Genomic DNA, 55,895 nt, shown 5'->3' with positions numbered 1-55,895 from the left:
GTCCGCAGGTAAGGCCGAAGATGTGGAACAGGGGCAGGCAGCCCATCAGGACGTCGTCGGGACCGATCTCGATCAACGTACGAGCGGTGACGTCGGCATTGCGGGCCAGGCCGCCGTGCGTGAGCTCGGCACCCTTCGGCTTACCGGTGGTGCCCGAGGTGTGCAGGATGACTGCGGTGTCGGATTCGGTCCGCTCGACCGGATAGTCCTGGGCCGGCAGTCCGGCGATCAGTTCGGTGAGCGCGGCGTCGTCGACGAGCCAGCAGGTGGTGCCGGTAGCGGCGGCGCCTGCTGTGGCATCCTCGGCGAACGCGGGAGCGGCGAACATTGCCTTTGCGCTGGTGTTGGCCAGGCAGAACTCGACCTCACGGGCCTTGAACAGCGGGTTCATCGGAACGGCGACCGCGCCACGTCGCAGGATGCCGTAGAAGACGACGGCAAATGCCGGCGTATTCGGCAGCATCACGGCCACCCGGTCTCCGGGGTCGATTCCGGCCTGTTCGAGCAGCGTTGCCACACGGGCTGCAGCGGAATCGAACTCCGTGAAGGTCAGCGCGCGATCGTCACACCGCAGTGCGATGCGGTCGCCGAAATCCTTGGCCGACACGACGAGGTTCAGGCTGAGATTGGACAATGCGGGCCTCCCGGGCCGGTCGTTATTGGGGATACTTCAATGGTTGCGGCCGCCGCATCGAAGCGCGATGGTGGCGGGAACAACGGTTGTTGCTCCGCGATGTTCCCCGTCACACCCACGACCGGGGCATATCGTGGGTCTATGGCTGGAGGTCCGGCAGAGCGCGTGATCGACGGCGACGGGGCTATCGACCCGCATGTGGTCGAACTCGCAACCGACCTGCTGGCGCGCGTCGACGAGTTGGCCTCAGAAATGACCGACCTGATCTTCCGCGATATCGATTTCTACGCGTCCAACATCGTCGACCGCGCCGATGTAGTGAACAGCTGCCGGGCCAACTCTGCGTTCGTGTTTCGGTCCATCCGCGGCGATGGAGATATCGACGTCTCCGTCGCCCGCGCCACCGGCACTGAACGCGCGATCGCCGGTGTTCCGCTAACCGCGGTGATGGGTGCCTACCGCGTCGGTTTCCGTTATCTGTGGGAGCAGGCACTCGTTGCCGCACAGCGTATTCCGGCACTGACACCGGAGAAGATCCTGGCCGCTACTTCACGGATCCTCATCGCGCAGGACGATTTCACCCAGGCGATGACCGAGGCCTACCGACACCAGGTCACGACGCTGGTCCTTGCGCGGGAAGAGGAACGCTCGGCGTTGGTCGAGGCATTGCTGACCGGGAAGATTGCCGACGCCAACAATCTGTGGGAGGCGGCGCACACTTTGCGACTGCCCACCGAGGGACCGTATGTCGTTGTGGTGGCACAGGTTCCGGCGATCGGAAAGGTCGCGCTACCCGAGATCGGCAACAAACTCGACGCCCGCGATATCCGCTCGGCGTGGCGCCTCGAGCCGGAACTGCAGATCGGAATTGTGTCCGCGCGCCTGCCCGACGCGAACCGCACACTGATCGAGGTACTGCACGGGGCCGCGTCGGCGCGCGTCGGGCTCAGTCCGCCGTTCGACGACTTGTCCGACACCGCAGAGGGGCTGCGCTACGCGCGGCTGGCAATCGAGGCAACACCACAGCGAGATTCCCTGGTCGCCGTTTTCAACGATTCGCCGCTCGCGCTCGCCGCAGTCAGTGCGCCCGAAGCGATGTCACGAATCGCCGAATCGGTGCTCGGGCCCCTGCACGAGATGCCGGCAGAGGAACGCACCATCCTGCTCGACACCCTTGCCGCCTGGATCGATGCCGGCGGTTCGGCGAACGACACTGCGGCACAGATCTTTTGCCATCCGAACACGGTCCGGCACCGGCTGCGCCGGATCGAAGAACGCACTGGGCGGTCGCTGTCGCACCCACGCGAGGTCGCGGAACTGTGTCTCGCGCTCGAGGTCCAGCGGCGACTTCCCCGGCGGGACTGACAGGGTCAGCCGACGAGCAGTACGCCGACCAGCGCGATGGTCGCCACCCAGACGGTGGAGATCGCCGCGAGCACCAGCGGGCGCCCACCGACCTTGCGCAGGGTCGAGACCTGCACGGCCGTGCCGAGAGCGAACATGGCCGCGGTGAGCAGGCCCGTCTGCACCAGCTTTGCGTAGCCGAGCAACGCCTCGGGCAGCACTCCGGTGGAGCGCAGCGCGGCACAACCGACGAAGGCGAGCACGAACAGCGGCACCAGCGGCGGGTGCTTGGCGTCGGCGCTGTCGGCCGACATCCGGCGCGCACGCACGCTGAGCACGGCCATCACGGGGGCGAGCATCAATACCCGGGCGAGCTTGACGACTGCGGCGACCGCGAGCGCACTGCCGCCGATCGCGCCGCCCGCGGCGATGACCTGGGCGACCTCGTGGATCGATCCACCGGCCCAAATGCCGGCTTCGGCGGCGTCGAGACCGATCATCCCGGCGAGCATCGGCACAGCGAAGATCATCGCGGTACCGAACACGACGACCAGCGCAATACCGGTGAGGACTTCCTCCTCCTTGGCGTCGACAACACCGTCGACCGCCGCGATCGCCGAGGCGCCGCAGATCGAGAATCCGCAGGCGATCAGCACGCGCTGCGTCCAGGACAGGCCGAGCAGCCGGCCGACGAACATGGTGCCGGCGATGCCGAGGCCGACGACGGCGACAACAAGTGCCATGACGCCCCAGCCGAGGCCGAGGATGTCGGAGAAGACGAGTTGCAGGCCCAGCAATGCAATACCGACGCGCAGCAACTTCTTCGACGAGAACGTCAGGCCCGGCAGGATCTGAGCCGGGATCGGCGCGATGTTGGCAAGGACGGCGCCGACCAGGATCGCGATGAGCAGCGGGCTCGCGGTCGGGAACACCCGGTTCACGCCCATGGCGAGAAGGGTGACGATCGCGCACAGTCCGAGGCCCGGCAGCAGTGGTGCAACCGACCCCGATAGTGCGCGGGGTTCGGGAAGCATCACTCGACTGGCCATAAGTCCAGCATCGGGAAGAAAGTGCCTGGCGGGTAGCCGTCAATTGGACATCACGACATATCGATCTGATATGTCGAACGCGATGGGCATATGATTTTCGCATGGCTCACAAGTGGCCTGAGTTCGCTGCGATGGAGCTGCTGGTCGGCGTGGACGACCACGGCAGCCTCAGTGCCGCGAGCCGGCAGGCCGGTATTGCCCAGCCCAACGCCACTCGCACCATGAAGAAACTCGAACGCCAGCTCGGCATGACCCTGCTGGAGCGGAGCACGGCCGGGTCGACGCTGACCGCCCAGGGCACGGTCATCGCGCACTGGGCACGCCAGGTGCTCGACGGCACTCGGCACATGCTCGATGTCGCCGAGGGACTGCGGACCGAACGGGCGGCCCAGCTGACCGTCGGAGCGAGCATGACCGTCGCGGAGCACCTCATGCCCACCTGGCTCGGGACCTTCCGGACGCAGTTCCCCGACGTCACGATCCACCTGCACGTGCACAACTCATCGGTGGTGTTCGAACGCCTTCACGACGGCGAGTACGACCTCGGCTTCGTCGAATCGCCGACGGTGCCCACGACGTTGCACAGCGCCCGCGTGGCCAGCGACCGTCTGGTGGTAGTCGTGCACCCTAACCATCCGTGGACGCGTCGGCGCAGGCCGCTCACCCCCGGCGAACTCGCCGCCACACGTCTGCTCGTACGCGAACCCGGGTCCGGCACGCGCAACACCTTGGATCTGGCGCTGCAGGAATACACCCGGGCCACGCCGCTACTCGAATTGGGCAGCGCCGCGGCGATTCGCACCAGCGTGCTCGCGGGGGTCGGCCCGGCCGTCGTGAGCTCGCTCGCCGTGGTCTCGCAGGTGCAGGCGGGCGAGCTGCGGGTGATCGAGGTGGAGGGGCTGGCCCTCGACCGCGTGCTGCGGGCGGTCTGGCGCGGTTCGCGGCAGCTCGACGGGCCAGCGGGCGAACTCGTGCGCCTCGTGCGCCGCGTCCAGGCGGCGCCGACCACGTCGTAGCCACCCTTCATCGCGCGCCTTTTCGTGGCACCGCACAGGCCTGGGCGTGCGCGCTGGCCCCGAAGAGTGCGCGCTGAGGGTTTCACCGGAGGGCAGCGCCTCGAAGAATCGCGCGCTGCCGACAGTCCGAACGCGCACAACGACAAGAGCCCGCCAACCACAAGGGTCGACGGGCTCTCTGCGTCCGGTCGGGAACGGCGGAAAATTTAGAACGTGTTCTAACTCTCAGCGAGGGCAGCCAGTTTCCTGATCTGTTCGCCGTTCTGCGCAGTGAGCAGAAGCATCGTGACGCCGGCCTCTTCCCAGCGCTTGATGTCCTCGCGGACGTAGGCCTCGTCTCCGATGATCATCGTCTCGGACACCATCTCGTCCGGCACGGCCTTCGCGGCCTCGTCCTTGCGCCCGGTGCGGAACAGCTCACCGATCTCCGCGACCTCCTTCTCGTAGCCCATGCGGCGGTACACATCGGCGTGGAAGTTCATCTCCGCTGCACCCATTCCGCCCACGTAGAGGGCCAGAATCGGCTTCATCCGGTCGATCTCGGCCTGCCGGTCGTCGGTGATCACGATCTGGCAGGTAGCGGCGATCTCGAAAGTCTCGCGGGTATGCCGGGCGCCCTCACGCGCGAAGCCCTCGTCGAGCCACTCGTTGTACATCGGCGCCAGGCGCGGCGAGAAGTAGATCGCGAGCCAGCCGTCCGCGATCTCGGCGGTGAGCGCGACGTTCTTCGGGCCCTCCGAACCGAGCCAGATCGGCAGGTCGGCGCGCAGCGGGTGAGTGATCGGCTTGAGCGGTTTGCCCAGGCCAGTGGCGTTGTCGCCGGTCAGCGGCAGCGGGTAGTGCGGCCCGTCGTTGCGCACGTGCGACTCGCGGGCGAGCACCTGGCGAATGATCGAGACGTACTCCCGAGTGCGCGCCAACGGCTTCGCGAACGGCTGCCCGTACCAGCCCTCGACGACCTGCGGACCGGACACACCAAGGCCCAGGATCGCGCGGCCACCACTGAGGTGATCGAGCGTCAGTGCGTGCATTGCGGCGCTGGTCGGAGTACGTGCGGACAGTTGGGCGACCGACGTCCCCAGACGCACCTTTTCGGTGCTCGAGCCCCACCACGCGAGGGGGGTGAATGCGTCCGATCCCCACGACTCCGCGGCGAACACAGCATCGAAGCCGGACTCCTCGGCGGCACGCACCAATTCCCCCGCATTCGTCGGCGGTTGCGCCATCCAATATCCGAGTTGCAATCCCAGCTTCACTACCTCGCCCTTTCCTCGACTCTTGCGACCAGAATAAGAACCTGTTCTACTCGAAGTCGTGAGCTTTGGGAACAGCACGACGGCCGAGTTGCCAGCAAGGTCGGATCAGGAGAAGCCGCTAAGCGCGCCCCTGATCCTCGACTTCGACTACACCAGATCGGTGGGACCGGTCATCGGCCGGTTCCTCACCGGACTGCGGGACCGCCGCGTTGTCGGCGTCCGCGGGTCCGACGGTCGGGTCTTCGTACCGCCACAGGAGTACGACCCCGGCACCGCCGCGGCGCTCGACGAGTTCGTCGAGGTGTCGTCGGTTGGCACCGTGAAGTCGTGGACCTGGGTGCGCGACCCGCTGCCCGGGCAGCCGTTCGATCGCCCGTTCGCGTGGGCGCTCATCCAGCTCGACGGTGCCGACACCTCGATGCTGCACGCGGTCGACGTCGCCTCCCCCCACGACATCAGCACCGGTATGCGCGTGCGCATCAAGTGGGCCGACGAGACCATCGGCGCCATCGGCGACATCGCTTGCTTCGTGCCGGGCGAGGATGCCGAATCCACTCCGGCCGCAACGGATTCCGATCCGGTCACCATGCTGATCACGCCGGTGCACCTCGAGATCGATCACTCCGCGTCCTACGAGGAGTCCTACTACCTGCGCGGCCTTGCCGAGGGCAAGCTGCTCGGCGGCCGCTCCGAGGCCGGCGGCAAGGTCTACATCCCGCCGCGTGGCGCCAACCCGACCAGCGGGCAGCCGACTACCGAGCAGGTTGAACTGCCGGACCGCGGCATCGTCACGACGTTCTGCATCGTCAACGTCCCGTTCCTCGGCCAGCGCATCAAGCCGCCCTACATCGCGGCCTACGTGCTGCTCGACGGCGCCGACATCGCGTTCCTGCACCTGATCCTCGAGTGCGACGCCACCGAGGTGCGGATGGGCATGCGTGTCGAGGCGAAGTGGCGTCCGCGCGAAGAGTGGGGCACTTCACTCGAGAACATCGAGTACTTCCGCCCCACCGGCGAGCCCGACGCCGAGTACGACACCTTCAAACACCACCTGTAAGGGAGCCCCACCCCGTGACCGACATTGCTGTCGTCGGTTTCGCGCACGCACCGCATGTGCGCGAAACCACTGGAACGACCAACGGCGTGGAAATGCTCGTGCCGTGCTTTCAGAAGCTCTACGCCGAACTGGGCATCACCAAGTCCGACATCGGATTCTGGTGCTCGGGTTCGTCCGACTACCTGGCCGGACGTGCGTTCTCGTTCATTTCCGCCATCGACGCGATCGGCGCTGTGCCGCCGATCAACGAATCGCACGTCGAGATGGATGCCGCATGGGCGCTGTACGAGGCCTGGGTCAAGCTGATCACCGGCGAGGTCGATACCGCGCTCGTGTACGGCTTCGGCAAGTCCTCCGCCGGTAAGCTGCGCCGCACCATGACGATGCAGCTCGACCCGTACCTCGTCACCCCGCTGTGGCCGGACTCGCTGTCCATCGCCGGCCTGCAGGCCCAGGCCGGCATCGACGCCGGCAAGTGGTCGCAGCGCACGATGGCCGAGGTTGCCGCCGCGTACCAGGGTGACGGCCCGGTCGACATCGACGCGCTGCTCGACACGCCGTTCATCGCCGACCCGCTGCGTCGCCACGACGTCGCCCCGGTCACCGATGGTGCTGCCGCGATCATCCTCGCGTCCGGCGACAAGGCTCGCGAACTGTGCGAGAACCCCGCGTGGATCACCGGATTCGAACATCGCATCGACACGCCGAACTTCGGCGCCCGTGACCTGACGATCTCGCCGTCCACCATCGCCGCGGCCAAGGCCGCGACCGGTGGCGACACCTCGTTCGACCTCGCGGAACTGCACGCCCCGTTCACCCACCAGGAGCTGATCCTGCGTGAGGCGATCGGCCTCGACGGCTCCACCCGGATCAACCCCTCGGGTGGCCCGCTCACGGCCAACCCGATGTTCTCCGGCGGACTCGAGCGCATCGGCGAAGCCGCGCACCGGATCATGACCGGCGAGGCGAACCGCGTGCTTGCGCATGCGACGAGCGGCCCTGCGCTGCAACAGAATCTGATCGCGGTCATGGAGGGACGTCGATGAAGCAGCCGGCAGCGGTGCTCGGCACCGGCCAGACCCACTACGTAGCCAAGCGGACCGACGTCTCGATGTCGGGTATGTGCCGCGAGGCGATCGACCGCGCCATGGCAGACGCGAACGTCACCTGGGACGACATCGACGCTGTCGTTGTCGGCAAGGCCCCGGACTTCTTCGAGGGCGTCATGATGCCCGAGCTGATGATGGCCGACGCCCTCGGCGCGACGGGCAAGCCCCTGATCCGCGTGCACACCGCCGGTTCGGTCGGTGCCTCCACCGGCATCGTGGCCGCCAGCCTGGTGCAGGCCGGCGTGCACAAGCGGGTGCTCGCGGTCGCGTGGGAGAAGCAGTCGGAGTCGAACGCCATGTGGGCGCTGTCGATTCCGGTTCCGTTCAACATGCCGGTCGGCGCGGGCGCGGGCGGCTACTTCGCTCCGCACGTGCGCTCCTACATCCGACGCTCCAACGCACCGACCCACATCGGTTCGATGGTGGCCGTCAAGGACCGCCTCAACGGGTCCAAGAACCCCTACGCGCACCTCCAGCAGCCGGACATCACGCTCGAGTCGGTGCAGTCCTCGCAGATGCTGTGGGACCCGATCCGTTTCGACGAGACCTGCCCGTCGTCGGACGGCGCATGCGCCATCGTGCTCGGCAACTCCGAAGCCGCCGCACTGGTGGAGGCCGAGGGCCGCAAGGTCGCGTGGATCCACGCCACCTCGATGCGGACCGAGCCCACCACCTACTCCGAGCGCGACCAGGTCAACCCGCAGGCGGGCCGCGACGCGGCCGCAGCCCTGTGGGAGGCCGCAGGCATCAAGGATCCGCTCGAGGAGATCGACGCGGCCGAGATCTACGTCCCGTTCTCGTGGTTCGAGCCGATGTGGCTCGAGAACCTCGGTTTCATGCCCGAGGGTGAGGGCTGGAAGCTCACCGAGGCCGGCGAGACCGCGATCGGTGGCAAGCTGCCGGTCAACGCTTCCGGTGGCGTTCTTTCATCGAACCCCATCGGCGCCTCGGGCATGATCCGCCTCGCGGAATCCGCGATGCAGGTGATGGACCGCGCCGGTGACCATCAGGTCGCGAACGCCAAGAAGGCGCTCGGCCACGCGTACGGCGGTGGCTCGCAGTACTTCGCGATGTGGGTCGTCGGGTCCGAGCGCCCGGCCTGGGCAGAAGGAAAGTAGACGATGAAGTTCACCCTCAGCGTCGCAATGAGCCCGCTCGACCAACTGGCCGGGCTCGCGCAAACGGCAGAGGAATGCGGCTTTGCCTCCGTCGCACTGCCGGATTCGTTGTTCTACATGGAGACGGCGGCGGAGAAGTATCCCTACACGCCCGACGGCTCCCGGATGTGGAACGAGGAGACGCCGTGGGTGGACCCCTTGATCGCCGCGGCCTCCATGGCCGCGGTGACCAGGACCATCCGCTTCTACACCAACGTGCTGAAGCTGGGCTCGCGCAATCCGCTGCTGCTCGCCAGGCAGCTCGGCTCGGTCGCCAACCTCACCAACAACCGATTCGGCTTCGGCGTCGGCATCGGCTGGGCTCCTGAGGAATTCGAGTGGTGTGGCGCACCGTACGCGAAGCGCGGTGCCCGCGTCGACGAGATGATCGAGATCATCAAGCTCGTCCTCGACGGCGGCATGGTCGAGTACCACGGCAAGTTCTTCGACTTCGACCGGCTGCAGATGAGCCCGGCGCCGTCGGAGAAGGTGCCGTTCTACGTCGGTGGCCACACCGAGGTGGCGCTGCGCCGCGCGGCCCGCGTCGGCGACGGCTGGACCTCGGCAATGATGACGCTCGACGACCTCAAGGCCACCAAGGCCCGGCTCGGCGAACTGCGCGCCGAATACGGCCGGGCCGATGAGCCGTTCGAGATTCAGGCCGTCTGCATCGACAAGTTCGGCGCGACCGGCTATCAGGAGATGGACGAGGCCGGCATCACCGATGCCATCGTCATCCCGTGGATCTTCGACGGCCACGGATTCGACGCACCACTGGAAGCCAAGCAGGATTCCCTGCGCAAGTTTGCCGCGGAGTACATCAAATGAGCGCTGACCATCCCGCCCGCGTAGCCGCACTCGCCTCGCAGGCCTGTGCCCGAACCAAGGACAAGGACGGCTGGCTGGCCCTCTTTGCCGAAGACGGCTGCGTCGAAGATCCCGTCGGCCCTTCGGGTTTCGACCCCGAGGGCAAGGGCCATCACGGCAAAGAGGCGATCGCGCGGTTCTACGACATGGCGATCGCGAAGACCGATTCGATCGAGTTCATCCACAATGACTCGTTCCAGTGCGGCAACGAGATCGTCTTCACCGGCCTGATCCGTACCTCGATCGGCGGCAGCATCATCGACGCCGAGGGTGTGTTCACCTACCGCGTGAACGACGAGGGCAAGCTGCTCAACCTCCGGGCCTTCTGGGAGGTCGACCGGGCGATGAAGACCGCCCGTCCCGCCTGAGTCCGGGCGCAGTTCTACGGACGAATGCGCCCATCCGAGTTCACTCGGGTGGGCGCATTCTGCGTTTCAGGTCGCCCTTCACGGGCCAAACGAGTGCAAATTGTGTTTATGGGTGCAAAGTTTCGGCCCCGCATACAAACTTTGCACCGCTGAGCGCTGGCCAAACGAGTAAGGGAGGCACCGGATCGCTCCGGTGCCTCCCTTTGTCAGCTCAGATCGAGCTCAGCGTCAGTGCGCGACCGGGCAGGTCTTGTAGTCGACGTTGAACTCCTTGATGCCGTTCAGCCAGCCCGAACGCAGGCGGGTCGGCGGGGTGAGCATGCTGATGTCGGGCAGCACATCGGCGATCGCGTTGAAGATGATGTCGATCTCCAGGCGGGCCAGGTTGGCGCCGAGGCAGTAGTGCGCACCCGTGCCACCGAACGAGACGTGCGGGTTCGGGTCACGCGTGATGTCGAACTTCGTCGGGTTCTCGAACACGTCCTCGTCGAAGTTCGCCGATGCGTAGAGCATGACGACGCGGTCGCCCTTCTTGATCTGCTGACCGCTGAGTTCGGTGTCCGCGAGCGCGGTGCGCTGGAAGGCGGTGATCGGCGACGCCCAACGGATGATCTCGTCGGCGGTCGTCGCGGGACGCTCCTTCTTGAAGAGTTCCCACTGCTCCGGGTTCTCCAGGAAGGCGTGCATGCCGTGGGTGGTGGCGTTACGAGTGGTCTCGTTGCCGGCCACCGCGAGCATCATCACGAAGAAGCCGAACTCCTCCGAGCTGAGCGCCTCGCCGTCGATGTCCGCCTCGATGAGCTTGGTCATGATGTCGTCGGCCGGGCAGGCCTTCTTGTTCTCGGCCATCTGCCACGCGTAGCCGAGCAGCTCGGTCGACGCGGCGAGCGGGTCTGCGCCCTCGAACTCCGGATCGTCGTACGAGGTCATCGTGTTCGACCAGTCGAAGACCTTCGCGCGGTCCTCCTGCGGAACACCAATGAGCTCGGCGATCGCCTGCAGCGGCAGCTCGGCGGCCACCTGGGTGACGAAGTCGCCGGAGCCGGTCTCGGCTGCCTCGCGGACGATCTTCGCCGCGCGCTCACGCAGTTCGTCGGTCAGGCTGTTGATCGCGCGGGGGGTGAAGCCACGCGACACGATCTTGCGAAGCTTGGTGTGCTCCGGCGCGTCCTTGTTCAGGAGCACAAAGCGCTGCATCTCGATCTGATCACGCGTGATCTCGTCGTTGAAGCGCGGAATCGCGGTGTTCTCCCAGGTGGAGAACACGTCGCTGCGGATGGAAACCTCACGGACGTCGGCGTGCTTGCTGACCACCCAGTAGCCGTCGTCTTGGAAACCGCCAACCTCGGGCGATTTCGGATTCCACCAAATCGGCGCACTCTTGCGCAGTTCGGCGTACTCCTCGAAGGGCATCCGGTCGACGTAGACCTCGGGGTCTGTGACGTCGAATCCCTCGGGAAGATTGGGTTTGCCCACAGCAACTCCTCCAGCAGTGAACATCACGGGATTCGGGACTGCCCGCGATGTGGAACACGTTCTATTATGTATTGAATCACAACTGCAAGAAGGTCGAAAGAAAGGGCATGGTAAGCCCACCGGCGGTGGGCGAACGTGTTCTATTTTCGCAAGTATTAGGAAGGACCCATTGTGGGCAATCCGGTCATCGTAGAAGCAGCTCGTACCCCGATCGGCAAGCGCCGGGGCTGGCTGGCGGGCCTGCATGCCGCCGAGATCCTCGGCGCGGCACAGCAGGGGCTGATCGAGCGCGCCGGAATCGACCCGATTCTGGTCGAGCAGGTCATCGGCGGCTGCGTGACGCAGTACGGCGAGCAGTCCAACAACGTCACCCGCACGGCGTGGCTGAGCGCAGGGCTGCCGTGGCAGACCGGCGCGACCACTATCGACTGCCAGTGCGGTTCCGCGCAGCAGGCGAATCACCTCATCGCCGGTCTGATCGCTTCCGGCGCGATCGATATCGGCGTCGCGTGCGGCGTCGAGGGCATGAGCCGAGTTGGCCTGGGCGCCAACGTCGGTGGCGGCGGTATCCCCGCCCCGCATCGTGGGACGTCGACATGCCGAACCAGTTCGAGGCTGCCGAGCGGATCGCCAAGCGGCGTGGCATCACCCGCGACGACGTCGACGCGCTCGGCGTGCGCTCGCAGGCGCTTGCCAAGCAGGCGTGGGCCGAGGGCCGCTTCGATCGCGAGGTCCTGACGGTTACCGCTCCGGTGCTCGACGGTGACGGCAATCCGACCGGCGAGAAGGCGGAGGTCAACCGCGACCAGGGCCTGCGCGACACCACGCTCGAAGGCATCGCCAAGCTCAAGCCCGTCATCGAGGGCGGCATCCACACCGCCGGCTCGTCGTCACAGATTTCCGACGGCGCCGCGGCCCTGCTGCTCATGGACGAGGACCGCGCCAAGGCACTCGGCCTGAAGCCGCGCGCCCGGATCAAGACCCAGTGCCTCGTCGGCGCCGAGACCGAGTACCACCTCGACGGCCCCGTGCAGGCCACCCAGCGACTGCTCGAGCGCAGTGGCATGGCGATGTCGGACTTCGACCTGTTCGAGGTCAATGAGGCGTTCGCCTCGGTGCTGCTGTCGTGGGCCGCGGTGCACAAGCCGGACATGGACAAGGTGAACGTCAACGGTGGTGCGCTCGCGCTCGGCCACCCCGTCGGCAGCACGGGCTCGCGCCTCATCACCACGGCGCTGCACGAGCTCGAGCGTCGTGACGGCAACACTGCCCTGATCACGATGTGTGCCGGTGGCGCGCTCTCGACCGGAACGATCATCGAGCGCATCTGATCCGACCACCCCGACGGCGGTCGGGTGGCCCCCGAAAGCACGCCCCGAGCGTGCGTTCGGTCGGGCCGCCCGGCCGCCGTAGTTGTCTGTGGAACGCCCGAATTTGGACGAATGACCAAGTCTCGCACAGGTTTCCGTTATCAAATCGTGGCAAACATGTGGCAAATGTATATAAATTTGAACATTCGATAGTTCAAACAGCACATACCGACCGGTCTCTTGGTTATATCGCTGCAATCGCAGCTTGATCGGGCCGATTTGGGCCTTGTGATGCACTTTCGACGCAAAGGTGCGTCGCGAATCACGGCCGCGGTGCTAGGTTTGCAGTTACCAAACCGCTATTGTGTGACGTGGCCGCAAGTTTTTGCGAAATAGGTAGCGGTCGAGGAGGTGGCAGACGACGATGGCCGATTTCGCCGCAAGGCTGAACAAACTGTTCGAGACGGTTCATCCGCCCGGGCGCAAGCCGCATACGAATGCGGAAGTTGCGGCCGCGCTGACTGCTGCCGGCCATTCGATCTCGAAGCCGTACCTGTCGCAGCTTCGGTCTGGACAGCGGACCAATCCGTCCGATGAGACGGTGGCCGCGCTGGCGAAGTTCTTCAAGGTGAAGTCGGACTACTTCTTCAACGACATCTACGCCGCCAAGATCGAGCACGATCTCGAGCTGCTGTCGCAACTGCAGGGCTACGGATTGCGCCGGCTGTCTGCTCGCGCCTTCGACCTCTCCGAGGAATCGCAGAGTCTGCTGACGTCGATGGCGGAGAAGTTGCGCGCGAGCGAGGGTCTCCCGGAGGTCCCGCCGGACGCGTCGAGCTAATCGCTCCGCGTTACGACCCGTCCGAATAGGCACGGGCAACCGCAACCACCCAGCGCCGAGCCGACACGCCGTCGGGCGGTGTCACCCATTTCGCATCCAGGGGCGTCCCGGTCTCCGGGTCGCGCACCCACTGTGCCACCGCTGCGGCTCGCTCGTTCCTCGACTCCGGGGGCGGATTCGGCCGCGCCGGTGCGATACCGCCACCGGACTGCAGGTACAGCGCGTCCATGATGTTCGCGACCTGGTCCGACGCCCGCAGCACCGTCGTGGTCCTGCGATAGCCATCGCTCATCACAACCTCGGGAAACCGGTCGGTCAGCGACTTGTGCAGAGATCGGGTCCGACGCAACAACAACTTCGCGCGGAACCACACCTCGATGAGGATCCACACCGACCCGAGCGCAATCACGCACGCCGCGGCCGACCATGCCCAACCCGGGGTGGCGAACGGCGCAACTCCCGGTACACGCGAGGGCGGATCGACCACTTGCAGGGCAGCGAGGACTGCCACGACCGCGGTGGCCGCGGTGAAGAGGGCGATACCCCGCCCGAGCGGTGTCCAGGCAAGATTTCGCAGCCCAGTGATCACGATGAACGCGCCGGTTGCCACCACAGCGATCCAGCCGATGTCGACCGACCAGACGAAAGTCGCCAGTACGACGATTGCCGCAGCGACGTACGTCGCGGCAGCGATCGGCCGCAGAAACCGCTGTGCGACGAATCGCCATGCCGCGATCGCGATCGCCGTGACCGCCCCCGCGAAACAGACCCAGAGTGACGTTCCGATCGTCGCCGAGAGCGAGGCGCCGTTAACGCCGCCCTCAGCCTGCCCGGCCTTGTCGATCGCCCGCGCGACCTCCGGAATCGCCACGGTGACCGCAGCGGCCACAGCGATGACGGCCACCACGATCGCCAGCCGGATGGTGGTGGCGGGACGCACGATCACACGTCCGACTCGCGCGCCCGCCGCCATCCATACGAGCAACGCGACCAGCCAAGCGGTCACCCGAGTGCCTCGTCGAACCGGAGCCGCGCAACACCGGTGTCATTGCGGTTGATCACGCGAAGCCGCGTCAGCAGCATGTTCGCGAAGGTTTCCGCTTCCCACTCGGCGAGCATGTCGGTTCCGTGATCCACGGTGTGGGTGCGCTGGCTCAGCATGTAGGCGATCAGATCGTCGTCCGCCTCCATGAACGACTCGCGGGCCGGTACGCCCGGATGGTTGAAGACGACGTGGCCCAACTCGTGCGCGAGCGTCCAGTCCCGGTTCGGTACTGCCGCCGAAAGAACGATGACGTCCCGATCGTGATAGCCCCGCCGCTGACCACACAGACCCGGCGGCAATTCGGCCACCTCGATCTCGATCACGCGGCGCCGCTCATTCGCCACGGCGTCGACGACTGCCTCCAGGTCGGCGGCATGTGCGTCTGCGGCAACGGCACACACTGCGTCAACAGCTGCCGCTACCCGGCGATAGGACCGGGCACCTGCCAGAACTCCGTGCGTCATCGTCCACCGTTCCCGAAGAACTGGACGCGCGCTGAATCGATTCGACGCTGCTGTGCGGACGCCCCACGGTAAGTGAATGCGCCGGCCAGTACCCCAGCGAGCATCATTCCGCCCACGCCACCGGCCACGGCAACCATGTCACCGTTGCTCAACGACTCCATTGCTGCGACCTGCGCGACTTCGGCATTCGACCCATTCACCGAGGCCGGCTTGACGCCTTGATCGGTCAGTGGTGCTGCTCCGGTAATCGGTGCGACGGCGGTGCCAAGCGGTACCGCGCCGGGGATCAGCGGCGGAGCAATGTTCGGAATCCCCCCGGACGGAGGAACCTCGCCCGGAGATGCGATGCCGGCAGCCGTAGGCGGCACGGTGGCAGTCGATGTGGGCGCGACGGTGCCCTCGGGACCTGCTGGTGTGGTGGTCGGCGGAACCGTCGTACCTGGACCTGCCGGAATCGTTCCCGGCGTACCCGGGTTGACCTCGCCCTCCGGGTTGGTCGGGAACTGCGGGGTTACCGGCGGTGGCTGGGTGGCTGGCGGGGGTGGCGTCGTCGTTTTCGGGGGCGCGCCGATGGTGATGCCGCCGCCGATACCGCCACCCAGTGAGATTCCGGCACCGCCGCCGCCCGTTCCCGGCGTGCCCTGATCAGTGCCAGGCAGCGGGACATCGGGGGTGGGGACTCCCGGAACAGTGAAGTTGGGCTGGGCCGACACGAGCCCCGGCGCAAACATCAAGCCGAAGCCCGCCGCGACGCAGGCAACGGCGATCACTCGCAATCGGCGGTGATCAGGCACGTTCACATCCTATCGGGGAGTTAACCAGGGGGGTTAGCTAGATTTTCGCCCTGGCGCAGCCTGGTGTTACGACCGCGCCTGTCGTCTGTCAGGAACCCGTCCCGAAGAACTCGGCGCGTGCCGCAGTGATCCGCCGCTGCTGCGCGGAGGCTCCATGATAAGTGAGCGCACCGGTGAGAACTGCGGCAAGCATCATTCCGACCACGCCACCGACGACGGCGAGCGTCTCACTGGGGCTCAGATTGTCGAACGCAGCAGTGTTGGCGATATCGGGGTCCTGCTTTGGCGCCGATGCCACCTGCGTACGTGCGGCGGCCGGCGACAAGGCAGCCACCGCGGGACCGACAGGGAAGATAGCCGGCTGCGGTGCCACTCGACCAGCGACAAATAGAGGAATCGCTGTAAGGGGAACGGGCGGCGCGCCGGCGGACTGAGCTGCGCCGACGCCGGGTGGCACCATGCCGGCCGCGGGAGGGACCGCCCCCGGGCCCGTTGAGCCAAAGGTCCCCGCCGGTCCGGCGGCAGCTCCAGATGTCGTGCCCAAACCCAGACCCGCCGGAATTACGGGGATACCCGGGAAAGTGCCACCGTCCGAGTCGGGGATCTGCGGTACTACCGTCGGCGGTGTCGTCTCCGTCGGCGGTGTCGTCTCCGTCGGCGGTGTCGTCTCCTTGGGCGGCGTGGTCTCCTTGGGCGGCGTGGTCTCCTTGGGCGGCGTGGTCTCCTTGGGCGGCGACGTCGGCACCGTCTTCGTGGGCGCGGTGGCCGAAGTTTCGCGGTCCTGGTCGTTGCTGCCCTGGTCGTCCTTGCTGCCCTGGTAGTTGCCGCCCTGGTCGTTGCTGCCCTGGTCGTCCTTGCTGACCTGGTCGCCTTGGTCGTTGTCGCCCTGGTCGTTGCTGCCCTGGTCGTCCTTGCCGCCCTGGTCGCCTTGGTCGTTGTCGCCCTGGTCGTTGTCGCCCCGGTCGTCCTTGCCGCCCTGGTCGCCTTGGTCGTTGTCGCCCTGGTCGCCTTGGTCGTTGCCGCCCTGGTCCTGGTCGCCTCGATCGTTGCTGCCCTGGTCCGTGCCGCCGCCCTGGCTATCGCGCGGCCCGGCGGCGTTGGCGACAGGGATTCCCGGAGCGTCGAAGCCCGGCTGAGGCAAGAGGAATACGGCCGGCCAGATCATGAGCGATCCCGCAGCCACCGTGGCGGCAGCAATCACGCGTAAGCCGCGGTGACCGGGCACCTGTTCATCCTAGCCAGCAGGCTGGCCGTCGAACCTTAGAGTTTTGGCCCGACCCAACGTGGCATTACGCCCCGTACACGGCCTCCGGCGGTTCGGAGTTATCGATGAGCTTGCGTACGACATCGCCGAGTTCCGCGGGCTCCCACTTGGCGCCCTTGTCGATCGGGTCGCCGTGGCGCCAGCCATCGGCGAGCGCGACCTTGCCGGCCTCGACCTCGAACACGCGGCCGGTCACACCCGCGGATTCGGTGCTGCCCAGCCACACGACGATCGGCGACACGTTCTCCGGCGCCATCGCGTCGAAGCCCGACTCGGGCTTGGCCATCGTCTCGGCAAAGGCACCCTCGGTCATGCGGGTACGCGCCGACGGGGCAAGCGCGTTGACGGTCACGCCGTAGCGGCCGAACTCGGCGGCAGCCTGAATCGTCAGCGTGGCGATACCGCCCTTGGCGGAGGCGTAGTTGCCCTGGCCGATGCTGCCCTGCAGACCTGCGCCGGAGCTGGTGTTGATGATGCGGGCGTCCACCGGCTCGCCGGCCTTGGACTGGGCGCGCCAGTACTCGATGGCGTGGCGCATCGGGGCGAAGTGGCCCTTCAGGTGCACCCGGGTCACCGAGTCCCACTCGGCCTCGGACATGTTGGCGAGCATGCGGTCGCGCAGGAAGCCTGCGTTGTTGACCAGCACGTCGAGGCGGCCGAAGTTGTCGATCGCGGTCTGGATCAGGCTCTGAGCACCGGCCCAATCGGCGACGTCGGCACCATTGACGACGGCCTCGCCACCGGCGGCCTTGATCTCGGCGACGACCGCGCTGGCCGGATCCTCACCGGTCGACGAACCGTCGATGCCGGCACCGAGGTCGTTCACCACGACCTTCGCGCCCTCGGCCGCGAACGCGAGCGCGTGGGCGCGGCCGAGGCCACGTCCCGCGCCCGTCACGATGACGACCCGACCTTCACAAATACCGCTCACGCCAAAAACTCCTTCTAGTTCTACTGATGCTTGGTGGGCCGGCCGCTAGACCGATGCACCCTGGTCGACGTTGGCCGCGCTCAGGAAGGCCGGGCGTTCGCCGCCGCCGTGCGCCACCAGCGCTGCGCCGGTGACATAGGACGCCAGGGGTGAGGCAAGGAACAGCGCGCAGTTGCCGATCTCCTCGGGGCGGGCCAGCCGGCCGACCGGGATCGTCGCGCCTACGGCCGCGATGCCCTCGTCGTCGCCGTAGTGCAGGTGGCTCTGCTCGGTTTCCACCATGCCGACGACGATCGAGTTGATCCGCACCTTGGGCGCCCACTCGACGGCCAGCGAGGAAACGAGACTGTCGAGTCCTGCCTTGGCGGCGCCGTAGGCGGCAGAACCGGGCGACGGGCGACGACCGCTCACGCTCGACACATTCACGATCGATCCACCGGCCTCCTGCTGCTGCATGACGCGGTTCGCCTCCTGCGAAACCAGCAGCGGCGCCAGCATGTTCAGCTCGGTGATCTTGGCGTGATAGCTCGGTGTCGCATCGGCGGCCAGCCGGAACGGCGTGCCACCCGCGTTGTTCACCACGGTGTCGAGACGGCCGAACTTCGCGACGATCTCGTCAACGAGTCCGCGCACGGCCTCTTCATCGCGCACATCGCACGGCAGGTAGTGCGCGGTGCGGCCGGCAGCGGTCACGGGCTCGTCGCCGGGGCGTCGGGCACAGGCCACGACGGTCGCGCCGGCCTCCAGGAAGACCCGGCTGATACCCGCGCCGACACCGCGCGTGCCGCCGGTCACCAGGACAACCGTTCCTTCGAGATCCAGGTCGATACTCACCGTGCTAACGTACCAAGCAATCGCTTGGTTTGGCGACTGCGGGCGGAGCGTCTCCGCCACATCGCCCAAACGTTAGGAATCACGATGGGGATTACGTCCACCTCCAACGGCGACGGGATCGCGGTCGTCACGATCGACTATCCGCCGGTCAACGCCTTTCCCGCGCAGGGCTGGTTCGATCTCGCCGACGCGGTTCGCGCCGCCGGGCGAGACAAGAACAACCGGGTGGTGGTGATCCGCGCCGAGGGTCGCGGCTTCTGCGCCGGCGTCGATATCAAGGAAATCCAGCGCACCACGGGTCATCAGAACCTGATCGATCACAACTCCGGCTGCGCGGACGTCTTCTCCGCCGTCTACGAGTGCCCGGTTCCGGTCATCACCGCCGTTAACGGCTTCTGCCTCGGCGGCGGTATCGGCATCGTCGGCAACTCGGACATCATCATCGCCTCCGATGACGCCACCTTCGGCCTGCCCGAGGTGGACCGCGGCGCGCTCGGTGCCGCAACGCACCTCGCTCGCCTGGTTCCGCAGCACCTGATGCGGGCGCTGTTCTTCACCGCGGCGACGATCACCGCGCAGGAACTGCACCACCACGGCTCGGTCTTCAAGGTCGTCCCGCGCGACGAACTCGACGCCACGGCACTCGCGGTCGCCAAGGATGTCGCTGCCAAGGATGGCCGCGTGCTGCGCGCCGCCAAGGACGCGCTCAACGGCATCGACCTGCAGGACGTGCGGCGCAGCTACCGCCTCGAGCAGGGCTACACCTTCGAGCTGAACCTCTCCGGTGCCTCCGACGAGATCCGTGAGCGGTTCGAGGATGACCTCGCGCGTCAGCGCGCAGGAAAGGGAGCGTGACCATGCGCGACAAGCAGATGTCGCTCGACGATGCAATCGGCGAGCTGCGTAGCGGGATGACGATCGGCATCGGCGGCTGGGGGTCGCGGCGCAAGCCGATGGCCTTCGTGCGCGCCCTGCTGCGCTCGGATATCACCGATCTGACCGTGGTCAGCTACGGCGGACCCGACGTGGGCCTGCTGTGCTCGGCCGGCAAGATCCGCAAGCTCTACTACGGCTTCGTCTCGCTGGACTCGGCGCCGTTCTACGACCCGTGGTTCGCGTCGGCCCGTACCAAGGGTGAGCTCGAGTCGCGCGAAATGGACGAGGGCATGCTCAAGGCGGGCCTCGAGGCCGCGGCAGTTCGCTTGCCGTTCACGCCGATTCGCGCCGGACTCGGCTCGGACGTCCGCACGTTCTGGGGCGACGAGCTCAAGACCGTCGTCTCCCCCTACCCGGACGAGTCGGGGCGCAACGAGGAACTGGTCGCCATGCCGGCGCTCAACCTCGACGCCGCTTTCGTGCACCTCAACCTCGGTGACAAGCACGGCAACGCCGCCTACAACGGCGTCGACCCGTACATGGACGACCTGTTCTGCGCGGCTGCCGAGCGTCGTTACCTCTCGGTCGAGCGAATCGTCGAGACCGAGGAACTGGTGAAGTCCGGTCCGCTGCAGTCGCTTCTGCTCAACCGCCTGATGGTCGACGGCGTTGTCGAGGCCCCGAATGGCGCCCACTTCACCCTCGCCGGCGAGGACTACGGCCGCGACGAGAAGTTCCAGCGGCACTACGTCGAAGCCGCGGGTGACCCGGAGACGTGGCAGAAGTTCGTCGATACCTACCTCTCCGGCTCCGAGGCCGACTACCAAGCCGCCGTCAAGCGTTTCCACGACGCGGAGCTTGCGGAGCGTCAGAAGAACACCGAGGAGCAGGCATGACCACGACCGACGTGACGCGCGCCGATTTTTGCGCGATCTCGTGCGCCGACATCTTCGCCGGCGCAGGCGAAATCATGGCCAGCCCGATGGCGCCGATGCCGACCATCGGTGCGCGTCTGGCCAAGCTCACCACCGAGCCCGACCTGCTGATCACCGATGGCGAGGCGCTGATCTTCGCGGAGACTCCCGCACTTGGTGCGAAGGCGCCGATCGAGGGTTGGATGCCGTTCCGCAAGGTGTTCGACACCCTGGCCTCCGGGCGTCGCCATGTCGTCATGGGCGCCAACCAGATCGACCGCTTCGGCAACCAGAACCTCTCCGCCTTCGGCCCGCATCAGCAGCCGAAGCGGCAGATGTTCGGCGTGCGCGGCGCGCCCGGCAACACGATCAACCACCCGACCAGCTACTGGGTGCCCAAGCACACCAGCCGCGTGTTCTGCGATCAGGTCGACATCGTGTGCGGAATCGGTTGGGACAAGATCGATTCCGACAACCCCGCGTACAAGTACATGAATGTGTACCGCGTCGTGTCGGATCTCGGCGTATTCGATTTCGGCGGCCCCGACCACACCATGCGGGCGCTGAGCCTGCATCCCGGTGTGACGGCCGACCAGGTTGCCGAGAACACCGCGTTCGAGATCGTCGGCCTGGCCGATGCGCCCGAGACCCGCGCGCCGTCCGAGGAAGAGCTGCGTCTCATCCGCGACGTCATCGATCCCAAGGGCATGCGCAACCGCGAGGTGAAGTCGTGACCGGCTTGCGTACTCCGCTCACCGATCTGATCGGCATCGAGCACCCGGTCGTGCAGACCGGCATGGGCTGGGTCGCCGGTCCGCGCCTCGTCGCGGGTACCGCGGAAGCCGGCGGTCTGGGCATCCTCGCCTCGGCGACGATGACCTACGAGGAGCTCGAGGCGGCCGTCGCCAAGACGAAGTCGTTGACCTCCAAGCCGTTCGGCGTGAATATCCGCGCCGACGCGACCGATGCCAGGCAGCGCGTCGACCTGCTCATCCGCGAGGGTGTGAAAGTTGCGTCCTTTGCGCTCGCGCCGAAGCAGGAACTCATCGCGGTCCTGAAAGAGGCCGGGGTCGTTGTCATCCCGTCCATCGGTGCGGCCAAGCACGCCAAGAAGGTGGCGAGCTGGGGCGCCGACGCGGTGATCGTGCAGGGCGGCGAGGGCGGTGGCCACACCGGTCCGGTCGCGACCACCCTGCTGCTGCCGTCCGTGCTCGACGCGGTCGACATCCCGGTTGTCGCGGCGGGCGGTTTCTACGACGGCCGTGGCCTCGCTGCCGCGCTGGCCTACGGTGCCGCCGGCGTCGCGATGGGCACCCGCTTCCTGCTCACCCAGGAGAGCACCGTGCCGGACTCGGTCAAGCAGGAGTACCTGGCCCGCGGCCTGCAGGACACCACCGTCTCGGTGAAGGTGGACGGCATGCCGCACCGCGTGCTCAACACCGAACTGGTTGACCGCCTAGAGCATTCGGGCCAGGTGCGCGGGCTCACCGCCGCTGTCGGCAACGCGCTGAAGTTCAAGAAGATGACCGGCATGAAGTGGTCGAACATCGTCCGTGACGGTCTGGCCATGAAGAAGACCAAGGACCTCACCTGGTCACAGGTCATCATGGCCGCGAACACGCCGATGCTGCTGCGCGCCGGACTGGTTGAGGGCAACACCCAGGCCGGTGTGCTCGCCTCCGGTCAGGTGGTCGGCCTGCTCGAAGACCTGCCGACCTGCAAGGAGCTGATCGATTCGATCGTCGCCGACGCCGTCGCGCGGATCGAGGAGATGAGCAAGCTCCCGGGCTGAGTTCGGTTTTGTAGGCGCAAACGGGGGCAAAACTTGTAGACAGGTGCGAAGTTTCGGCCCCGGGAACACAATTTGCACCCGCGAAGCGTTCCCACACGAGTACTAACTCGGGTCTTTCCGCGCGCCTTTCGGATTGATAGCTTCCGGTGCGTGCACATGCGTCGGTACTGGTGGATCCCGCCCTATACGATCGGCCGCCGACAGTTGGTGGTCATTCTGCTTGTAGCAGTCTCGGTGATGTTCGCGTTGATCTCGCAGTGGTTCTTCGATCAGCGCGTCGATGTCGGCCATCGCGCGTGGTACAGGTTTGCGTCCCCGCCTTCCATTGCCTACATCGCGAGTGGCATCGCGTTTGCTGCAGGCATTTTCACTGTTTTCATAGCGTGCGCGAACTTCGTCCTGAGCTTCGGGCACGGTGCCCGATGGGTAGCCGCCGCGATCGGCCTTGTCGTGCTGTCTGCGCCGATACTCCCGCTCGACGTGGATCTGGCCCGGTCGGTGACCAATGGCCGAAGCGTCGACGTTGTCATCGATCCGATGGTCGGCGATCCGCATGACATCTCAGTGCGGTCCTGCTGCAGTCGATAGGTTGGCACATCCAAGCGCGGCGAAACGAGTGCGATTTGTGTTCCCGGGTGCGAAGTTTCGGCCCCACAAAGAAGTTTGGCACCCGCGAAGAACGTCAAAACCGGTGCACAAAGACGTGCGGCGCGGTCCCGAAGGACCGCGCCGCACAACCCTGAGGAGGCTTGGGTCTAGCCGAGGCGCTCGATGATGGTCGCGTTGGCCGTGCCGCCACCCTCGCAGATGGTGAGCAGGCCGTAGCGGCCGTTCACGCGCTCGAGCTCGTTGAGCAGCGAGGCGAACAGCTTCGCGCCGGTGGCACCGAGCGGGTGGCCGAGTGCGATTGCGCCACCGTTGACGTTGACCTTGGCCGGGTCGGCCCCGGTCTCGGCGAGCCAGGCCAGCACGACGGGCGCGAAGGCCTCGTTGATCTCGACCACGTCGATGTCATTGATGGTCAGGCCGGCCTTGGCCAGCGCATGCTCGGTGGCCGGGATCGGGCCGGTGAGCATGAAGATCGGGTCCGCGGCGCGGGCGCCGAGGTACTTGAAGCGGGCGCGCGGCTTGAGGCCGTGCTCCTTGACTGCCTTCTCCGAGGCGAGCAGGGTCGCGCTCGCGCCGTCCGAGATCTGGCTGGCGACAGCGGCGGTCAGCCGGCCGCCTTCGACCAGCGGGGCGAGGGAGGCCATCTTCTCGAGGCTGGTCTCGCGCGGTCCCTGATCGACCGAGAAGTCGCCGACCGGCACGATCTCGTTGTCGAACTTGCCGTCGAGGATCGCGGCACGCGCACGCTCGTGGCTCTGCAGCGCCCAGCGCTCCATGTCCTCGCGCGAGATGTTCCACTTGGCCGCGATCATCTCGGCGCCGTTGAACTGCGAGACCTCGGCGTCGCCGTAGCGGTGCTGCCAGCCCTTCGAGCCGAGGAACGGCGAGTCGAAGCCGAACTGCTGGCCGACGACCATCGCGGACGCGATCGGGATCATGCTCATGTTCTGCACGCCACCGGCGACGATGAAGTCGGCGGTGCCGGCCATGATCGCCTGCGCGCCGAAGTGGATGGCCTGCTGGCTCGAGCCACACTGGCGGTCGACGGTGACGCCCGGAACCTCTTCCGGGTAGCCCGCGGCGAGCCACGCGGTGCGGGCGATGTTGCCGGCCTGGGGGCCGATCGCGTCGACGCAGCCAAAGATGACGTCATCGATCAGCGGCGGGTCGATGTCGTTGCGCTCGAGCACCGCCTTGATCACGGTGGCACCAAGATCCGCCGGGTGGACCTCGGCCAAGCCGCCGCCGCGCTTGCCGATGGCGGTGCGGACCGAGTCGATGATGTATGCCTCAGCCATGGCCTTGGGCTCCTATTTCTTGTTCTGGCTCGACGCGTTGGGCGTCCGCCGGTCGGGGTTGGAAAGACCGTCCAGGACGATCGAAAGATATTGCTTGGCAACGGTTTCCGCGGTGAGACCGCCACCGGGCCGGTACCAGCGCACGGCCACCCAGACGGTGTCGCGCAAGAATCGGTAGACCAGGTCCACATCGGTGTCGGCGCGGAAACTGCCGTCCGCGACGCCGGTTCGCAACACCTCGTACCAGAGTTCGCGGAACTCGTTGTTGCGCTCGGCGATGTAGGCGAACCGGTCCTGGCCGCGCAGGCGCTTGGCCTCGTCCTGGTAGATCGCGACCGCGGCATGCGAATCGTCGATCGACTGGTAGGACGCGACGATCAGCGCTTCGAGCGTCGCGCGTGCATCGAGCCCCGCGGCGATGATCTCGTGATAGCGGCCGAACAACTCGTCGAGGAATCCCCGGAGGATCTCGTCGACCATCGACTCCTTGGAGTCGAAATGGTGATAGAGGCTGCCGGAAAGGATGCCCGCGGCATCCGCGATATCGCGGACCGTGGTCGCCTGTACGCCGCGGTCGGCGAACAGCGACGCGGCGAGCTCGAGCAGCTCCTGGCGCCGCCCGGACTTACCGTTGGCGCCTTCCTCCGCGCGTACCCTCGACTCTGGTGTCACCCTGCCATCCTATCAACCAAGCGCTTGCTAGGGATCGTTGCTCGGACTAAGCGCGCTGGCTGCTCACCGAAACGACCTCACCGGTGAGATAGGTCGTGTAGTCGCTGGCCAGCATCGCGATCGTTGCCGCAACCTCCCACGGCTCGGCCGCGCGGCCGTAGGCCTCCTGGTTGGACAGGTGATCGAGCAGTTCGGGCGAAGTCACCTTCGCGAGGAATGCGTGCGCCGCGATGCTCGGCGCGACCGCGTTGATCCGCACGCCGTACTCGGCGGCCTCGATCGCGCTGCAGCGCGTGAGCGCCATGACGCCGGCCTTCGCCGCCGCGTAGTGCGCCTGGCTGTGCTGTGCGCGCCAACCCAGCACGCTCGCGTTGTTCACGATGACGCCGCCGTGCTCGACATCGCGGAAGTACCGCAGCGCCGCGCGGGTGCAGCGGAACGTGCCGTTGAGCGTGATGTCGATGACCTTGTCCCACTGCTCGTCGGTCATGTCGACGACAGGGGTCTCACCGCCAAGGCCGGCGTTGTTGACCACGATGTCGATCCGTCCGAGTGCGGCAACTGCACCCGTGATCAGTTCGTCGACTGCCTCGGTGCTGCTCACGTCACACACGACGGCGGCAACGCGACGGTCCGGGAACTGCGCCGACAGCGCGTCGGCGGTCTCCTTCAGCCGGCGCTCGTGCCAGTCGGACACCACCACATCGGCACCCTCGGACAGCATCCGGCGAGCGGTCGCCGAGCCGATGCCGGTACCGGCGGCCGCAGTCACAACCGCGACACGCCCGGCGAGCAGGTTGTGGCCCCCGGTCTCCTCGGGCGCGGTGGCCAGCGGGCGGGGCTTGGGTTCGGTCTGCTCGGTCACGCGCGTGCCTCTCGGGGAAGGCCGAGCACTCGCTCGGCAATGATGTTGCGCTGCACTTCGTTCGAGCCGCCGTAGATGGTGTCGGAACGAGTGAACAGGTAGAGCCGCTGCAAATCGGTCAGGCCGCCATCGTCCGGATCTCCCGCGGCGACGATCGACTGCGCACCGGTGACTTCCATGGCGAGTTCGCCGAGACCGCGGTGCCAGTTGGCCCACAGCAGCTTGGCCACCGAGGCCTCGCCGCCGTTGGTGGTCGCATCGACGTTCGCGAGCGTGCGCATGGCGTGCGAGCGCATCACGCGCAGGCCGATCTCGGCGCGGGTCAGCTTCTCCCGAATGATCGGGTCGGTCGCGGCGCCGTTGCGCTCGGCCAGCTCGATGATCCCGGACAGCTCGCGGGCGAAGCCGATCTGCTGTCCGAGGGTGGAGACACCGCGCTCGAAAGTCAGCGTGCCCATCGCGACGCGCCAGCCGTCTCCGGGCTCACCGACGACGAGGTCGGCGTCGGTGCGGGCGTCGTCGAAGAACACCTCGTTGAATTCGGAGGTGGCGGTCAGCTGCACGATCGGCCGGATCTCGACGCCGGGCTGATGCATCGGCACCAGCAGGTAGGACAGGCCCTTGTGCCGCTTCGAGCCGGGCTCGGTGCGGGCCACGACGAAGCACCAGTCCGCGGTGTGCGCGAGCGAGGTCCAGACCTTCTGGCCGTTCACCGACCACTGATCGCCGTCGAGGTGCGCGCTGGTGCTCACCGCGGCGAGGTCGGAACCGGCGCCCGGCTCCGAGTAGCCCTGGCACCACAGTTCGCTGACGTCGACGATCTTGGGCAGGAAGCGCTCCTGCTGCTTCGGCGTGCCGAACGCAATGAGCGTCGGGCCGAGGAGGTTCTCACCGAAGTGCGAGACGCGCGCGGGGGCGTCGGCCTTGGCGTACTCCTCGTGGAAGATCACCTGCTGGTTGATCGTCGCACCGCGTCCGCCGAACTCCGTCGGCCACCCGATGCAGTTCCAACCGGCCGCGGCCATATGCCGGTCCCACGCGAGGCGCTCTTCGAACGCCTCGTGTTCGCGACCCGGTCCGCCGCGACCGCGCAGGTCGGCGAATTCGCCGGTGAGGTTATCGGCCAGCCACTCCCGGACCTCGGCGGCGAACCGCGCGTCCTCGGATGTGCTGGGCAGGCTCTGGCTAGCGTCCACAGCGGTAGGATAACCTACCAAGCACTTGCTTTGTCAGCCCCGATTAGGAGGCTCAGTGACCGAGGCCGGCACTCCCCGGACGACTCCAGCCGCGTTGCGGCATGCTGCCCGCGTTTTTGCGGACCGCGATGCCATCGTCGACGGCGACGTGCGTTTGACCTACGCCGACCTGCTCGACGAGGTCCGCACGGCGTCTCGCGCGCTGATGGCGCGCGGTATCGAGCGCGGCGACCGGGTGGCGATCTGGGCGCCGAACACCTTCCACTGGGTGGTCGCGGCATTGGCGACGCACTACGTGGGCGGCACCGTCATTCCAGTCAACACCCGCTACACGGTCACCGAAACGGTCGAACTGCTCGAGCGCACTCGCGCGCAGGCAGTGTTCGTCTCCGGGCCCTTCCTCGGCCGCGACCGGCTCGCCGAACTGCGCGCGTCCGGCGCCGAACTGCCCGATACCGTCATCGTGATCAACGTCGAGGATGAGGCGGCCGACAAGGCGAACTACCACCTCGACTGGTCCGATCTGCCCAGCTACGCGCGGGCGGTCTCCCCCAACGACGCAGATCGGCGCGCTGCCGAGGTCGACCCCGAAGATGTTTCGGACATCCTCTTCACCTCCGGCACCACCGGGCGCAGCAAGGGCGCGATGTGTGCGCACCGCCAGTCGCTGGACACCTCCGCTGCCTGGGCGGCGTGCGGGCGTCTCGATGAGAACGACCGCTACCTGATCATCAACCCGTTCTTCCACAGCTTCGGCTACAAGGCGGGCATCCTCGCCTGCCTGCAGACCGGCGCGGCGATGGTCCCGATGATCGCTTTCGATCCGGAGCAGGCCATGGCGGTCGTCGCCGACCAGCGCATCACGGTGCTGCCCGGCCCGCCGACGATCTACCAGGTACTGCTCGACCATCCGAAGCGCGCGGACTACGACCTCAGCTCGCTGCGGTTCGCCGTCACCGGCGCCGCGGTGGTTCCGGTCGCGCTGGTCGAACGGATGCAGACCGATCTCGATTTCGACATCGTGCTCACCGCCTATGGCTTGTCCGAGGCGTGCGGCTTCGGCACCATGTGCCAGCCCGACGACGACGCGGTCACTGTGGCGCACTCGTGCGGGCGGGCGATCGCCGATTTCGAGCTGCGCGTCGACGACAACGGCGAGGTACTGCTGCGCGGGCCGAACGTGATGCTCGGCTACCTCGACGACGAGGAAAACACCGCGAAGACCATCGATGCCGATGGCTGGTTGCACACCGGTGATGTCGGCACGGTCGACGAGCGGGGTTACCTGCGGATTACCGACCGGCTCAAGGACATGTACATCTCAGGCGGGTTCAACGTGTACCCCGCCGAGATCGAGCAGGCGCTCGCCCGACTGGACGGTGTCGCCGAATCCGCCGTGATCGGCATCCCTGATGAGCGGATGGGCGAGGTCGGCATGGCATTCGTCGTGACGAAGGCCGGGCACGAGCTCAGCGAGAAGCAGGTGATCGACTTCGCGCTCGAGCACCTGGCCAAGTTCAAGGTGCCGAGTGCGGTCGCATTCGTACCGGAGCTGCCCCGCAATGCCGGCGGCAAGGTGCTCAAACGGCAACTGCGCGAGGAGCTTTCATGACCGGCAACCCGGTACCGAACCAAGCAACGAAGGGCTGACCCCGGTGGATTTGGAATACGACGAGGCCGAGACCGCGTTCCGGCTCGAGGTGCGCGAGTTCCTCGCCGCGAACGTGCCGAGCGAGCCGCTCCCCTCGATGGACACTGCCGAGGGTTTCGAGCTGCACCGTGACTGGGAGCGCAAGCTCTTCGACGCTCGCCTGTCGGTGGTGGCCTGGCCCGAGGAGTTCGGCGGCCGCGACTGCTCGCTGCTCGAGTGGGTCATCTTCGAGGAGGAGTACTACCGCGCTCAGGCGCCGGGCCGGGTCGGCCAGAACGGCATCTTCCTGCTCGCGCCCACGCTCTTCGAACACGGCACCCCGGAGCAGCTGCAGCGCATCATGCCGCGCATGGCTCGTGCCGACGACATCTGGGCGCAGGTGTGGTCCGAGCCCGAAGCGGGCAGTGACCTCGCCGGTATCCGCTCCACCGCCCGGCGCGTGGACGGCGGCTGGGAGTTGAACGGGCAGAAGACCTGGAGCTCGCGCGCATCGTTCGCGGACATGGGATTCGGCCTGTTCCGCAGCGACCCGGAGGCCGAGCGGCACCGCGGTCTGACCTACTTCATGTTCCCGCTCACCACCGAAGGCGTGACGGTCCGGCCGATCCCGCAGCTCGACGGCGAGGCCGGCTTCGCGGAGATCTTCTTCGACAACGTGTTCGTGCCCGATCAGGACGTGATCGGCGCTGTGAACGACGGCTGGAAAGTCGCGATGAGCACGTCGAGCAACGAGCGCGGCCTGTCGCTGCGCAGCCCCGGCCGGTTCGACGCGGCGGCGGATCGACTCGTCGATCTGTGGGCCGAGCAGAGCGATCCCTCCGACACCGCGGTGCGGGATCGGGTCGTCGATGCCTGGATCGGTGCCCGTGCCTACCACCTGAGCACGCTGGCGACCGTGACCCGCCTGAACGAGGGCGGTGCGCTTGGCGCCGAGTCCTCGATCAACAAGGTGTTCTGGTCCGAGCTCGATATCGCACTGCACGAAACGGCGCTCGACATTCGCGGCGCCGACGGCGAGCTGATGGACAGCTGGCAGGACGGCTACCTCTTCTCGCTCTCGGGCCCGATCTACGCCGGTACCAACGAGATTCAACGCAACATTGTGGCCGAACGGCTGCTCGGCCTGCCCCGGGGGGATCGATGAAATTCGCACTGTCATCCGAGCAGAAGGATTTCGCGGCCAGCCTGCGTGACCTGCTGAGTGGCGCGAAGACCACGTCCGTCGCCCGTGCCTGGGCCGAGGGCGACACCGCCGACGGCCGCAAGCTGCTCACCCAGCTCGCGGATGCAGGCGTCACCGCACTCGCGGTCGACGAGGAGTTCGGCGGCATCGGCGCGCACCCGGTCGATCTCGTCGTGGCGTTTGCGGAGATCGGCCGCGCCGCGGTCCCCGGCCCGCTGGTCGAGACCGCCGCCGCGATTCCCGCCCTGCTTCAGGCGCTCGACAACAACGACGCTGCGCAGCGCTTTCTGCCTGGTCTGGCCGAGGGCACCTCGCTCGGCACCGTGGCACTCGGCGACTGGCTGCCGCGTGCGCTCGACGCCGCACAGAGCGATGTCGTGCTTATCGTCGACGGCGACCGGCTTGCCGTGGGTGAAGTTGGCGCACAGTTCGATTCCGTCGATGCGACCCGCAAGCTGAACGAGTTGACGGTCGGCGAGGTCATTGCCGAGGGAGCATCGGTGGCCAGCGCAACCGCACGGGCCCTCGATGCCGGCAATCTCGCCGTGGCAGCGCAGCTGCTGGGCGCTGGTCGTGCCGTGCTCGACATCTCCACCGAATACGTCGGTGGCCGTGTGCAATTCGGCAAGAAAATCGGCAGCTTCCAGGCGGTCAAGCATCACCTCGCCAACGCGATGATCGGCCTGGAGATGGCCTCGCCGCTCCTGCATGGCGCGGCTATCGCCATCGCAGAGGACCTGCCCACCGCGTCTCGCGATGTGTCGGCGGCCAAGGTCGCCGCGGCGGACGCCGCCGAGCGTGCGGCGCGCAGCGCACTGCAGGTGCACGGCGCGATCGGGTACACGGCGGAGTACGACCTGTCCGTGTGGCTGACCAAGATTCGCGCGCTGCGCTCTGCCTGGGGCACCACGTCGCAGCACCGCGCCCGTGTCGCCGAGTCGCTGAGGAGTGCGCGATGACGAGCCCGTTGACCGAGGAGCAGCGCGACCTCGTCGAGTCGGTGCGCGGCCTGCTCGCCAAGCACGTCGACACCGCGTCGCGGCGCAAGGCGATGGAAGCCGAGGCCGGCTACGACGAGGCGCTGTGGCGCCTGCTGTGCGAGCAGGTCGGTGTCGCCGGGATCGCGATTCCCGAGGAGTTCGGCGGTTTCGGCGCGAGCCTGACAGAGGCGAACCTGATCGGCGAGGAACTGGGCCGCGTGCTTGCGCCGACGCCCTACTTCGGCTCGGTCGTGCTTGGCGCGCAGCTGCTACTGGCCACCGGTGACAACGCCGCGTGCGAGCGCCTGCTGCCCGATGTTGCCGAGGGAACCCGCAATCTGGCCGTCTGCTGGGCCGGCCCGGAGGGCTGGGACACCCCCGGTGTCACCGCGGATGCGAACGGAACCCTCAACGGCACGGCGACGCTCGTACTCGAGGCCGCCCTCGCCGACGTGCTGCTCGTCATCGCGAAAAGCCCCGACGGCGTATCCGTCTACGAGGTCGAGGCGAACGCCGCGGGCGTGACCCGCAGCGCGATCGCGGCGATGGACCCGACGCTCCGGCTCGGCGAGGTCACCTTTGCCGACGTCGCGGGCAACCGGATCGGCGAGGCCGATGCGTCCGCCACGGTTGAGCGGCTGCGCGCCGTTGCCGTGACCGCGCTCGCGGCCGAGCAGGTCGGTGCCGCGGACGCGTGCCTGCAGATGACCGTCGAGTACACCAAGTCTCGCGTGCAGTTCGGCCGGGCGATCGGCAGCTTCCAGGCGCTCAAGCACCGGATGGCGGACCTGTACGTGCTCGTTGAGGCCGGCCGATCCGCATCGCTGACCGCGACCGAGGCCGTGACCAACGAATCTTCCGATGTGGCAAAGGCTTCCGCGACCGCGAAGGTCTACTGCTCGGAGGCATTCGGTACCGTGGCGGCCGAGTCCATTCAGCTGCATGGGGGTATCGCGATCACCTGGGAACACGACGCGCACCTGTTTTTCAAGCGCGCACACGCGACCGGACAGCTGTTCGGCTCGGCGGGCTCCTGGGTCAAGCGGCTGGAACAGGACGACTCGCCGGTGTAGAAAAAGTCCGACGACGACAGTGAGGTAGCAATGACCGCTTCGCACGATGTACTCGGCCAGACCGTTTCGATGCCGGTGGAAATCCGGCTCGCGAACGCGTTCACCGCTGTCTACTCCGTCTCGGCCGAGGCCGCGCAACGCGCCATCGACTACGCCGGACTGGAAATTCTTCGATTCCGCCCGGGTCGTGGCATGTGCTGCCTCGTATTCGTCAATTACATCGACGGCGATCTCGGTCCCTACAACGAGTTCGGCATCGCGTTCATGGTGCGTAAGCACGACAACCGCGGTGGCTCGGTACTGTCGGATCTCAAGTCGCTCGCCACCGGGAACTACGGCGTTTTCATTCACCAGCTTCCGGTGGACGGCGAATTCACCATGGCGGCCGGCCGCGGCATCTGGGGCTTCCCCAAGGTGCTCGCCGATTTCGAGGCCGATCACAGCGGCCCGGTGCGGCGTGGACTGGTACGCGTCGACGGCCGCGAGGTGGTCGAACTATCGGTGCAGCAGGGTTTTCCGGTGCCCGCGGGCGGCGGCGGAATGTCGGTGGACGCCTACTCGTGCCTCGACGGCGTCACCCGCAGCATCGAGTGGAAGATGGCCCCGTCCGGGGTTCGCTCCCGCATCGGCGGTGCCACTCTTCGGCTCGGCAGCCACCCGTGGGCTGACGAACTAGCCCATCTGGACATGTCGCGCCGGGCACTGTTCACCTCGTCCATTCCGACGCTGGGCATGACTTTCGAGGACGCCACCGTCGTCTGACCGCCCTTTCGCCGCACACCTTTTAGCGATCCGCACACGCAATGCGTGTGCGGATCGCTGTTTCGTATGCGGCAAGAAAATTCTTGACTAGACAAATGTGTAAACGTGTATGGTCGAGGGCGAGGAGGCATCGATGTCGAAGGATTACCCGTGCCGCGCTGTTGACGGCACATTCGCGCATTCCGCGCCGGCCAAGTTCACCAATTCGGTCGAACTTGCCGTCACTCCCGAGCAACTCTGGGAGGTTCTCGTCGACGCCGATGCCTGGCCGAAGTGGGTCAGCATCATCAAGAAGGCCACCTGGACCAGTGCGGCACCGCACGGTGTCGGCACCACCCGCACGGTCGACATGCTCGGCGGCATCGTCGGCAATGAGGAGTTTCTCGCCTGGGAGCCCGGCGTTGCCATGGCCTTCCGGTTCAACTCCATCTCGACGAGCGGCATCGACGCCTTCGCCGAGGACTACAAGATCGAGCCGACGGCCACCGGTTGCCGACTTACCTGGATCCTGGCCATGGAGCCGACCGGCGTGCAGGTCTATGCCATCAAGCTGTTCGGGCCGGTCATGAACTTCACCTTCGCGCGCTTCCTGAAGAACCTGCGCCGCTACACCGACGAGCGGTTCGCGGTGGCGCAGCGCCCCGCTTCCTGACATGCGCACGCACGGGTGGGCAGGCTCCGCGCCGGCCACCGATGAGGAAGCAGTCGAACGGATCCTGACCGCCGCAAGCGCGGCCATCGATGCCGTCGGAGCATCGGTCAAGATCACCGATGTCGCGCGGGCTGTCGGCGTCACCCGCCAGACCGTCTACCGCTACTTCGAGAGCGTGGATGCGCTGCTGTTCGCCGCCGCAGTCCATTCGGCGTCATCGTTTCTCGACCGGGTGCACGAGCACATCGCCGGCATCGCCCAACCGGATGTCGCGCTCGTCGAGGGCATCGCCTTCGTGCTCGAGGCACTGCCCGAGGACAAGCACATGAGCCTGCTGCTCTCCCCCGACCGCGCCAACGCGCTCGGGCAGGCGGTGACCTCGGAACTTGCTGTCGAACTCGCCCAGCCACTGCTGCGTGCGTTCGATGTCGACTGGGCCGCAAACGGTTTCACCGATGCCGATCTGGACGAACTCGCCGAGTTCGTGCTGCGCATCATCTCGTCGTTCGTCGTCGACCCCGGCCGGCCGCCGCGTACCGGCGCAGACTTGCGCCGCTTTCTCGACAACTGGGTCGGCCGCGGGCTTCGCAACCGCTGACGAGTATTCCGCCGCACTGTTCTCGGCCCGAAACGCCAAACGCCGCACACTTTCTGCGCCGTGGCATACCTTCCAGCGTGCTGGAAGGTATGCGAGGCGTCAGGCAGTGTGCGGCGAAAAGCAGTGCTACGGCCACACGCAATGCGATGGCGAAGGGTGAAACCTAGAGCCAGGTGTCCTTCGACGTGGTGGTGAGGAACGACTCGAGGTCGTCTCGCCACGCCGCCGGTTCCGTCTTGTCCGGCTCGATCGCGGTGTACTGGCCGCGGTAGAACAGCAGCGGGCGCTGCCGTTCCTCGCTGACCCAGGCGCCCGTGTTGGTGCGCCCAGCGGGCACCTCCCACAGCGACTGCACCCGGCCGAACACCACGAAGTGGTCACCGCCCTCGTGCACGGTCTCGACCGTGCAGTCGAGATGCGCGAGCGAACCGTCGAGGATCGGCGACCCCAGATCGGAAAGGTGCCAGTCGATTCCGCCGAACTTGTCCGGCTCGCGCGAGCCGAAGCGCGCGCAGGTGGACTGCTGGTCCTCACCGAGGATGTTCACGGCGAACTTACCGCTGCTCTCGATGGCCGCCCACGACCGGGACTGCTTGGTCGGGCAGAACAACACCATCGGCGGATCGAGCGAAAGCGCCGCGAACGACTGACATGCGAAGCCGATCGGCTCATCCTCGTCCACGGTCGTGATGATCGTGATGCCGGTGCAGAACCGGCCGAGCACCGTGCGGTACAACCGCGGGTCGACCTGCTCCGTAGCAGTCACCGCTACTTCATCCCCACGGTGAAGTCGTGACCCCACAGACTCACCGCGGTGCTCTCGCGCGCGATCCAGTTGTCGTCCTCGACTTCGAGTCCCTCACAACCGAACTCGATATCGAAGCCACCCGGCGTCTTCATGTAGAACGACAGCATCTTGTCGTTGACATGGCGACCCAGGGTCGCGGACATCTTGACCTTCTTGCGCATCGCGCGATCCAGGCAGAGGCCGACGTCGTCGGAGTTCTCCACCTCGACCATGAGATGCACGATGCCAGTTGGGTTGGGTAGCGGCAGGAACGCGAGGCTGTGATGACGCGGGTTGCAGCCGAGGAAGCGCAGCCAGGCCGGCTCTCCGTCGGCCGGGCGGCCCACCATCTGCGGCGGCATGCGCATCGAGTCGCGCAGCTTGAAGCCGAGCACGTCGCGATAGAACCGCAGCGAGGCCTCGTCGTCGTTGGTGGTGAGCACCACGTGTCCGAGACCCTGCTCGCCGGTGACGAACTTATGGCCGTACGGACTGACGATGCGGCGGTGCTCGAGTGCGGCGCCGTGGAACACCTCGAGGGTGTTGCCGGAGGTGTCCTCGAAGGTGATCATCTCGACGACGCGGCGGTCGGCGAGCTGATCGGCCGTGCCCTCCTTGAAGGGCACACCCGCAGCAGCGAGGTTGTTCCGGACTTCCTGCAGCTCAGCGGCATTGGCGGTTTCCCAGCCGGAGACCTGCAGCCGGTCGCGCTCACCCGGAACGATCACCAGGCGAGCCGGGAAATCGTCCATGCGCAGGTACAGCGCCTCGGGGTTGGTGCCCTTGCCCTCGATCATGCCGAGAACCTTCAGGCCGTAGTCGCGCCAAGCCGCCATATCGGTGGCCTCGATGCGCATATACGCCAGCGAGCGAATACCCATCACTTACCCCCGTCGAGGAGGAAATCCGCGGCGAGCCGGTTGAACTCGTCGAACTTCTCGAGCTGCGCCCAGTGGCCGCAGCCGCCGAAGACGTGCAGCTGAGCGCGCGGGATCTGCTTGAGCGCGATCAGTGCGCCGTCGAGCGGGTTGACGCGATCCTCGCGGCCCCAGATGAGCAGGACGCGCTGACGCAGCTTGTGGGCGTCGCGCCAGAGCATGCCCTTCTCGAAGTCCGCTCCGGCGAACGACTTACCCATCGCCTTCGCCGCAGCGACCGCCTCCGGGGTGCTCGCAGCGGCGAACCGCTCGTCGAGCAGCTCCGGCGTGATCAGCGACTGGTCGTAGACCATGACCCGCAGGAAAGCCTCGAGCTTCTCCTTGGTCGGGCCCTCCGGCGGCGCGGCGAACCGGCCGAGGTGCTTGACACCCTCGGTCGGGTCGGGCGCAAAGAGGTTGAGGCTCAAGCCACCCGGGCCCATCAGCACGAGGCGTCCGGCCTTGTCCGGGTAGTCCAGCGCGAACCGGACCGCGGCACCGCCGCCGAGCGAGTTGCCCAGCAGGTGCACCCGCTCGGTGATGCCGAGGTGGTCCAGCAGGTCCGCGAGCGCGGACGAGCTGTGCACGAAGTACTGCGGGTGATCGATCGGCTTATCGGACTTGCCGAAGCCGGGCTGATCCACCGCGAGCACGTGGAACTGCTCCGCCAACACCGGGATGTTGCGCGAGAAGTTCGACCACGAGGAGGCACCGGGGCCGCCGCCGTGCAGCAGCACGATCGTCGGCCCGTTGCCGACGCCGGCCTCGTGGTAATGCAGCTTCAGGTCCGGGCGGACCTGGGCGAACTTCGAGGTGGATTCGTAGGTCAGTTCAGCGGTCGTCGTCACTTGACCTCCTAGACCATCGTGTCGGCGATGGGCAGACCGAACTCGCCCGAGCCGAACATCTGGTAGGCGCGCTCCGGCTCGTTGGCCGCGTGCACACGACCGGCATGCGCGTCACGCCAGAAGCGCTGCAGCGGCTGGTCATTGCCGAGCGCGGTGGCACCCGAGCTCTCGAAGAGCAGGTCGATCGAGGCGATCGAGCGACCGGTGGAGCGCACCTGGTCACGACGCGTACGCAGACGCAGCTCGAACGGAATCTCCTCGCCTGCAACCAGGTAGGCGTACTCCTCGGCGATGTTGCCGGACAGCTGACGCCACGCGGCGTCGATGTCACTGGCGGCCTCGGCGACGCGGACCTTCATGAAGGGATCCTCCTTCGCCTTCTCACCGGCGAAGGCCGCGCGGACGCGCTTGCCCTGGTGCTCGACGTGCGCGGCGTACGCACCGTAGGCCATACCGACGATCGGCGCCGAGATGGTGGTCGGATGGACCGAGCCCCACGGCATCTTGTAGACCGGCGCGGTGTTGCGCTCGAAGCCACCCGCGGTGCGGTCGTTCATCGCCTTGTAGGACAGGAACCGGTGCCGCGGCACGAAGATGTCCTTGACCACGACGGTGTTGGAGCCGGTGCCACGCAGGCCAACCACGTTCCAGACGTCGTTGATCTCGTAGTCCTCGCGCGGGATCAGGAAGGAGCCGAAGTCGACCGGGCGACCGTCCTTGATGACCGGGCCGCCGACGAAGACCCAACTGGCGTGGCCCGAGCCCGAGGACCAGGCCCACGCGCCGTTGACCTTGTAGCCGCCCTCGACGACCTCGCCGGCGCCCATCGGCGCGTACGACGAGGAGATCCGGACGTCGGTGTCCTTGCCCCAGACATCTTCCTGCGCCTGCTGATCGAACAGCGCAAGATGCCAGTTGTGCACACCGAGGATCGAGGAGACCCAGCCGGTGGAACCGCACGCGCTGGCGATCTTGCGCACGGTGTCGTAGAAGAGGACGGGGTCGGCCTCGTAGCCACCCCACTGGCTCGGCTGCAGCAGCCGGAAGAAGCCGGATTCCTGGAGATCCTTGATGGACTCATCAGGAATTTGCCGAAGGTCCTCGGCTTCTTGCGCACGATCGCGGAGGGTGGGAAGCAGGGCTTCCACCTTCTGCACTACTTCGTGCTTTTCCTGATCTGCCACGGCCATGCTCCCGTCTATAGGCATTCGTTCACCTTCCTTCAGAGACTAGAACACGTTCCGATTTGTGTCGAGACCGGGCCAAACTCCCTGTTCATCTGCGGCTTGTCGGATTGATGCACGCCACATGGCTAGCAAAATGACGCCAACATCTATAACGTGTTCTAGTAGGCAACTGGAGATTGTGAGGGGCAAATGGTTCGCGTTCGCGAGATCGATGTAGGCAGCGTTCCCACGCGGTACGCACGTGGCTGGCATTGCCTCGGGCTGGAGAGCGACTTCCTCGACGGCAAGCCGCACAGCGTGCAGGCGTTCGGCACCAAGCTCGTCGTCTGGGCAGACACCCAGAACAAGCTGCAGGTTCTCGACGCTTACTGCCGGCACATGGGTGCCGACCTCAGCGAGGGCGAGATCAAGGGCGACACCATCGCCTGCCCGTTCCACGGCTGGGAGTGGGGCACCGACGGCAAGTGCGCGAATATTCCGTACGCGCGCCGCGTGCCGCCGCTGGCCCGGACGCGTTCGTGGATCACGCATCAGGAAAACAAGATGCTGTTCGTGTGGCACGACCCGGAGGGCAACCCGCCGCCGGAGGACGTCACGATCCCCCGCATCCCCGAGGTCTTCACCGATGAGTGGACCGACTGGACGTGGAACACGATGATCATCGAGGGCTCGAACTGCCGCGAAATCATCGACAACGTGGTCGACATGGCGCACTTCTTCTATGTGCACTACGGCTTCCCGAAGTACTTCAAGAACGTCTTCGAGGGACACGTCGCCGCGCAGTACCTGCAGAACCACGGCCGGGCCGACATTCAGGGCATGGGCACGCAGTACGGCGAGTCGATTCTCGACTCGGAAGCCGCCTACTACGGCCCGTCCTACATGATCAACTGGCTGCACAACAACTACAGCGGGTTCAAGGCAGAGAGCATCCTGATCAACTGCCATTACCCGATCACGCAGAACTCGTTCATGTTGATGTACGGCGTGAGCGTGCAGAAGCCGCAGGGCCTCGATGACGAGACGTCCAACAAGATCGCCAAGGCGTTCACCAAGGGCGTCACGATGGGCTTCGAGCAGGACGTCGAGATCTGGCTGCACAAGACCAAGATCGAGAACCCGTTGCTCTGCGAGGAAGACGGACCGGTCTACCAGCTGCGTCGTTGGTACGAGCAGTTCTACGTGGACGTCGCCGACGTCACCGACAAGATGACCGCGCGGTTCGAGTACGAAATCGACACCACTCGCGCCATCGAGTCGTGGCAGAAGGAAGTCGACGCGAATCTCGCCCGGCAGAAGGAAGAGGCCGAGGCGAACGCGGAGTCCGACAACACCGCAGGAGTGTGACGATGGACGCCTCGGCCGGGTCGAAAGCGCCCGTAGGAAGTTGGGCCAAGGCCCCAGCTTTCGCGGACGACCCCGCCCGTGTTGAGGCCGTCCGCGCCCAAACAGTCGCCGACAAGGCGAACTTCATGGACGAGATGACTCCGGTGGAGTGCCGGACCTGCCATATCGGCGTGTTGGTGCGCAAGAACAGCTTTCAGCACACCAGCATTCAGTGGATCTCCGAGCCATCGGATTCGTGCCCGCATTACGCGGACGCGAGTTCGACCGCGTCGCGCACAGCCCGCCCGACGTGCCCACGGCTCAAGGCAAGCATCGAACACGCCGTGCTCGAAGGGTACTTACACATACCCGATGAGACCGCCGAATAAGTCCTGACACATCGCGCCCGGAATTCCGCCACAAGCGGTTCCGGGCGCGATTTCTTTTGTGCCCGTTGGGTATGCTTCGGCTGCCTGCGGCCGATCGGTGCCCGGGCGGGGGAATCACGAAACACCGCGGCTGCGGTTCGGTAATCCGGGGGGATGCTGATGAGTGCGGATCCGCAATACGTCCGTGCGCTGGCCGTCGACGGCTGGAGTTTGGACAAGATCGTCGGCGTGGTCGAACCGATGTCCGCGGAGGGAGCGGGCTCGCTCGATGGCGGCTGGGCCGGGCTGGCGAACGAGTCGCATCAGGTGATTACGGCGTTTGTCACCGGTCTAGGGACAAAGGTCGGTGAGCACTGGACCGGTACCGCAGCTACCGCGGCAACAGACAAACTCAACACCAAGTACGCGCCGTGCGCCCAAGGCAGCGCCGACGCGTTCACCGCAGTCGGAACGACGCTGGCACAGTTGTCCCAAGCAGTCGCGGCAGTGCGGACTGCTGTGCCGGCGAGTGTCGACAAGGGTGTCTGGGACAAGGTGACCCCCTGGGACACCGATACCGAGGACGAGTACTACCGCCGCCAGGCCGAAGCGCAGGTCGCGCTGGCCGGCTACAACACCGACCTGGTCAAAACCGATGGCGCGGTGCCAATGTTCTCGATGTTCGGAACCGACGGGCCACCTCCCATTACGGCGCCCCCGGGGACCGGCTGGCCGTCCAGTGACAGCAGCGGCAATGGCGGCTCGCCAGGAAGCTCCCCTGCGTCGGCGCCAACGAATGGCACCCAAACGGACCAATCCACGCAGGCCAGCACCACTGCGAATGACGGCACGGGCTCCGGCTCCGACACCACCGGCCTCTCGGATTCGTCCGCTCTGACCGATCCCTCCGCGACCAACCCAGCCTCGGCCGACGCCACGACGCCGGCCGGATACGGCGGGAGTGGTGATGCCGCGCGATCCGGCCTCGGATCCAATGGCCTCGGGTCCAGCGGGCTCGGCGGTCACGGATCCGCCGGTGGTGGCGGCGGAATCGGCGGTGGTGCAGGCGGTCTCGGTAGCCCCTCCCTCGCGGCAGGCAGCCTGAGCCCAGCCGGGTTGGCCGGTGGGAGCGCGATGGGCGCGGCGGGTGGCGCGGCCGCCGGGCGCGCCGGCATGGCCGGCACCGGCGGGTTCGCCGGTGCCCCCGGCGCGCGCGGCAAGGGCGAGGACGACAAGGAGCACAAGTCGCCCGGTTATCTGGTGACGCTCGAGAACGGAAACGAATTGATCGGGCAACTGCCGCTGACGGCGCCGCCGGTGATCGGCGCATGATCAACTGGCAACTCGGCGCGGCCCAGTTCGGCGCTCTGTGGTACGGCACCGGACTCGATCGCTACCCCTTCCCGTTCGATATCGTGTCGGGTTTCGAGTGGCAGGACGACGCCGACCAGTTCGAGCGGGCCGTGCGCGAAGCCTTTGCCGGCCCCGAACACGAGCGTTTGCGCGCCGCAGTGCGGGTGTTGACGAAACCGGATGTGCACTTCGCGGTCACCGGCCGCACGGTCGATGAGACGCCGATCCGGGTGATCGCCGCGCAGGCACAACATTTGGCCGCGATCGCCGTGCAGCAGCCCGGTCCCGACGAAAACCACGGCGGCGACATCACCCTCGGCTTCGGCTCCGCGGGCTATCTGCCCGGGCAGATTGTGGCCGTGCTACCCCCGAATTCGGCTGGGCACAACGAGTTTCGCCGGTCCACCATGACGCACGACGACGAGCCGCGAGGCTTCCTGTCGTCCGCGATCGCGACGCGCACGGCTCCGCGGCTGGAACAAGCGCTTACCGACCGGCACGCCGGTAACGGCGCCATCCGGGTGTGGGCCGGGCCCCGCTATGGACGGCAAGCCGAGATCGGTTCGCTGCGCTGGATCGATATCGCCGGCGACGGCCGCTACGTGATCGGCCCGCGCGACCGCGATCGCGCGATACCCGCAGACCCCGCCGGGCTTACCCGCATCCTCGAAGGCATGCTCGAACTCGGGCTCGAAGAGGTCCGCGAACCGCAGTACTGAGGGCACCGTCGGTCACCTTCCGGAAACGGAATCCGCCGCAGCCAGAACCATATTCACCAGGCGCTCCACATAAGCACTGTCAGCGATCGGCGTACCCGCCAGCTGGTGCGAAAAGAGAATGTGACTCAGAGCCGCCCCGGTCAGCATCTCCAACAGTGTTGTGACGCTGGTGGTGGCGGGTAGTTCACCGCGCTCGATTCCACGGCGCACAATGTCGCGGGTCGTCGCGAAGCGGCTTGCGCTTATGGTCTGCGTGAGCGGTTCGAGAAGCTCGGGAAAGACCCGCGCGTCGAGTGCGACCCGAAGCGCAACCAACCCCGGCTGTGACTGATAGCCGGACAACAGCTGCCGCGTCAGTTCCTCCAGATCGCCGCGCATGGTGCCGGTATCGATCGGGTCGTGAAGCGGAGTGATCTGCTCGAGTGCGGCGATCAGCAGCTCGATCTTGGAGGGCCACCGGCGATAGATCGCCGCTCGCCCCACTTCTGCCGTCTTGGCCACTGCATCGATGGTGAAGCCCGACCATCCGGTCTCCCAGTAGACGGTCTGCACCGCAGCGAAAACCCGGGACTCGATGCCCGGATCGCGCGGACGGCCACGCGCCGGAGATGGGTGTGGAGGCGTCCGGGAAGTCACGACTCAATCTTGCCCGAAGTCCCCGCCAATCCACCCTTGACTTTCAGACAGGGACTGTCTGTAATTTGGGTCACGCGACGAGGCGTGCGGGGGATGGAGTCACGATGCGAGGCACTGTTCGAACCTGGTCGGCAGCTCTGGCGATGGCATTGGGTGTGGTGTCCATCGGAATAGGCGCACCACAAGCCTCTGCCAGCCCTCCCGCGGTCCCGGCGCCGGTCGGTCCGTGGGGGTCGTTCTACGATCCGCCTGCGGTCCTGCCCGGCAACGCTGCCGGCGACGTGATTCGCGAGCAGTCCTTCACGCCAATCCTGTCGATCCCCTCGGCAACGGGAACTTTCCCCGGCGCGGCACGGCGCATCATGTACCGCAGCGTCGACGACGCGGGTAGCCCAATCGCTGTGTCCGGCACCTACTTCGAGCCCAGCACGGCCTGGACCGGTCGCGGACCGCGGCCCCTGGTGTCGCTCGCATCGGGAACGATCGGCCAGGGCCGCCAATGCGCGCCCTCGATCGCGATGCAAACGCTCCTGCATTACCGTCCGCCGCTAGACCTGTCCTTCGGATACGAAATTTTGGCCGTCGATTACCTGCTCGCGCAAGGGATTGCCGTCGTCTTCACCGACTACGTCGGCCTCGGGACCCCGGGTCCGCACCCCTACATCAACCGCTCCTACTCGGCGCGTGCGGTGATCGACGCGGCGCGAGCCGCTCTGCGGCTCCCCGGTACTTCGCTGAGCTCATCCGGGCCGGTCGGATTCTGGGGCTACTCCCAGGGCGGCCATGCCGTCGCGGCGGCCGCCGAACTACAGCCGACCTACGCGCCCGAGCTGAATATGAAGGGCACGTATGCGGGTGCCCCTCCGGTGAACCTCGCCGACACCCTGGCCCGGGGCGAAGGCAGCACCCTCATCGGTGCCGTCGGCTACTTCCTCAACGGCGCCCTGCGTACCAATCCGGAAATCGGCCCCGTGCTGGACCGCGTCCTCAACGATCAGGGCAAAGCCATGATGCGCAACACCGCGAACCAGTGCGTCGGGGAAACCCTGCTGAACTACTCGTTCCAGCGCACCACACAGTGGACCAAAACGGGCGAACCCCTGGCCGCTGCCATCACGAACGACCCGATCGGGCGACTCATCATCGAGGACCAGGCCCTCGGGAACCTGACCCCGACCTCGCCGGTGCTGCTCACCTCGAACGTCAATGACGACGTGGTCCCCAACAACCGCGTGCGCGAACTCGCACACACGTGGTGTGAACGTGGAGTTCCGGTCACGCTCAACAACATCGAGTTGCCGCCCATCCTCCCGAGCACCGCTGCCGGTCACGGCATCCCCGAGTTCACCAACGTGCCAACGGCCGCGGCGTGGATGGTCGACCGCTTCAACGGCATCGCTCCCCTGCCTGCGGCTAGCCCCGAATACACGAATGCGCCCGTCGACTAGGGCAACTGGGCCGACGGGCGCATTCGTTCTTCGCCAGCTAGCCCCGCATCTGGCCGGAGCCGACCAGGAAGGTCACGAAGTCACGCATCGTCTCTTCGGTCGGGCGCGGCTTGTACCCGAGCACCCGTGCAGCCTTCGAACCGTCCACGACCGGTGAGGTCAGCAGGGTCTCGATCGCGGCCTTGGTGAAAACGTCGCTGCCAATGCGCGAACCGATCGGCTCGGCAATCGGCAGCACCAATTCGAGCGCCTTCAGTGGCAGAGCGAACAGCGGCCCGCGCCGGCCCATCGACCGCGCGGCAATGCGGAACAGCTCGGTCAGATCGGCTCTATATCCGGTGAGCAGGTAATTTTCGCCCTGCACACCCTTCTCCGACGCGAGGATCAGACCCGCTGCGACGTCGCGTACATCCACCATGTCGAAGCTGGCCTTGATGCCCACCGGCATCCTGCCCCGCCCGGCGTCGCGGAGCATCGCATTCATCCGCGACAGGCCGTAGTCGGCAGGGCCGTAGATCCCGGTGGGGTTGCAGATCACCGCATCGAGGCCGCGGTCGGCCACCTTGAGCAGCTCGACCTCGCCCTGCCACTTCGACCGGTCGTACACCGGCAGGTCTGCACCGGTCGCACGCGCCGACGATTCGTTGAGCGCGCTGCCGAGGTGGTACTGATCAAACGCGTGCAGTGAGCTGCAGTGCACGAGCTTTCGCGCACCAACGGTGAGGGCGGCCTCGGCCACCGTACGAACGCCCTCGGTATTCACACGCCACGCAATATCGTCCTTGTGGGCCAGCGTGATCACCGCGACGAGGTGGTAGACGACCTCAACGCCGTCGAACGCACGCACCATCGAATCCACATCGAGAATATCTGCGTCAACCCAGGTAACACCTTCGGCGGTAAGCACTTTCGACCGCACTCGATCGATCGCCACAACCTCGTGTCCATCGGCCAGCAACTGCTCGACGAGGTTGACCCCGACGAATCCAGCTGCTCCGGTCACCGCGACCTTCATCTGCTTTTCCCTTCCCCCCCTCCGAGCCCGATCTCGTGATCGGGCTCGCGGGTTGTTGTGATCTGCTGCGCCCACCGATAGTCCGGCTTGCCGCTCGGCGTCCGTGAGATCTCGGCCTCGAGCCAGAGTGATCGTGGGATCTTGTATCCCGCAAGGGCCTTTCGGGCATGCTCGATCAACCCGTAGGTGTCGAGAGTAGCTCCCGGTGCAGTGGCAAGCACTGCGGCAACTCGGAATCCCCAGCGCTCGTCCGGCACGCCGACCACGATCGCGTCATAAACGTCCCCGAAGGCTTTCAGCACGCCCTCGACCTCTTCGACGAAGACCTTTTCACCGCCGGTGTTGATCACCATGTTGCCCCGCCCGAGCAGGGTGATGCCGCTATCGACCTGTACCGCGCGGTCCTCGGTGACAACGATGCGCCGGCCATCGACGTCCCGAAAAAGCTTGGCGGACTTAGCCGGATCCTTGTAGTAGCCCAGCGGAACCGAACCGGTCTTCGCCAACCATCCCTCCACACCGGGGGCGACTGCCCGTCCGTCATCGTCGACGACGAGCGAGTCGCGCCCCGGCTGGACGGTTGGCCCGCCGGCCTGACGCAGTCCCCTGTGCGCCAGGCCGATCCCTCCGAATCCCGTTTCGGATGAGCCGACCGAGTCCGAGACGATCACATCGGGCAACAGCCCGAACAGAGCGTCCTTGGTAGAGGCCGCGAAAAGGGCTGCACCCGAGGCGATGACGCTGAGGCACGACACATCCACCGGACGGTCGCGCAGCGCGTCCACGAGCGGGCGGCCCATAGCGTCGCCGGTAATGATCAGTACCTGCGTCTGGTGCCGCTGCACCAGTTCCCATGTGCGGTACGGGTCGAACTTCGACTCGAACACCACCGTGTTGCCCGACCACAGCGCTGTGAAGGTGGGCATCATCGCCGAGGCGTGAATCAGGGGCGGCAGCGCGAACCAGCGCGTCGGTTCGTTCTTCGAGCCCATCAGCGACTGCTGAAACTCGTCGGCCACCATCTCGCCGGTGTAGAAGTCCGTGCCACCGCCGAGCACGCGCCACATGTCTTCCTGCCGCCACATCACGCCTTTGGGCTGCCCCGTGGTTCCGCCGGTGTACATGATGAACAGGTCGTCGGCGTACCTCGGACCGAAATCACGTGCATCCGAAGCATTTTCGACCGCCTCGGCATACGGAACCGAGCGGCTGGGCAGATACGTGAACAGGTCGTCCTCAACCACCACCGAGTGCGTGATCCGCGGCAGGCGCGCGAGCACCTCGTCCACCCGGTCCGAGTAGGACCGGTGATGGATAACTGCGGCGAGATCGGCATTGTCGTAGACATAGGCCAACTCGTCGCACGAGTAGCGGTAGTTGATGTTGATCGGCACACCTCGGATCTTGAAGGCGGCGATCAACGCCACCATCGTCTCGATCGAGTTGTGCATGTGGATCCCGATATGCGAGCCGATACCGAGCCCACTATCGAGCAGGTGATGGGCCAACCGGTTCGCGTCGATTTCCAACTCGCCGTATGTAACTTGACGGCCAGCGGCAATCAACGCGACCCGGTCGGTCATTGCATCCACAGAGTGTTCGAACAGATCGGCGAAATTATTCGCCATTCGAAGGCCTCAGTTCTGTGTCTACGGTCGCTCCCGCAGGCTCCGCTCCTGTGCCCCGCGGGTCGCTCCTACGAAGAAACCACGGTCAGGGGCAACGGAATGCCCCGGTCTGCAAACACCCAGTCGGCGCCCTTACTGAAGCGAGTCAGGGCAACTTCGCCGGATTCCTTGAAAGGCTTGTCCGCCAGGTCGACTCGCACCGTGAGGTGCTCATCGTCCGATTCGATCAGAGTGACGTCGTATCGCGGGTTGACCCCACGCACCATCGTCCGCAACGGCTCGAGATGGTCGGCATCGATCATCGCCGGCCACGAACGGTCTGCCACCGCATCGCAGTCACGGCCGATACGGAGCGTGAGCGTCTCACCGCTATCGACCGAAATATCCACGTACTGTTTCGGATTCAGCGCGGGATGCAGGTCCAGGATAGTCGCGAGCGCCTCGAAGTCGTCACCGAGTTCGAGCACGTTGCGCAGCCGCTCGGAGGTGATCCCCGCGATACCCGCAAACTGCTTGCGGCCGATCTCGAGCGCCTTGTCCTCGTCCACCCGCGACCGCACCGAGATCATGAAGCCCATCGTCAGCAGGTGCTGCTGCAGACAAACCTCCTCGGCCATGCGGACCAGCGCGGACTTCGAGAACGCATCGAACCGCACGTCGGAGAGCAGCGGACCGGAGTAGTCCGCAGCGCCCTCGTCGGAGGGATCGATAGGCGAAAGCTCCACCGCCGCAGCCTTCGAGGCCTCCATCACGTCGGTATTCGGCGGGATGGCCGGTGGCTCGTGCGACGGATCGATGATGACCGTCCACGCACAATGCGGGTTGCGATCCGTCGGCACACGGGGCGGCCGGTGAATCGGCCGCACCTGTGCGTGCGGGTTGGTGGCCAGTGCCGTGGCATCGAAGGTTGGATCCTCGATGTCGTGGCACATGCCCTTCACGTAGTCGTCGCCCATCGGCTCGACATCCATCAGGGCACCGCAGTGATCGAGCCAGAACTCGCCGTGGTTGGCGTCGTCGACCTTGTACCGGAAGTCCATGAACTGCGGCGGCGCACCGATATCGAGCTGCAGACCCTTGAAGATGGTCACGATGTCGGTGCCGACGTAGTTGAGCGCCCGCTGCATGCGACGGGTGTAGATCGGACTCGAGACCTGCCACTCCTCGATGGCCACCTCGATCATGCCTTCGCGGCCGAACGCGGTGATGAGATGTGGCATGCCGGACCGGTCGATCAGCTGGCCGGTCAGCAGTAGCTCGGGCAGAAGCTTGGCGAGCTGTTCGCGGGACAAATCCGCGAACGCCGCCCTGGTCTCGGGTTTCGTGGTCATGGCCGTGTCACCAGATGGAGGCCGGCGACTCGCCGATCTTGTACCAGCCCTGCAGGTCCTTGCCCGACATCGAACGCTCGATGCGCTTCTGCATGCCGTCGGACAGTGCATTGTTGGTGATCATCTCGAGGAACAGGTCCGACACGTTGCCGAAGTCGAAGAAGTCACGCTGCCAGGACCACTGGAAGTTGCCGCCGTAGCGGAACCAGCTGCCGCCGATCCCCTGAACGACGTAGTTCGAGCCGTCCTCGCGGGTGGCGTCGGCCACCTGCTTCCAGAAGCCGATGCAGTCGCCGGTGCGCTCGTCGACGACGAACTGCTGGTACGGGTAGGTCCAGCCCTCGAGGCCTTCCATCTCCTGGCCGAGCGCGATGTCGCGGATTTCTTCGCGGCCGACGGCCATGAACTCCTGCTTGGGGCCGTAGTTCCAGCCGTAGGTGGCGTCCTCGGTGTACATATCCGCCAGCGGGCGCCAGTCCCCGAGCTTTTCACATCGCTCGTTCTCGGCGATCCACTTCTCGACCATCTCGTCGAGCTCTGCGCGATCCCAGTTACCCATTCTGTCTCCTCGAAAGTTTCTGTTGCCGGTAGCTTTTGGCTGATTGGCGTTCGGCGGTTGGTGTTCGACGGGGCTAGTCGTCGACGATGGACAACGCTTGTGTGGGGCAGTAGCGCACCGCGCGCTCTACATCCGCGCGCAGGCTCTCCGGCGGATTCGCGTCGAGCAGTTCGACAACGCCCTTCTTGGGTACCGAGAAGACGTCCGGGGCTTCCACCTCACACATGGCGTGCCCCTGGCACAGATCGGTGTCGACCACGATCCTCATGTCAGGCGCGCTTCCGGTATTTCACCTGGCACGGCTGCTGCAGCTGCACGACCATCTTGGAGTGGTCGTTGCGGTAGCTATCTGCCGGCTGTGCCATCTCGAACTCGTAGTCCTGCAACAGAACCGAGAAGATCGCCTTGAGCTGCATCAGTGCGAACGCCGCGCCGACGCAGCGATGCCGGCCAGCGCCGAACGGGATCCAGGTCCACCGGTTGATGATGTCTTCCTGGTTCGGATCGATGTAGCGGTTCGGATCAAACGCGTCCGGGTTCGGGAAGTCCTCGGGGATGCGGTTGGAGATCGCGGGGGTGGCTCCGACCAGGTCCCCTTCCTCGATGGAGAATCCCTCGACCTCGAAGTTGCCGCGCGCCAGGCGCAGCAGCAGGATCAGCGGCGGGTGCAGCCGCAGGGTCTCCTTGAGCACCGCCTCCAGCATCGGAATCTGGCGCAGCGCACCGAAGCTCACGTCGGAGCCGTCCGCGTAGAGCTCGTCGAGCTCCTCGGAGACAGCCTTCATGTACTCGGGATGGCGCAGCATCTCGATCAGTGCCCACGAGGCGGTGCCCGAGGTGGTGTGGTGCCCGGCGAACATCATCGAGATGAAGATGCCCGTGATCTCATCGGCGGTGAAACGTAGCTCGCCGTTCTCGTCCTTGACCGAGACGAGCACGTCGAGCATGTCCCGCTCTTCTTTGCCCTGCGGCGGATTCGCGATCCGGCCGGCCATGATCTCCTCGACCAGCTCCACAAGGCCGAGGCGGGCCTCGTCGCGGCGGCGGAAGCTCTCGATCGGCGCGTACGGGTCCACGAATGCCAGCGCGTCGGTGCCCTGCTCGAGCTCGTGGTAGAGCGACGCGAAGCGTCCGTCGAGCTGCTCGCGGAACTTCTGGCCGATCAGGCAGGCCGAGGAGGTGTAGATGGTCAGCTCGGCGAAGAAGTCGAGCAGGTCGATCTCACCCTCGTCGCCCCAGTTGGCGACCATGCGCTCGACCTCGGCGGAGATCGTCGCGGCGTGGCCCTTCATCTGCTCACCGCGGAGAGCCTGGTTGTGCAGCATCTCCTTGCGGCGCTCGGGGCTCGCGTCGAACACGACGCCCTTGCCGAAGATCGGCGTCATGAAGGGGTAGGCGGCCTGCTGGTCGAGCTCCTCGTCCGCACTGCGGAAGAAGAACTCGTTCGCCTTCGAGCCCGAGAGCAGCACGACATTCTTGTCGGCGAGCTGGAACACGCCGACATCGCCGCACTCCTCGCGCACGCGGCTCATCAGGGCGATCGGATCGGTGCGCAGTTCTTCGAGGTGGCCGTATTCGAGCTCGCCACCCGAGACCCGCGCGGGCTTGGTAACCGTCACTTCTGCTCCTCCAGGGGTGCTTCGGGCTGAACCTCAACCAGAACCATGTGGGCACCACGCGGTGCCGTGACAATCGCGACGACGCCGTTCGCGATATCGGCGGCGCGCAGGAAGTACGAGTGGCGCGCGCAGCCCCACTTGACCCAGTCCTCGAGCACCGGGCCGATGATTTCGGGCGTGGTGTCCATGCCCATCGAGGTCTGCGTCGGGCCGGGGCGAACGATGGAGGCGCGAACACCGCTGCCCTCCAGCTCCATTCGCATCTGGCGACCCATGGCCTCCAGTCCGGTCTTGGCGGCGTTGTAGGCGCCCATCCGCGGCCGCGGGGCTTCCGCGCAGTCGGAACCGACGAGGACGAAATCACCGCGGCGGCGCTCGATCATGCCGGGCACGATGCGGTGCACCAGACGCTGCGCACCGATCAGGTGCACCGACACCTGCTTGGCGAAAGCGTCCGGGTCCATCTCGTGGACCGTGGAAAACTCCAGGTCGCCGGCACCGGAAAGCGCAATCTCGGTGGGGCCGAACTGGTTCTCGGCGGCCGTGACGAACGCGTCCACCGAATCGGTATCGGTGACATCGAGGAAGTGCGCGAACGCCTCGCCACCCGAGCTGCGGATCTTGTCGGCGATCGCCTCACACTCGGCGACGCGGCGGGCACCGAGGGTCACCGGATGGCCGAGCTCGGCCAGCGCGAACGCAGTGGCGGTACCGATTCCCGAGGACGCGCCACTAATGATGACCGGGCGACGGTCGGGGTGCGGATCGAACCTGGGCATCAGCGGGCCTCCACTTGCATGGGCAGTGCGGCGAAGCCGCGCACACTGGTCGAATGAACTCGTTCGGCACCGGACTCGTCGATGCCGTATGACTTTGTGCGGTCGATGAACTCGCGCAGCGCGATATTCGTCTCCAGCCGCGCGAGGTGCGCGCCGAGGCAGAAGTGCGGGCCGCCGCCGAAGCTGGCGAGCGTGCTGCGGCTGTCCCGGCCGATGTTGTAGACATCGCCGTCACCGAACACCGCATCGTCGCGGTTCGCAGAGCCGATCAGCAACAGAACCTTTTCGCCTGCCGGGATGGTGCCCGCGTCGTATTCGATGTCGACGGTGGACGTGCGCGCCACGATCTGGCTCGAGGTGTCGAAGCGCAGCGACTCCTCGGTCCACTCCGGCACGCGCTCGGGGTTCGCGTAGATCTTGGCGATCTCCTGCGGGTGCTTGGCGCCCCAGTACAGCGAGTTACCGAGCAGCTTGGTGGTGGTCTCGTTGCCGGCCACGACCATCAGGAACATGAACCCGATGATTTCCTCGTCATCGAGCCGGTCGCCGTCGATCTCGGCATCGAGCAGCGCCGAGGTCAGGTCGTCGGTGCGGCTCTTTCGGCGCTCCGCGAGCATGTCCGAGTAGTAGACGACCAGATTGAGCGACGACTCGATGGCGGTCATCGGGACGTCCAGGACGCCCTCTTCACGGTGCACGACCAGGTCGGCGAGGCGGCGCAGCTCAGCGCGATCCGGCTCGGGCACGCCGAGGAGCTCGGAGATGACGTCCATCGGCAGCTTGCCGGCGAAATCGTGGATCCAATCGAAGCTGCCGCTCTCGAGCGCAGGCTCGAGGTGCTGCAGGGTGAGCTCGCGGATGCGTCCCTCGAGCTCGTTGACCCGGCGCGGGGTGAATCCCTTCGACACCAGCTGACGCATCCGCATATGCCGCGGATCGTCCATCGCGAGGAAGGACATCGTCTTGTGCGCATGCGGGCCGTAGGCGGCCGGGTCGATCGAAACGCCGTTCGCACTGGACAGACGCTTGGCGTCGCGGAACCCGGTGGAGACGTCGGCATGCCGGGACAACGCCCAGAACCCGAGGTCCGGGTTGTGGTAGACCGGCGCTTCTTCGCGCAACCGCTTGTAGGTGGGATAGGGATCTTCGTGGAACCCGTAGTCATACGGGTCGAACGTCAGCGGCTCGACCGAAGCCGTCATCGTGAAGCCTCCGATATCGGCGCGGCGGGAAGTCTACTGGACACGTGTCTGGACGTTACTACAGCCGCACCCGGGTGACAACACTGGAACAACTAGAACGTGTTCCTCTTCGACCACGTATCGTTGGCCCCGTTCAGGCAAATCCCGGCGCCGTGGCCCCGGTCCGCCGATAGAATCGGTTCTCGTCGAGGCCACCGCCGGACAAGCCCGGACCGTTGCATCCATGCATAGTCCAGACTAAGGTCCAGACACATGTCCAGAATGTGGCAGGTAGCCCTATGAACGCCCTCCGCCCCGCCGACAGCTCCGCGCTGACCATCGACGGCAAGCTCGTCCCCGGGTCCGCTGGCGTCTTCGAGACCATCAATCCCGCGACCGAGGAAGTCATCGGTTACGCGGCCAACGCGAACTCCGACGATATGGATGCGGCCATCTCGGCCGCCCGTACCGCGTTCGACAACACCGACTGGTCTCGCGACCATGCCTTCCGCGCGCGCTGCATCCGCCAGCTGCGCGACGGACTGCTCGCCCATATCGAGGAACTGCGCGAGATCACCATCGAAGAAGTCGGCGCGCCCCGCTCGCTGACCACCGGCCCGCAGCTCGAGGGCCCGGTCAACGACCTCGGCTACTTCGCCGATCTGGCCGAAAGCTACGTCTGGGAAACCGATCTCGGCCGCGCCGAGCCGATGGGCATCCCGACGCGCCGCATCGTTCGCCGCGAGGCGGTCGGCGTGGTCGGCGCGATCACCCCGTGGAACTTCCCGCACCAGATCAACTTCGCCAAGCTCGGCCCAGCACTCGCCGCCGGCTGCACCGTGGTGCTCAAGCCCGCCCCCGACACCCCGTGGGTGGCAGCACTCGTTGGCAAGATCATCGTCGAGGAAACCGAAATCCCGGCCGGCGTCGTCAACATCATCACTTCCGATGACCACCGGCTCGGCGAGCAGCTCGTGCGCGACCCGCGCGTCGATCTGGTGTCCTTCACCGGCTCCACCCGCACCGGCAAGGCCGTGATGGTCGCCGGCGCCGAGACCGTCAAGAAGGTCTTCCTCGAGCTCGGCGGCAAGTCCGCGTTCGTCGTCCTCGACGACGCAGATATCCGCGGCGCGGTGAGCATGGCCGCCTTCTCCGTGTGCGTCCACGCTGGTCAGGGCTGTGCGCTCAACACCCGCCTGCTCGTGCCGCGTGAGCATTTCGAGACCGCGGTAAAGGCTGCGGCGCGCACCATGTCCGGGCTCGCCCCCGGCGACCCGTCCGACGCCGGCACCATCTGCGGCCCGGTCGTCTCCGAGCGGCAGCGCGCCCGCGTCGAGGAGTACATCGCACTCGCGAAGGCCGAGGGCGGCACCATCGTCACCGGCGGCGAGCGCCCGGCCAACGAGCGCGGCTACTTCGTCGCACCGACTCTGATCACCGGTCTGGACAACTCCTCGCGGGTCGCCCAGGAAGAGATCTTCGGCCCGGTTCTCGTGGTGATCCCGCACGACGGCGACGAGGACGCGATCCGCATCGCCAACGACTCGCCATACGGCCTGTCCGGCTCCGTGTACGGCACCGATCCCGAGCGGATCGACAAGGTGGTCAACGGAATTCGCACCGGCACGCTCGGCGTCAACGGCGGCATCTGGTACTCGGCGGACGCGCCGTTCGGCGGCTACAAGCAGTCCGGCATCGGCCGTGAGATGGGTGTGCTCGGCTTCGAGGAATACACCGAAACCAAGCTCATCGCCTACCCCGCCTGAATTGACGGCTCGCCGTCGTGCCTGAATCAGCTTTCAATACAACAACTTTCGACCACAGGAGTTAGTCAATGAGTCGCTTCACCGGTAAGAACGCGATCGTCACGGGCGCGGCCCGCGGCATCGGCGAGGAGTACGCCAAGGCGCTGGCCGCCGAGGGCGCCAACGTCGTGATCGCCGACCTGAACGCCGAACTCGGCGAGCAGGTCGCCAAGCAGATCGTCGCCGACGGCGGCTCTGCGGTGTTCAAGTCCGTCGACGTCTCCAGCGAGGAGTCGGCCAAGGAACTCGTCGAGTTCACCGTCGAGAAGTTCGGCAAGATCGACCACCTGGTCAACAACGCCGCGATCTACGGCGACATGAAGCTCGACCTGCTGCTCACCGTGCCGCTGGACTACTACAAGAAGTTCATGAGCGTGAACATGGACGGCGCGCTCATCGTGACCCGCGCGGTGTGGCCGCAGATGAACAGGGGTGGCTCGATCGTCAACCAGTCCTCCACCGCCGCCTGGCTGTACTCCGGCTTCTACGGCCTCGCCAAGGTCGGCGTGAACGGCCTCACCCAGCAGCTCGCCACCGAGCTCGGCGGCTCCAAGATCCGCATCAACGCCATCGCCCCCGGCCCGATCGACACCGAGGCCACCCGCACGGTCACCCCGGGCAACATGGTGGCTGACATGGTGAAGGCGTTGCCGCTCAAGCGCATGGGCACGCCCGAGGATCTCGTCGGTGCCTGCCTGTACCTGCTCTCCGACGACGCCAAGTGGGTCACCGGCCAGATCCTCAACGTCGACGGCGGACAGATCTTCCGCTCATGAGCGACGACGCGTCGGGAGTGCAGCCGCGGGTCGGCTACATCGGGCTCGGCAATATGGGCGCGCCGATGGCCAAGCGGCTGCTGGAGTGGCCGGGCGGACTGGTCGTGTGCGACATGCGCGACGATGCTGTCGCGCCGTTCGTCGAGGCCGGCGCGCCCCGCGCGGCGACCCCTCGCGAGGTGGCCGAGCAGGCAACGGTCATCTCGGTGACGGTGCTCGACGACGCGCAGGTCACCGACGTGATCTGCGGTCCAGACGGCATCCTGCAGGCTGCCACGCCGGGCACCGTGATCGCCGTGCACTCCACCATCTCCGACGAGACCGCGGTCTCGCTGGCCGAGCGCTGCAACGCCGCGGGCGTCGAGTTCGTCGACGCCCCGGTGAGCGGTGGCGCGGGCGGTGCGGAGAAGGGCGAACTCGCCATCATGGTGGGCGGTACCGACACCGCGTTCGCTGCGGTGAAGGCGCCGTTCAAGTGCTACTCCAACATGGTCATCCACGCCGGCGAGGTCGGTGCGGGTACTCGGATGAAGCTGGCCCGCAACCTGCTGCATTTCGTCGCGTTCACCGCCGCCTCCGAGGCCCAGCGCCTCGCCGCCGGTGCCGGAATCGACATCCGCAAGCTCGGCAAGGTCGTGCGCCATACCGACGCGATCACCGGCGGTGCCGGATCGATCATGTTGCGCGACACCATGGATGACGTCGAACCGGACGATTTCTGGTTCTCGATCCTGAGCCACGTGCGCGATCTCGGCGAGAAGGACCTCGCCCTCGCGCTCGATCTGGGCGACAGGCTCGGTGTCGATCTGCCGCTCGCACAGCGTGCGCTCGGCGCTTTCGGCCCCGGGCTCGGCGTCGGACTTGGCAAGGCGGCAACCGCAGCGATAAACGATGCGCGGCTCGCCGCGGCGAACGAGGAGAAGGCATGACCAACGGCCAGACCGAAAGTTTCGCGGTCGACCCGGAGAAGCGCGAACTCGGATTGCAGAAGATGGAAGAGGTCTACGGCTTCTCCATGAGCGACGGCCCGGGCACGCACTTCCGCTACACGGTCGAACATCTCTTCGGCGATATCTGGCAGCGCCCGGGCCTCACGGTCCGTGACCGCCGCCTGCTCCTGCTCGGCGCGCTCACCGCGCAGGGCGGGTTCGATCTGGCGGAGATTCAGCTCGGCGCGGCAATGCAGAATGGCGAGCTCGACGAGGAGCAGATGCGCGAGATCGCGGTCTTCCTCTGCCACTACGTCGGCTGGCCGAACGGCACCAAGCTGGACAACGCCGTTGGCTCGGTAGTGCGAAAGGCAAACAAGAAGTGAGCGATACATCGTCCGTGCGGCCGGTCAACGCCGCCGATATCACCGAGTGGCATGACGAGGCCGACGTCGTCGTCGCCGGATACGGCATCGCGGGCGTCAGTGCCGCGATCGAAGCCGCCCGGAAGGGCGCCGACGTGCTCGTGCTCGAGCGCACCGGCGGCTGGGGCGGCGCTGCCGCCCTGGCGGGCGGATTCATCTACCTCGGTGGCGGCACTCCGCTGCAGCAGGCACTCGGCTTCGAGGACACCCCCGAGAACATGGCGAAGTTCATGATCGCCGCGCTTGGGCCGGGTGCCGACGAGGCCAAGATCCGCGACTACTGCGACGGCAGCGTGGAGCACTTCAACTGGCTTGTCGACAA

At 66.3% G+C, this 55,895-nt stretch carries 57 protein-coding genes and 1 pseudogene (1 of these 58 running past the window's edge); 30 read left to right on the top strand and 28 right to left on the bottom strand.

Annotated features, from left to right (window positions below; all coding sequences use genetic code 11):
- Positions 1-634, bottom strand: partial view of a long-chain-fatty-acid--CoA ligase gene (locus tag A8G08_RS01015; RefSeq protein ID WP_068269074.1) — the start only. The gene continues 875 nt to the left of window position 1, outside the view; 634 of the gene's 1,509 nt are visible here — the first part of the coding sequence; its start codon is at positions 632-634; its stop codon lies beyond the left edge, outside the window.
- A gap of 141 nt (positions 635-775) precedes the next feature.
- On the opposite strand from A8G08_RS01015, the gene A8G08_RS01010 reads away from it, so the two are divergent.
- Positions 776-1,999, top strand: a complete 1,224-nt coding sequence (locus A8G08_RS01010; protein WP_084435846.1) for a PucR family transcriptional regulator — start codon at positions 776-778, stop codon at positions 1,997-1,999.
- A 5-nt stretch (positions 2,000-2,004) separates the two neighbouring features.
- Here A8G08_RS01010 and A8G08_RS01005 read toward each other — a convergent pair whose 3' ends face one another.
- Entirely contained in the window at positions 2,005-3,027 is a 1,023-nt protein-coding gene (locus A8G08_RS01005; RefSeq protein ID WP_068269071.1) for a YeiH family protein, read from the bottom strand.
- A 101-nt stretch (positions 3,028-3,128) separates the two neighbouring features.
- Here A8G08_RS01005 and A8G08_RS01000 point away from each other — a divergent pair, with 101 nt between their 5' ends.
- Positions 3,129-4,043 (top strand): LysR family transcriptional regulator, encoded by a 915-nt coding sequence (locus A8G08_RS01000; protein WP_068269066.1) that lies wholly within the window; start codon positions 3,129-3,131, stop codon positions 4,041-4,043.
- Between the two features lie 218 nt (positions 4,044-4,261).
- On the opposite strand, the gene A8G08_RS00995 is transcribed toward A8G08_RS01000, so the two are convergent.
- The gene (locus A8G08_RS00995) at positions 4,262-5,299 is read right to left on the bottom strand and encodes an LLM class F420-dependent oxidoreductase (protein WP_068269065.1); all 1,038 of its coding nucleotides are present in this window, start codon (positions 5,297-5,299) and stop codon (positions 4,262-4,264) included.
- Positions 5,300-5,357: 58 nt separating this feature from the next.
- On the opposite strand from A8G08_RS00995, the gene A8G08_RS00990 reads away from it, so the two are divergent.
- The 5 genes from A8G08_RS00990 to A8G08_RS00970 are packed head-to-tail and all read left to right on the top strand — an operon-like array spanning position 5,358 to position 9,857.
- Positions 5,358-6,356 (top strand): Zn-ribbon domain-containing OB-fold protein, encoded by a 999-nt coding sequence (locus A8G08_RS00990; protein ID WP_245672539.1) that lies wholly within the window; start codon positions 5,358-5,360, stop codon positions 6,354-6,356.
- Positions 6,357-6,370: 14 nt separating this feature from the next.
- Entirely contained in the window at positions 6,371-7,402 is a 1,032-nt protein-coding gene (locus tag A8G08_RS00985; protein WP_068269061.1) for a thiolase domain-containing protein, read from the top strand.
- Positions 7,399-8,583: a thiolase domain-containing protein gene (locus tag A8G08_RS00980; RefSeq protein WP_068269060.1), complete on the top strand. Its 1,185-nt coding sequence runs from the start codon at positions 7,399-7,401 to the stop codon at positions 8,581-8,583. Before A8G08_RS00985 ends, A8G08_RS00980 begins: the two co-directional genes overlap by 4 nt.
- A 3-nt stretch (positions 8,584-8,586) precedes the next feature.
- Positions 8,587-9,450 carry a TIGR03619 family F420-dependent LLM class oxidoreductase gene (locus tag A8G08_RS00975; protein WP_068269059.1) on the top strand — a complete coding sequence of 288 codons (864 nt, stop codon included), beginning with the start codon at positions 8,587-8,589 and terminating at the stop codon, positions 9,448-9,450.
- Positions 9,447-9,857, top strand: a complete 411-nt coding sequence (locus tag A8G08_RS00970) for a nuclear transport factor 2 family protein (protein WP_068269056.1) — start codon at positions 9,447-9,449, stop codon at positions 9,855-9,857. Before A8G08_RS00975 ends, A8G08_RS00970 begins: the two co-directional genes overlap by 4 nt.
- A gap of 228 nt (positions 9,858-10,085) precedes the next feature.
- On the opposite strand, the gene A8G08_RS00965 is transcribed toward A8G08_RS00970, so the two are convergent.
- Positions 10,086-11,333 (bottom strand): cytochrome P450, encoded by a 1,248-nt coding sequence (locus tag A8G08_RS00965; protein ID WP_068269055.1) that lies wholly within the window; start codon positions 11,331-11,333, stop codon positions 10,086-10,088.
- A 171-nt stretch (positions 11,334-11,504) separates the two neighbouring features.
- Here A8G08_RS00965 and A8G08_RS00960 point away from each other — a divergent pair.
- Together A8G08_RS00960 and A8G08_RS00955 are read left to right on the top strand one after the other, a co-directional pair.
- A pseudogene (locus tag A8G08_RS00960) lies at positions 11,505-12,664 on the top strand (steroid 3-ketoacyl-CoA thiolase).
- A 403-nt stretch (positions 12,665-13,067) separates the two neighbouring features.
- The gene (locus A8G08_RS00955; RefSeq protein ID WP_068269053.1) at positions 13,068-13,484 is read left to right on the top strand and encodes a helix-turn-helix domain-containing protein; all 417 of its coding nucleotides are present in this window, start codon (positions 13,068-13,070) and stop codon (positions 13,482-13,484) included.
- 10 nt (positions 13,485-13,494) lie between these two features.
- Here the strand turns inward: A8G08_RS00955 and A8G08_RS00950 are convergent, their stop codons facing one another.
- From A8G08_RS00950 to A8G08_RS00925, 6 genes are all read right to left on the bottom strand, one after another.
- Positions 13,495-14,490 carry a hypothetical protein gene (locus tag A8G08_RS00950; RefSeq protein WP_084435845.1) on the bottom strand — a complete coding sequence of 332 codons (996 nt, stop codon included), beginning with the start codon at positions 14,488-14,490 and terminating at the stop codon, positions 13,495-13,497.
- On the bottom strand, positions 14,487-14,993 hold the full coding sequence (locus tag A8G08_RS00945) for an ImmA/IrrE family metallo-endopeptidase (RefSeq protein ID WP_068269050.1): 507 nt from the start codon (positions 14,991-14,993) through the stop codon (positions 14,487-14,489). The genes A8G08_RS00950 and A8G08_RS00945 overlap by 4 nt, the downstream gene beginning before the upstream one ends.
- Entirely contained in the window at positions 14,990-15,787 is a 798-nt protein-coding gene (locus tag A8G08_RS00940) for a hypothetical protein (protein WP_157108347.1), read from the bottom strand. Before A8G08_RS00940 ends, A8G08_RS00945 begins: the two co-directional genes overlap by 4 nt.
- An 88-nt stretch (positions 15,788-15,875) precedes the next feature.
- Positions 15,876-17,012 carry a hypothetical protein gene (locus A8G08_RS26960; RefSeq protein WP_068269044.1) on the bottom strand — a complete coding sequence of 379 codons (1,137 nt, stop codon included), beginning with the start codon at positions 17,010-17,012 and terminating at the stop codon, positions 15,876-15,878.
- A 64-nt stretch (positions 17,013-17,076) separates the two neighbouring features.
- Positions 17,077-17,982, bottom strand: a complete 906-nt coding sequence (locus tag A8G08_RS00930) for an SDR family oxidoreductase (RefSeq protein WP_068269041.1) — start codon at positions 17,980-17,982, stop codon at positions 17,077-17,079.
- Between the two features lie 45 nt (positions 17,983-18,027).
- On the bottom strand, positions 18,028-18,810 hold the full coding sequence (locus A8G08_RS00925; RefSeq protein ID WP_068269085.1) for an SDR family oxidoreductase: 783 nt from the start codon (positions 18,808-18,810) through the stop codon (positions 18,028-18,030).
- A gap of 90 nt (positions 18,811-18,900) precedes the next feature.
- Between A8G08_RS00925 and A8G08_RS00920 the strand changes: the two genes are divergently transcribed.
- Genes A8G08_RS00920 through A8G08_RS00905 form a run of 4 tightly spaced genes read left to right on the top strand, consistent with a single transcriptional unit; the run spans position 18,901 to position 22,398 of the window.
- Positions 18,901-19,671, top strand: coding sequence for an enoyl-CoA hydratase family protein (locus tag A8G08_RS00920; protein WP_068269039.1), 771 nt, complete (start codon positions 18,901-18,903; stop codon positions 19,669-19,671).
- Positions 19,672-19,673: 2 nt separating this feature from the next.
- Positions 19,674-20,588 (top strand): CoA transferase subunit A, encoded by a 915-nt coding sequence (locus tag A8G08_RS00915; protein WP_068269036.1) that lies wholly within the window; start codon positions 19,674-19,676, stop codon positions 20,586-20,588.
- Entirely contained in the window at positions 20,585-21,340 is a 756-nt protein-coding gene (locus A8G08_RS00910) for a CoA-transferase subunit beta (protein ID WP_068269034.1), read from the top strand. The genes A8G08_RS00915 and A8G08_RS00910 overlap by 4 nt, the downstream gene beginning before the upstream one ends.
- Positions 21,337-22,398 (top strand): NAD(P)H-dependent flavin oxidoreductase, encoded by a 1,062-nt coding sequence (locus A8G08_RS00905; RefSeq protein WP_068269032.1) that lies wholly within the window; start codon positions 21,337-21,339, stop codon positions 22,396-22,398. The genes A8G08_RS00910 and A8G08_RS00905 overlap by 4 nt, the downstream gene beginning before the upstream one ends.
- 102 nt (positions 22,399-22,500) lie before the next feature.
- Here A8G08_RS00905 and A8G08_RS26955 read toward each other — a convergent pair whose 3' ends face one another.
- From A8G08_RS26955 to A8G08_RS00880, 5 genes are all read right to left on the bottom strand, one after another.
- Positions 22,501-22,953, bottom strand: coding sequence for a hypothetical protein (locus tag A8G08_RS26955; protein ID WP_157108346.1), 453 nt, complete (start codon positions 22,951-22,953; stop codon positions 22,501-22,503).
- Between the two features lie 200 nt (positions 22,954-23,153).
- Positions 23,154-24,305 (bottom strand): acetyl-CoA C-acetyltransferase, encoded by a 1,152-nt coding sequence (locus A8G08_RS00895; protein WP_068269025.1) that lies wholly within the window; start codon positions 24,303-24,305, stop codon positions 23,154-23,156.
- Positions 24,306-24,317: 12 nt separating this feature from the next.
- Positions 24,318-24,977, bottom strand: a complete 660-nt coding sequence (locus tag A8G08_RS00890; protein ID WP_068269024.1) for a TetR/AcrR family transcriptional regulator — start codon at positions 24,975-24,977, stop codon at positions 24,318-24,320.
- A gap of 46 nt (positions 24,978-25,023) precedes the next feature.
- The gene (locus A8G08_RS00885; protein ID WP_068269022.1) at positions 25,024-25,842 is read right to left on the bottom strand and encodes an SDR family oxidoreductase; all 819 of its coding nucleotides are present in this window, start codon (positions 25,840-25,842) and stop codon (positions 25,024-25,026) included.
- A complete protein-coding gene (locus A8G08_RS00880; protein ID WP_068269020.1) occupies positions 25,839-27,038 on the bottom strand; it encodes an acyl-CoA dehydrogenase family protein in 1,200 nt (399 codons plus the stop codon). Before A8G08_RS00880 ends, A8G08_RS00885 begins: the two co-directional genes overlap by 4 nt.
- Positions 27,039-27,093: 55 nt before the next feature.
- On the opposite strand from A8G08_RS00880, the gene A8G08_RS00875 reads away from it, so the two are divergent.
- The 7 genes from A8G08_RS00875 (at position 27,094) to A8G08_RS00845 (ending at position 33,937) form a co-directional block, all read left to right on the top strand.
- Entirely contained in the window at positions 27,094-28,650 is a 1,557-nt protein-coding gene (locus A8G08_RS00875) for a FadD3 family acyl-CoA ligase (protein ID WP_068269018.1), read from the top strand.
- A gap of 43 nt (positions 28,651-28,693) precedes the next feature.
- Positions 28,694-29,833 (top strand): acyl-CoA dehydrogenase family protein, encoded by a 1,140-nt coding sequence (locus tag A8G08_RS00870; protein ID WP_068269016.1) that lies wholly within the window; start codon positions 28,694-28,696, stop codon positions 29,831-29,833.
- Positions 29,830-30,831, top strand: a complete 1,002-nt coding sequence (locus A8G08_RS00865) for an acyl-CoA dehydrogenase family protein (protein ID WP_068269015.1) — start codon at positions 29,830-29,832, stop codon at positions 30,829-30,831. The genes A8G08_RS00870 and A8G08_RS00865 overlap by 4 nt, the downstream gene beginning before the upstream one ends.
- The gene (locus A8G08_RS00860) at positions 30,828-31,925 is read left to right on the top strand and encodes an acyl-CoA dehydrogenase family protein (RefSeq protein ID WP_068269014.1); all 1,098 of its coding nucleotides are present in this window, start codon (positions 30,828-30,830) and stop codon (positions 31,923-31,925) included. The genes A8G08_RS00865 and A8G08_RS00860 overlap by 4 nt, the downstream gene beginning before the upstream one ends.
- A gap of 30 nt (positions 31,926-31,955) precedes the next feature.
- A complete protein-coding gene (locus tag A8G08_RS00855; protein ID WP_068269008.1) occupies positions 31,956-32,687 on the top strand; it encodes an acetoacetate decarboxylase family protein in 732 nt (243 codons plus the stop codon).
- A gap of 133 nt (positions 32,688-32,820) precedes the next feature.
- Complete coding sequence (locus A8G08_RS00850) at positions 32,821-33,339, top strand: SRPBCC family protein (protein WP_068269083.1); 519 nt, start codon at positions 32,821-32,823, stop codon at positions 33,337-33,339.
- A 1-nt stretch (position 33,340) separates the two neighbouring features.
- On the top strand, positions 33,341-33,937 hold the full coding sequence (locus A8G08_RS00845; protein ID WP_068269005.1) for a TetR/AcrR family transcriptional regulator: 597 nt from the start codon (positions 33,341-33,343) through the stop codon (positions 33,935-33,937).
- Between the two features lie 163 nt (positions 33,938-34,100).
- On the opposite strand, the gene hsaB is transcribed toward A8G08_RS00845, so the two are convergent.
- The 4 genes from hsaB to hsaA are packed head-to-tail and all read right to left on the bottom strand — an operon-like array spanning position 34,101 to position 37,679.
- Positions 34,101-34,703 carry a 3-hydroxy-9,10-secoandrosta-1,3,5(10)-triene-9,17-dione monooxygenase reductase subunit gene (gene hsaB / locus A8G08_RS00840; protein ID WP_068269003.1) on the bottom strand — a complete coding sequence of 201 codons (603 nt, stop codon included), beginning with the start codon at positions 34,701-34,703 and terminating at the stop codon, positions 34,101-34,103.
- A 2-nt stretch (positions 34,704-34,705) separates the two neighbouring features.
- A complete protein-coding gene (gene hsaC, locus A8G08_RS00835; RefSeq protein WP_068268998.1) occupies positions 34,706-35,605 on the bottom strand; it encodes an iron-dependent extradiol dioxygenase HsaC in 900 nt (299 codons plus the stop codon).
- On the bottom strand, positions 35,605-36,489 hold the full coding sequence (hsaD, locus tag A8G08_RS00830; protein ID WP_068268994.1) for a 4,5:9,10-diseco-3-hydroxy-5,9,17-trioxoandrosta-1(10),2-diene-4-oate hydrolase: 885 nt from the start codon (positions 36,487-36,489) through the stop codon (positions 35,605-35,607). Before hsaD ends, hsaC begins: the two co-directional genes overlap by 1 nt.
- Positions 36,490-36,497: 8 nt before the next feature.
- Positions 36,498-37,679, bottom strand: coding sequence for a 3-hydroxy-9,10-secoandrosta-1,3,5(10)-triene-9,17-dione monooxygenase oxygenase subunit (gene hsaA, locus A8G08_RS00825; protein WP_187344411.1), 1,182 nt, complete (start codon positions 37,677-37,679; stop codon positions 36,498-36,500).
- Between the two features lie 186 nt (positions 37,680-37,865).
- Here hsaA and A8G08_RS00820 point away from each other — a divergent pair, with 186 nt between their 5' ends.
- The 4 genes from A8G08_RS00820 (at position 37,866) to A8G08_RS00805 (ending at position 41,442) form a co-directional block, all read left to right on the top strand.
- A complete protein-coding gene (locus A8G08_RS00820; RefSeq protein WP_068268991.1) occupies positions 37,866-39,023 on the top strand; it encodes a 3-ketosteroid-9-alpha-monooxygenase, oxygenase component in 1,158 nt (385 codons plus the stop codon).
- A gap of 2 nt (positions 39,024-39,025) precedes the next feature.
- Positions 39,026-39,391, top strand: coding sequence for a hypothetical protein (locus A8G08_RS00815; RefSeq protein ID WP_068268986.1), 366 nt, complete (start codon positions 39,026-39,028; stop codon positions 39,389-39,391).
- A gap of 159 nt (positions 39,392-39,550) precedes the next feature.
- On the top strand, positions 39,551-40,702 hold the full coding sequence (locus A8G08_RS00810) for a hypothetical protein (RefSeq protein WP_157108345.1): 1,152 nt from the start codon (positions 39,551-39,553) through the stop codon (positions 40,700-40,702).
- Positions 40,699-41,442 carry an ESX secretion-associated protein EspG gene (locus A8G08_RS00805; protein ID WP_068268981.1) on the top strand — a complete coding sequence of 248 codons (744 nt, stop codon included), beginning with the start codon at positions 40,699-40,701 and terminating at the stop codon, positions 41,440-41,442. Before A8G08_RS00810 ends, A8G08_RS00805 begins: the two co-directional genes overlap by 4 nt.
- A 12-nt stretch (positions 41,443-41,454) precedes the next feature.
- Here the strand turns inward: A8G08_RS00805 and A8G08_RS00800 are convergent, their stop codons facing one another.
- Positions 41,455-41,994 (bottom strand): TetR/AcrR family transcriptional regulator, encoded by a 540-nt coding sequence (locus A8G08_RS00800; protein WP_245672537.1) that lies wholly within the window; start codon positions 41,992-41,994, stop codon positions 41,455-41,457.
- A 188-nt stretch (positions 41,995-42,182) separates the two neighbouring features.
- Here A8G08_RS00800 and A8G08_RS00795 point away from each other — a divergent pair, with 188 nt between their 5' ends.
- Positions 42,183-43,526: a lipase family protein gene (locus A8G08_RS00795; RefSeq protein WP_084435842.1), complete on the top strand. Its 1,344-nt coding sequence runs from the start codon at positions 42,183-42,185 to the stop codon at positions 43,524-43,526.
- A 37-nt stretch (positions 43,527-43,563) separates the two neighbouring features.
- Here the strand turns inward: A8G08_RS00795 and A8G08_RS00790 are convergent, their stop codons facing one another.
- The 8 genes from A8G08_RS00790 to A8G08_RS00755 all read right to left on the bottom strand — a co-directional run bounded on the left by A8G08_RS00790 (position 43,564) and on the right by A8G08_RS00755 (position 51,659).
- Positions 43,564-44,541, bottom strand: a complete 978-nt coding sequence (locus A8G08_RS00790; RefSeq protein WP_068268975.1) for an NAD-dependent epimerase/dehydratase family protein — start codon at positions 44,539-44,541, stop codon at positions 43,564-43,566.
- Positions 44,538-46,169 carry an acyl-CoA synthetase gene (locus A8G08_RS00785; protein WP_068268973.1) on the bottom strand — a complete coding sequence of 544 codons (1,632 nt, stop codon included), beginning with the start codon at positions 46,167-46,169 and terminating at the stop codon, positions 44,538-44,540. The genes A8G08_RS00790 and A8G08_RS00785 overlap by 4 nt, the downstream gene beginning before the upstream one ends.
- A 68-nt stretch (positions 46,170-46,237) precedes the next feature.
- The gene (locus A8G08_RS00780) at positions 46,238-47,500 is read right to left on the bottom strand and encodes a hypothetical protein (RefSeq protein ID WP_068268972.1); all 1,263 of its coding nucleotides are present in this window, start codon (positions 47,498-47,500) and stop codon (positions 46,238-46,240) included.
- 7 nt (positions 47,501-47,507) lie between these two features.
- Positions 47,508-48,059, bottom strand: coding sequence for a hypothetical protein (locus A8G08_RS00775; protein ID WP_068268971.1), 552 nt, complete (start codon positions 48,057-48,059; stop codon positions 47,508-47,510).
- 73 nt (positions 48,060-48,132) lie between these two features.
- Entirely contained in the window at positions 48,133-48,327 is a 195-nt protein-coding gene (locus A8G08_RS00770; RefSeq protein WP_068268970.1) for a ferredoxin, read from the bottom strand.
- 1 nt (position 48,328) lies between these two features.
- Positions 48,329-49,678 (bottom strand): cytochrome P450, encoded by a 1,350-nt coding sequence (locus A8G08_RS00765; protein WP_068268967.1) that lies wholly within the window; start codon positions 49,676-49,678, stop codon positions 48,329-48,331.
- Positions 49,675-50,457 carry an SDR family oxidoreductase gene (locus tag A8G08_RS00760; RefSeq protein ID WP_068268965.1) on the bottom strand — a complete coding sequence of 261 codons (783 nt, stop codon included), beginning with the start codon at positions 50,455-50,457 and terminating at the stop codon, positions 49,675-49,677. The genes A8G08_RS00765 and A8G08_RS00760 overlap by 4 nt, the downstream gene beginning before the upstream one ends.
- Positions 50,457-51,659: a cytochrome P450 gene (locus tag A8G08_RS00755; protein ID WP_068268963.1), complete on the bottom strand. Its 1,203-nt coding sequence runs from the start codon at positions 51,657-51,659 to the stop codon at positions 50,457-50,459. The genes A8G08_RS00760 and A8G08_RS00755 overlap by 1 nt, the downstream gene beginning before the upstream one ends.
- 278 nt (positions 51,660-51,937) lie before the next feature.
- On the opposite strand from A8G08_RS00755, the gene A8G08_RS00750 reads away from it, so the two are divergent.
- The 5 genes from A8G08_RS00750 to A8G08_RS00730 form a co-directional block, all read left to right on the top strand.
- Complete coding sequence (locus tag A8G08_RS00750) at positions 51,938-53,404, top strand: aldehyde dehydrogenase (RefSeq protein WP_068268961.1); 1,467 nt, start codon at positions 51,938-51,940, stop codon at positions 53,402-53,404.
- 68 nt (positions 53,405-53,472) lie between these two features.
- The gene (locus A8G08_RS00745; protein ID WP_068268959.1) at positions 53,473-54,219 is read left to right on the top strand and encodes an SDR family oxidoreductase; all 747 of its coding nucleotides are present in this window, start codon (positions 53,473-53,475) and stop codon (positions 54,217-54,219) included.
- Positions 54,216-55,148 carry an NAD(P)-dependent oxidoreductase gene (locus tag A8G08_RS00740; protein WP_068268958.1) on the top strand — a complete coding sequence of 311 codons (933 nt, stop codon included), beginning with the start codon at positions 54,216-54,218 and terminating at the stop codon, positions 55,146-55,148. The genes A8G08_RS00745 and A8G08_RS00740 overlap by 4 nt, the downstream gene beginning before the upstream one ends.
- A complete protein-coding gene (locus A8G08_RS00735; RefSeq protein WP_068268956.1) occupies positions 55,145-55,534 on the top strand; it encodes a carboxymuconolactone decarboxylase family protein in 390 nt (129 codons plus the stop codon). The genes A8G08_RS00740 and A8G08_RS00735 overlap by 4 nt, the downstream gene beginning before the upstream one ends.
- Positions 55,531-55,895, top strand: a 365-nt coding sequence (locus A8G08_RS00730) for an FAD-dependent oxidoreductase (RefSeq protein ID WP_157108343.1), incomplete at its 3' end; no start/stop codon positions are given. The genes A8G08_RS00735 and A8G08_RS00730, both read left to right, overlap by 4 nt.

It is taken from the genome of Aldersonia kunmingensis, from assembly GCF_001646865.1.
Taxonomy (GTDB): domain Bacteria; phylum Actinomycetota; class Actinomycetes; order Mycobacteriales; family Mycobacteriaceae; genus Aldersonia; species Aldersonia kunmingensis.
The sequence above is the reverse complement of the archived record's forward strand: the minus strand, read 5'-3'. Positions and strand labels throughout refer to the sequence as shown.

What these genes read in the sequence shown, in the direction of transcription:
- A8G08_RS00740 (WP_068268958.1), top strand. Translation starts at nt 54,216, where the DNA reads ATGAGCGACGACGCGTCGGGAGTGCAGCCGCGGGTCGGCTACATCGGG.
- A8G08_RS00735 (WP_068268956.1), top strand. Translation starts at nt 55,145, where the DNA reads ATGACCAACGGCCAGACCGAAAGTTTCGCGGTCGACCCGGAGAAGCGC.
- A8G08_RS00770 (WP_068268970.1), bottom strand. Translation starts at nt 48,327, where the DNA reads ATGAGGATCGTGGTCGACACCGATCTGTGCCAGGGGCACGCCATGTGT.
- hsaC (WP_068268998.1), bottom strand. Translation starts at nt 35,605, where the DNA reads ATGGGTATTCGCTCGCTGGCGTATATGCGCATCGAGGCCACCGATATG.
- A8G08_RS00795 (WP_084435842.1), top strand. Translation starts at nt 42,183, where the DNA reads ATGCGAGGCACTGTTCGAACCTGGTCGGCAGCTCTGGCGATGGCATTG.
- A8G08_RS00895 (WP_068269025.1), bottom strand. Translation starts at nt 24,305, where the DNA reads ATGGCTGAGGCATACATCATCGACTCGGTCCGCACCGCCATCGGCAAG.
- A8G08_RS01005 (WP_068269071.1), bottom strand. Translation starts at nt 3,027, where the DNA reads ATGGCCAGTCGAGTGATGCTTCCCGAACCCCGCGCACTATCGGGGTCG.
- A8G08_RS00910 (WP_068269034.1), top strand. Translation starts at nt 20,585, where the DNA reads ATGACCACGACCGACGTGACGCGCGCCGATTTTTGCGCGATCTCGTGC.
- A8G08_RS00860 (WP_068269014.1), top strand. Translation starts at nt 30,828, where the DNA reads ATGACGAGCCCGTTGACCGAGGAGCAGCGCGACCTCGTCGAGTCGGTG.
- A8G08_RS00975 (WP_068269059.1), top strand. Translation starts at nt 8,587, where the DNA reads ATGAAGTTCACCCTCAGCGTCGCAATGAGCCCGCTCGACCAACTGGCC.
- A8G08_RS00820 (WP_068268991.1), top strand. Translation starts at nt 37,866, where the DNA reads ATGGTTCGCGTTCGCGAGATCGATGTAGGCAGCGTTCCCACGCGGTAC.
- A8G08_RS00760 (WP_068268965.1), bottom strand. Translation starts at nt 50,457, where the DNA reads ATGCCCAGGTTCGATCCGCACCCCGACCGTCGCCCGGTCATCATTAGT.
- A8G08_RS00780 (WP_068268972.1), bottom strand. Translation starts at nt 47,500, where the DNA reads ATGACCACGAAACCCGAGACCAGGGCGGCGTTCGCGGATTTGTCCCGC.
- A8G08_RS00775 (WP_068268971.1), bottom strand. Translation starts at nt 48,059, where the DNA reads ATGGGTAACTGGGATCGCGCAGAGCTCGACGAGATGGTCGAGAAGTGG.
- A8G08_RS00855 (WP_068269008.1), top strand. Translation starts at nt 31,956, where the DNA reads ATGACCGCTTCGCACGATGTACTCGGCCAGACCGTTTCGATGCCGGTG.
- A8G08_RS00750 (WP_068268961.1), top strand. Translation starts at nt 51,938, where the DNA reads ATGAACGCCCTCCGCCCCGCCGACAGCTCCGCGCTGACCATCGACGGC.
- A8G08_RS00810 (WP_157108345.1), top strand. Translation starts at nt 39,551, where the DNA reads ATGAGTGCGGATCCGCAATACGTCCGTGCGCTGGCCGTCGACGGCTGG.
- hsaA (WP_187344411.1), bottom strand. Translation starts at nt 37,679, where the DNA reads ATGGCCGTGGCAGATCAGGAAAAGCACGAAGTAGTGCAGAAGGTGGAA.
- A8G08_RS00955 (WP_068269053.1), top strand. Translation starts at nt 13,068, where the DNA reads ATGGCCGATTTCGCCGCAAGGCTGAACAAACTGTTCGAGACGGTTCAT.
- A8G08_RS00970 (WP_068269056.1), top strand. Translation starts at nt 9,447, where the DNA reads ATGAGCGCTGACCATCCCGCCCGCGTAGCCGCACTCGCCTCGCAGGCC.
- A8G08_RS00755 (WP_068268963.1), bottom strand. Translation starts at nt 51,659, where the DNA reads ATGACGGCTTCGGTCGAGCCGCTGACGTTCGACCCGTATGACTACGGG.
- A8G08_RS00845 (WP_068269005.1), top strand. Translation starts at nt 33,341, where the DNA reads ATGCGCACGCACGGGTGGGCAGGCTCCGCGCCGGCCACCGATGAGGAA.
- A8G08_RS00815 (WP_068268986.1), top strand. Translation starts at nt 39,026, where the DNA reads ATGGACGCCTCGGCCGGGTCGAAAGCGCCCGTAGGAAGTTGGGCCAAG.
- A8G08_RS00790 (WP_068268975.1), bottom strand. Translation starts at nt 44,541, where the DNA reads ATGAAGGTCGCGGTGACCGGAGCAGCTGGATTCGTCGGGGTCAACCTC.
- A8G08_RS01010 (WP_084435846.1), top strand. Translation starts at nt 776, where the DNA reads ATGGCTGGAGGTCCGGCAGAGCGCGTGATCGACGGCGACGGGGCTATC.
- A8G08_RS00745 (WP_068268959.1), top strand. Translation starts at nt 53,473, where the DNA reads ATGAGTCGCTTCACCGGTAAGAACGCGATCGTCACGGGCGCGGCCCGC.
- A8G08_RS00850 (WP_068269083.1), top strand. Translation starts at nt 32,821, where the DNA reads ATGTCGAAGGATTACCCGTGCCGCGCTGTTGACGGCACATTCGCGCAT.
- A8G08_RS00865 (WP_068269015.1), top strand. Translation starts at nt 29,830, where the DNA reads ATGAAATTCGCACTGTCATCCGAGCAGAAGGATTTCGCGGCCAGCCTG.
- A8G08_RS00980 (WP_068269060.1), top strand. Translation starts at nt 7,399, where the DNA reads ATGAAGCAGCCGGCAGCGGTGCTCGGCACCGGCCAGACCCACTACGTA.
- A8G08_RS26955 (WP_157108346.1), bottom strand. Translation starts at nt 22,953, where the DNA reads ATGCGGATCGCCGACCATCGGATCGATGACAACGTCGACGCTTCGGCC.
- A8G08_RS00920 (WP_068269039.1), top strand. Translation starts at nt 18,901, where the DNA reads ATGGGGATTACGTCCACCTCCAACGGCGACGGGATCGCGGTCGTCACG.
- A8G08_RS00805 (WP_068268981.1), top strand. Translation starts at nt 40,699, where the DNA reads ATGATCAACTGGCAACTCGGCGCGGCCCAGTTCGGCGCTCTGTGGTAC.
- A8G08_RS00785 (WP_068268973.1), bottom strand. Translation starts at nt 46,169, where the DNA reads ATGGCGAATAATTTCGCCGATCTGTTCGAACACTCTGTGGATGCAATG.
- A8G08_RS00915 (WP_068269036.1), top strand. Translation starts at nt 19,674, where the DNA reads ATGCGCGACAAGCAGATGTCGCTCGACGATGCAATCGGCGAGCTGCGT.
- A8G08_RS01000 (WP_068269066.1), top strand. Translation starts at nt 3,129, where the DNA reads ATGGCTCACAAGTGGCCTGAGTTCGCTGCGATGGAGCTGCTGGTCGGC.
- A8G08_RS00945 (WP_068269050.1), bottom strand. Translation starts at nt 14,993, where the DNA reads ATGACGCACGGAGTTCTGGCAGGTGCCCGGTCCTATCGCCGGGTAGCG.